Source organism: Acidimicrobiales bacterium (assembly GCA_040219085.1).
GTDB lineage: Bacteria > Actinomycetota > Acidimicrobiia > Acidimicrobiales > JAVJTC01 > JAVJTC01.
On the sequence record JAVJTC010000035.1, the window covers coordinates 1 to 48,424 of the forward strand.

Consider the following 48,424-nt stretch of genomic DNA (forward strand, 5'->3'; position numbering starts at 1 on the left):
TGACCAAGGCCGACGAACGCCTCGACGACCGAGGCCGCTCGAAGCTCGTGGGCCTGTTGGACGCGGGCGATCCCCGCGGCGAAGTCCGCATGGCCTGGCACGCCAAAGAAGTCGTCCGGTCGATCTATGACATCGACGACCCTTTGGCCCAGCGAGAGTGAGTTTCTGCAGGTCACGCAGTAGAACCAGCAGATTCAACAGATAGTCCAGATTCGAACCGGGGTGTGAAAGCCGTCCCTCACGGTCCACGGCGTTGCGCTTAAGGCAACGTTCCGGCTGGTAGCAGCGCTGTTCAGGTTTCGGGTCGCTCGACCCGACCGCGGGCGCTCCGGAGGAGCTCTCCCGTCGGTGTCGGACCCCGTGAGTACGTTCGAACCGTGCCCCGAATATCAGCGTTCTACGGGATCGTGATCGCGATGTACTTCGACGATCACCCGCCTCCACACTTCCACGCGAAGTACGGAGCGCATGAGGCTCAGATTGAGATCGTGACCAGCGAAGTGCTGCACGGCGAGCTACCGCGCCGCGCCCTCAACCTCGTAAGGGAGTCGACAGCATTGCACCGGGCCGAACTCGTGGCCGACTGGGAGCGCGCCGAGCGCGACGAACCGCTGGTTAGCATTGACCCACTGCCATGACTCCCTATGAGATCACTGCCGTCGAACACCTCGGCGGATATCGCCTTCGGCTGACATTCGCCGACGGCCTAACCGCCGACGTCGATCTCTCTGACCGGTTCACGGCGCCGCGAGGCCCCATGTTCGAGCCACTGCGGGACGTCGAGTACTTCGCAAAGGTCTCCGTCGACCGCGAGCTCGGCACCATCGTGTGGCCGAACGGCGCTGACCTTGCTCCGGACGTCCTCCATGAACAGGCGCTCAGCCTCACCTGAACTGAGTGCCATTAGCTCCACTTCGAGCGACGAGAACGCCGGGGAAGCCACGACAGAGACGACCCGAGGCGAGTCGTCGACGCAGCTCGATTCCCGGCGGCTCGTCAGCGACCCGTGAGACGTTGTTCACATGATCCATCGTGTCTCGCCGCCGAGGGTGGGCAGGGGTTCGCTTATGCTCCTCCCATGACCACCTTCACCTTGAACGGGCGGTCGGTCACTGTCGCCGACGGCCACGAACACCTCCTCGCGGCGCTGCGGGACGAACTGCGCATCATCTCCCCCAAGGACGGATGCTCGCCGTCGGGCCAGTGCGGATGCTGCGCCGTGCTCGTGGACGGCAAGGCCCGCGTCGCGTGCCAGACCTCCCTGGACAAGACCGAGGGCTCCAACATCACCACGATCGAAGGGATGGACCCTCTCGAACGCGAGCGCTACGCCGAGGTCTTCGCCGCCACCGGCGCTCTGCAGTGCGGGTTCTGCACCCCGGGCATCGTCATCCGCACCAAGGCTCTGATCGACAAGAAGGGCGACGAGCTCACCCGCGAGGAAGCGTCCCGCCACCTGGGCGGACACCTGTGCCGCTGCACCGGCTACGTGAAGATCCTCGACGCCGTGGAGGAACTCGCCCGGCCCACAGGCCTCGCCCGCCCGGAGCTCCCCGGCGGCATCGGCACGCGGGGGATGCGTTACGAGGGCTGTGACCTCGCCCTGGGTTTCCGTCCCTACATCGACGACATGACCCCCGACGGGTGCCTGCACGCAGCGCTCACCCTCGCCGAGCACGCCCGGGCCGACGTCGTCGCCATCGACACCTCAGCAGCGGAAGCCGTCGACGGGGTCGTCCGCGTCCTGACTGCGGCCGACATCCCGGGCGAGTTGCGGGTCGGCCTCATCCACACGGACTGGCCGGTGATGATCCCCGTCGGCGGACGCACCTCCTATCTCGGCGACGTCCTCGCGGTGGTGGTGGCGAAGGACCGGCCGACCGCACGACGCGCCGCGCAACTCGTCGACGTCACCTACGACGTCCTTCGCCCGATCACCGACCCGGTGCGGGCCATCGACGACACCGAGGACGCCGTCTGGGGACTCGACGGCAACGTGTTGTCCCGCTCCGTCTACGCCCGTGGCGACTTCGACGCCGCGCTCGCGTCCTCGACCCACACGGTCACCGAGACCTTCCAGACCCAACGCATCGACCACGCCTTCCTCGAACCGGAGTCCACGCTGGCCGTCCCCACCGACGGCGGCGGTCTGTACGTCTATTCGGGCGGCCAGGGCGTGTGGGACGACCGGAACCAGATCGCCTCGGTACTCGGGATCGACACCTCGAAGATCACCGTGGAACTCGTCTCCAACGGCGGGGCCTTCGGCGGCAAGGAGGACATGTCGAACCAGGCGCAGACGGCCCTGGCCGCGTACCTGACCGAACTGCCGGTGCGCTGCACGCTGAGCCGCGAAGAGTCGTTCCTCATCCACACCAAGCGCCACCCGATCCGCATCGAGATGTCCGCCGGCTGCGACGCCGACGGGAAGCTCACCGCTCTGCGGGCACGGATGATCGGTGACTCCGGCCCGTACGCGTCGGTCGGCATGAAGGTCCTCGAACGGGCGGCCGGGCACGTCTCGGGCCCCTACGTCGTCGCGAACATCGACGTCGAGGCGATCGCCGCCCGCACCAACAACCCGGTGGGTGGCGCGTTCCGCGGCTTCGGCGCCAACCAGGCCCAGTTCGCGATGGAAGGGGTCATGGACCGCCTCGCCGCGGCCGTCGGCATCACCGGCTGGGAGATGCGCAACCGCAACGTCGTCAGCCCCGGCGTCGTGTGGGGGCCGGGCCAGATCATGGACGACGGGTGCCTCGGCGCCCAGGCCTGTCTGGATGCGATCAAGCCCGCCTATGACGAGGCCCGTGCCGCCGGCAAGCCCGTCGGCCTCGGACTCGGCCTCAAGAACTCCGGGCTCGGCAACGGCTTCAAGGAGATCGCCAAGGCGGTCGTGCGCTTCGAGGCCGACGGCACCGTGGAGGTCCGTCACTGCTGGACCGAGATGGGCCAGGGCGTGCACACCGTGGCCCTGCAGGTGGCCGTGGAGGAACTGGGCGTCGCGGCCGAGAAGGTCCGCGTCGTCGTCGACACCACCCGTGAGCTCGGCGCCGGCCAGACCACCGGCAGCCGCGGCACGCTCATGGGCGCAGGTTCGGTGGCCGCCGCATGCAAGGCCGCCATCGAGGGTGGTCGTGAGATCGGTGTGGACTACGAGGGCGAGTACCGCGTCGACTGGACCAACTCGTTGTCCGACGACGTCGAGAACCCGATCATCCACTCGACGTTCGGCTACGCCGCGCAACTCGTCATCGTGGACCCCGACACCGGTGAGATCGAGAAGGTCGTCGCCGCGCATGACGTCGGCCGGGCCGTCAACCCGTTGCTGTGCGAGGGTCAGATCGAAGGATCGGTCCACATGGGTCTGGGCTACGCACTCTCCGAGGGCTTCCCCGTGGACGAATCCGGGCGCCCTGCCAACGACACCCTGCGTGCGCTCGCCATCATCCGACCCAAGGACATGCCACCGGTCGAGGTGATCCTCGTGGAATCCGCCCAGCCGGACTCGCCCTACGGGATCAAGGGCGTCGGCGAGATCGGCCTCGTCCCCACCGCGGGCGCAGTGGCCGCGGCGCTCGCCGCCCACGACGGGCAGTGGCGCACCGAGTTACCCATGGCCAACGACGCCAACCGCGAGCGGGCCTCGGCGTGGACCTGAGCGCCCTGCCCCCGGACACCACCCCGGGCCTGGTCTGCTCCCATCACCACCTCTACTCGGCGCTCGCCCGGGGTATGCCGGCCCCGCCGCGCACACCCGCGGGTTTCGGCGAGATCCTCGAACTCGTCTGGTGGCGCCTGGACCGGGCCCTGGACCTCGACATCCTCGCGGCGTCGGCCCGCCTCGGCGCGCTCGAGGCTCTGGAGCGTGGGTGCACGGCGATCATCGACCACAACGAGTCGCCGAATGCGATCGAGGGATCCCTCGACGTCATCGCCGACGCGTGCGCAGAAGTCGGCGTGCGGGTGTCGTGCGCGTACGGCGTCACCGACCGGCACGGACCGGACGGGGCGAAGGCCGGCCTCGCCGAGAACGAGCGGTTTCTGCGGGCCGGCGGTCACGGCTACGTGGGCGTCCACGCCGCGTTCACCTGCACCGACGAGACCCTGGAGGCCGCGGCCGGCCTGGCCGCCGAACTGGGCGTCGGCGTACACATCCACGTCGCCGAAGGTCCCGACGACGCCGGTGCCGTCGAACGACTCGCCGGGCTCGCCACCGACGACTGGCTGATCATCCACGGCGTCGGCCTCCCCGACGACCACGGCATCGCGGGCACCATCGTGCACAACCCGCGTTCCAACATGAACAACTCGGTCGGCTACGCGCGCCCCACGCGGTTCACCAACCCCGTCGCGCTCGGCACCGACGGGATCGGCGCCGACATGTTGGAGGAGTTCCGCCTCGCCTACGTGAAGCTACGCGAAGTGGATGTGACCGCGTCGCCGGACGCGCCGTGGGAGTGGCTGTCGACCGGCTGGGACCTCATGCCAGCCGCCCGCGCCGACCGCGTCCGTTGGACCTACGAACCGATGGACCCGTGGCGACTCGCGTTCAGCCCCGGCGTCTCGCCCACAGAAGTCACCGTGGACGACGAGGTCGTCTGGGCCGACGGTCGACCGACACGCGTCGACGCCGGCGAGATCCGCGCCCACGCCACCGAGCAGGCCGCGAGACTGTTCACCCGACTCGAGGAGATGCCGTGAAGCGAGTTGCTCTGTACCTGCAGGACGCCCACCCGATCCGTGACGCCATGGAGTACGCCGCATACGCGGAGGAGAAGGGCTTCGAGGCCGTCTGGCAGGCCGACTCGCGCCTCGTGCGTGAGGCCGTCGTCCCCATGGCCGCATTCGCCGCCACGACCGAGACGATCAAGATCGGCTCCGGCGTCGTCGACTGCTGGACGCGCAACCCGGCCCGGCTCGCGTCCACGTTCTCGACCCTCGACGACCTCGCCCCCGGCCGGGTCATCCTCGGGATCGGCGCGTGGTGGGAGCCCCTCGCCACGAAGGTGGGAGTGGACCGACGCAAGCCGCTGAAGGCGATGCGCGAGATCGTCGAAGCCGTGCGGGCGCTGCTGGGCGACGAGCACGTCACCTACGACGGCGAGTTCGTGCACCTCGACGGGGTCGAACTGGACTACGTCCACCAGGAGCGCCGCCCCAAGGACGTGCCCATCTACATCGGGGCGACCGGCATGAAGATGATGGAGCTCACCGGCGAGATCGGTGACGGCGTCGTCCTCAACTACCTCGTCTCGCCGTCCTACAACCGCAAGGCGATGGACGCGCTCGAACGGGGTGCGGCGAAGGCCGGCCGTTCGGTCGACGACCTCGACCGGCCCCAGCTGGTGGTCTGTTCACTCGACGAGGACCGTGACGCCGCGCTCGACGCCGCCCGCCTGCTCGTCACCCAGTACCTCGGCCAGCAGCCCCACATCATGGCGGCATCCGGTGTGCCCCAGGCGCTGCTCGACGAGATCGGTCAGGTACTGACGTGGCCCGCCAGCCACGACGAAGTGGTCGCCGCGTCGAAGCTCGTGCCCGACGACGTCGTCCAGATGATCTGCGCAGCCGGCTCGCCCGACGAGTGCCGCGAGAAGGTCCAGCACTACATGGACAACGGCTGCACGTGCCCGATCCTGTACCCGCTCGGCCCCGACGTCCGCCTCATGATCGACACCTTCGCCCCGTCCAGCTGACAATCGCCCGCCAGGGCACTCTGGGTGGCGCCTGATAGCGTCAAGAAACATTGACGTCACTGTGCTTCCATACGATCCGCTTCCATGGACATCGAGCCGAGCGCGCGCAAGCACAGCGTGGCCGATGACGACATGCTCCACGCGATGCGACACCACTGGCGTGCCTTCGAGACTGAGGACAGCGACGTGACGATGTACATCGGACCGGCCATGACCGGAGAGCCACTCGAGATCGGCCTCGTGTCGGATGCCGACGGAGCGGCGTTGATCCACGCAATGCCGGCCCGGCGGAAGTTTCTGGAGGGTTGGTGGACCCCATGAGCACGACACGCTCCGATCAGGCGCGGAACCTGGAGAAGTGGGCAGCGACAGTCAAGCCGGGAGATCTCATCGTTGCCGACACCGACGCCCTTCAGACGATCGCTGCGCTCGTGGACCAGCGGGACGCCATCGATTCGGCACTCGTTGCTGCTGTGGGGGCCGCAAGGGAAGCCGGCCGCTCATGGTCCGAGATCGGCGTGATGCTTGGCGTCAGCAAGCAGGCTGCACAACAGCGCTACTCCTCGAAGCTGCCAGCTCCCGTCGGGGACGGCAGGCGCCCACCTGAAGGACGAAGGACATGATGGAGGCGCTCGCCCTGCGGCCGAACCGACCCCGACCAGCTGATCACCCAGGTCCCGAACGACGGCGACCCTCGTCCACGATCCAGTCGACCCGTGAGTCCGGACGGACCTCGACAGCCTCCACCCGCTGATCGGCGAGGAGGAGATCGGCCAGATCATCTCCGCAGGCGATGTACAGCTGCTCGAGGTCGTACTCCCTGCTGACGACCCACTCGCGGCCGACCGGCCACCAGTGCTCGGGCTCTTGCAAGTTCGGACATGGCCGCTCAGGCCTACACAGCTGGCTTGCGGTCCTAGTCGCCCCATCGACGTCCATTGCTTTGGACCGGACCACGACGGGTGGATCCACGTTCATCTGGATCACCGCACCGAGGTCCCATGAGAAAAAGTAAGGCCCCGGAGCCGCTCGACGCAGAAGCTCGACCACCGGAGCGCGTGTTTCCCGGTCCTCTCGACAGAAGAGATCTACGCCGTCGCCGCCGGGCCTCCACGCCGACTTGAACTCACCCGCGATGACCTCTGGGTAGAAGTCAAGCCCGGCCTCATCCGTTAGTTCTCGCCACGTGCGTGGAGTAGCGGGGCCGGCATCCTCTCCCGGCAGCCATGGGGGGAGGATCCTCACGAACCGCGAATAGCTGACGGGCACGAGTTCACGGACGAAGTGCCGCCGATCGGACCCTGCCGGAGCGAGCCCGACCGCGAGCCAATCGAACTCCTCGGGTGGGACGACTTCCGCCATAGGCATCTCCGCCACAATATTCGCCAGACCGGCCTGGGTATCCGGGATTCCGGACACCCAGGCCGCCCGTACGGGGGCGGAAGCTTCAGGACACCCGCGAGTAGTCTCGATTTCGTGAGTGATGCACGAGGCGACGACATCCTCGGCCGCCACGACGCCGTCTCCCTCGCACAGATGGTCCGCTCGGGCGAGGCCAGCCCGGTCGAACTGGTCGAAGCCGCCATCGCCCGGATCGAGGCGCTCGACGCGCATGTGAACGCCGTGATCCACCGACGCTTCGAACGCGCCCTCGACGAGGCCGCGTCGCCCGATCTCCCCGACGGGCCGTTCCGGGGCGTGCCGTTCCTCCTCAAGGACCTGTGGCCCACCTCCGCCGGGGACCCGTTCCACATGGGGGTCCGCGGGCTCGCCGAAGCGAACTACGTCCACCCCGAGGACTCGAACATCGTCCGTCGCTACCGCGAGGCGGGGTTCGTCATCTGCGGCCGGACGAACACACCCGAACTCGGTCTGCTGGCGACCACCGAGCCGCTGGCTTACGGCCCGACCCGCAACCCGTGGAACACCGACTACAGCCCGGGCGGGTCGTCGGGCGGTGCGGCCGCAGCGGTCGCGGCCGGGATGGTTCCCGCGGCCAACGCGAGCGACGGCGGCGGCTCCATCCGGATCCCCTCGGCGATGTGCGGCCTCTTCGGGCTCAAGCCCTCCCGTGGCCGCGTCTCGATGGGACCGCTGCTCGACGAGATGGGACTGTCGGTTCAACACGCCCTCACGCACACGGTGCGCGACTCGGCCGCGATCCTCGACGCCACCGCCGGGCCATTCCCCGGCGACGGCGTCATCGCGCCGGCCCCGACCACGCCATTCGCCGAGGAGGTCGGTGCCGACCCGGGCAGGCTCCGCGTCGGACTGATGGCGGAGCTCCCGCGCTCCATCGAGACCGAGGCGCCGTGCGCGGCAGCGGCTCGCGCCGTCGCAGCAACACTCGAAGCCCTCGGCCACGACGTCACGGAAAGCCACCCGCCTGCCCTCGCAGACGACTCATCGGCGGACGCGTTCATGACGCTGTGGGGCGTCAGCACCGCGGCCAACCTCCGCCTCGTCAGCACACTCCTGGGCCGTGAGGTGACCGAAGACGACGTCGAGGCGCCCACCTGGATCGCTGCGCAGAGTGCTCCGTCAGTGACCGGCGATCAGGTCCTCGCCGCCCAGGACGCGATGCACCGCTTCCGTCGGGAGACGGCGCAGTGGTGGGCCGACGGCTTCGACCTCCTCGTGTGCCCGACCACGCTGCGCCCACCGCCGCAGATCGGCGAACTGACCGGAACCGACGACAATCCGCTGCGTGGAGCGATCGGCTCGATCCCCTACGGGGCCATCACCGCGCCGTTCAACGTGACGGGACAACCGGCGATGTCGGTCCCCGGCCGCCGCACGGCTGCGGGGCTCCCCGTCGGTGCGCAGATCATCGCCGCCTACGGGCGCGAGGATGTGTTGTTCCGTGTGGCTGCCCAACTCGAAGCCGAGATCCGCTGGGCCGACGAGCGGGCGCCGCTACACCCCTGATCGGAGACACGCCGTGGGATACACCGCGAGGCAAGAAGACGAAGACGCCCAGCCCTACGAGTTCGGCGGGCTGTGCCCCGTCTCGCTGTCGAAGGGATTCGAAGTGGACGGCGACCCCGACATCACCACGACCCACGACGGCCGCGCTTACGCGTTCATCGCAGACTCCGCCCGCACGACCTTCCTGGCCGACCCCGACGCCGTGCTCGACGTGGCCCGGGCCGCGTACGAAGGATGACCGAGCGGGCCCGGAAGTTCCGACCCGACCTCGGGAACTCAGCTGGCCGCACCGCCGTTGAGACACCGTGACCTCGACGACCCCACCCCCGACTCTCGACCCTTCCGGCGCCGACAACGACTCCCGACGCCCCGGAATCATCTCCCGCTTCGGCGGTTTCCTGCGCCGACAATGGCGCTGGATCGTGCCCGGAACCGCCGTGGTGATCGCCGGCCTCGCCTGGCTCGCGTTCGGCTACTTCGGCGTCCACACCCTCTTCATCGACAACAAGGTGGACGAGGACGGGCCCGTGTTCGCCAGCGGCGCGGTGGCCGACGCCGACACCGTCGACGACGATGCCCCTGACACGGCGCCACCGGTCACCGACGAGGCACCCGCGGCGCCAGACACGCCCTCCGACGAGGAACCCGCAGAACCCGACACGCCCGCGGAGGAAGCACCTGGCGACGAGGAACCCGCCGACGCCGCCCCGCCGGCCAGCGAGGAGCCCGCTGATCCGGACCCACCCGCTATGGAGGAGCCGGCCGAACCCGAGATCGTGACCATCTTCGAGGGCAGCTTCACCGGCCTCGGCCGCTACTCGGTCGAAGGCGAGATCGTCGTTCTCAACGACGGCAGCGAACAGCGCTTCCTGCGGTTCCCGGACCTGAACGCGGACAACGGACCGGACCTGAACGTCTACCTGAGCGCCGCTCCGGCCGACGGCCCCGCCGACGCCCTCGACGACGACTTCATCGACCTCGGCGACCTCAAGGGCAACATCGGCTCGCAGAACTACGAGATCCCGCCCGACGTGGACCTCGAGCGCTACGGAACCGTCGTCATCTGGTGCGTCCGCTTCAGCGCCGGCTTCGGTGTCGGCGCCCTCACACCGCCCGCCGCCTGACAGGCGTCCCCGCCGACCAGGCCGGCCTCAGCCGGTCTGGGTTGCGTGGGGTGAGTTCTCACGGATACCCGCGCCGGTCACCTGGATGAACGCCGCGTTCGCGCGGAAGGTCGCCAGGTCGGTGGCGTCGAGATAGCTCATCGAGCTCTTCACCCCGGCCATCAACTGGCCGACCACCTGAGACACCTGGCCCTTGTAGGGGACGGTCCCCTCGACACCCTCGGGGGCGCGGTGCTCGAAGTACTCGTCGTCGAGTTCCTCGCCGGCGCGCCGGGCTCGGTGCTCGACGGCCTCACGCGAGGCCATCCCCCGAATCCGCTTCACGAGCCCCCGTGACGTGGACTCGACCTCACCGGGGCTCTCCTTGGTCCCGGCGAACAGCGAACCGATCATGACCGTGTCGGCGCCGACGGCCAGGGCCTTCGCGATGTCACCGGACGTCTTGATGCCGCCGTCGGCGATGATCGGAACACCCACGTCGGCAGCGACCACGTCGCTGAGCGCGGTCAACTGGGGCACGCCGACGCCCGCAACGAGGCGGGTCGTGCACACACCGCCGGGCCCGACGCCGACCTTGATCGCATCAGCACCCGCCGCCGCGAGATCCACGGCCCCGGCTGCCGTGGCCACGTTCCCGGCGATCACGTCGACATCGGCGAACGTGTCCTTGAGGAGCTTGACGCCGTCGATGGCGTGGTCAGCGTGGCCGTGGGCGATGTCGAGGACGAGGACGTCCGCACCGGCGGCCACGCAGGCCTTGGCCCGATCCAACATGTCGTGGTCGGTGCCGACGGCCGCGCCCACCAGGTAGCTCGGATCAGCGGCCTTCACCCGCTCGATCTCCGCCGCGTGGGCGTGCGACGGTAGGAAGCGGTGGATGATCCCGACCGCGCCGAGACCGGCCAACGCCGTGGCCATCTCGTGTTCGGTGACGGTGTCCATGTTCGCGGCCACCACGGGCAGCGCGAGTTCGATGTTGCGGCTCAGACGGGTCGTCAGGTCGACCGTGCCGCGTGACCGGATGGTCGAGCGGCGCGGAACCAGAAGAACGTCGTCGTAGGTGAGCCCGAGCCGTAGGCCTTCGAGACCCATTGATCCCCTCCTGCCCGGCATCACAACCGGGCGGTCGTCATCGGTCCCGCCCGATCCGGGCGGAGCCGATGATTCACGCTACCGGTGCCGTTGCAGGATCACCGACGCGGCGTTGCGGCCCGACGCGCCCCAGATACCGGCTCCGGGGAAGGTGCCGGCCCCCGTGAGGTAGAGGCCCTCGACCGGCGTCTCATAGCGGGTCAGTTCGCGGTCGCGGCCCGCCAGCGCCGACAGGGGCGAACCCGAGAAGGACGGCGCGTAGCCCCGTGACATCGCGAAGTCACGCTCGTAGTCCACCGGGGTGACAACCCTCCAGTCCCGGATGGTCGCGGCGAAGTCGCCCTCGACCAGGGAGCCGTAACGATCCAGCCAGCGACGCGGCTCGCCTTCGGGGTCCCACCCACCCGCCAGCGAATACGGCGTGCCGAGGGCCTCCAGGGAGAATACGTGGCCACCTTCGGGACGCATCGACGCGTCGACCACGGAGGGCAAGTTGACGAACATGACCGGCGACTCCGGCACGTGGCCGGTGGCGACGATGCCGGGAGCGGCGCAGATCTCCTCGACCGGGGGACAGATGTAGGAGCTCGGGCGCAGCAGGTCATCGGGATCCGACACGGTGTCGGTGACCGGACCGAGGTCGCGGTAGCGGGGCAGCTCTTCGATGACGGCGTCGATCTTGGACTCGTAGCCGCCCGGCACGGGCCTCGCCGCCCACCGGTCTCGCAGCGCCACGACGCCGGCGGGAGGGTCACGTAGGAAGTCCACGAGGACCGCCCGGGGATCGCAGGCCCCCACGACGATCCCCGTCTCGATCACCTCCCCGGTGCCGAGTTCGACGCCGACGACACGATCGCCCGACGTCACGATCCGCGAGACCCGCGCACCGCAGCGCACAGAGCCGCCGGCCGCTTCGAGTGACCGTTGAAGTGCATCGGTGAGGGCACCACTTCCGCCGGTCGGTCGACCCACGCCGATCGCGTGGCGGAACGCGTACCCGAGCGCTCCGAGGCCCGTCCCCGGATCGGCCGGCGAGACCCCCCACACGGCCGGCCCCATGGCCATCAGCGGGCCGACGAGGGCGTCGGTGCTGAAGTACGAGCGGGCGACGTCGAGGGCTGACATCCGGGCGAACCTCGCCATGCGCACGGCACCCCGGAATCTGCGACCGGCCACCGAGCGCAGCGCGTTCGCCGGCGTCGGTAGCCGGGTGGCGACCTCCACCAGCAGCGCGGCCACCGGTGCCGTGTCCGCCACGTAGCGCTTGTACCCGTTCACTTCACCCGGGTGGGTCGCCGACAGGACGTCGAGTGTCTCGGTCACCGAGCGACGCACCGCCCACGGGGTCGAACCGTCCCAGAACAGGTTCACCATGTTCGGGTCGACGTCGAGGTAGGTCAGGCCGTGGCCCGCCAGATTCAGGTCCTCGGCGATCGAGGTGGTCCGGAAGAAGATGTGGTCGCAGTTGCAGATGTTGACCCGCGCGCCCACGGCGTCGACGGTCGAGGCGCAGCCGCCGACGGCCCGGCGGGCCTCGAGGACGAGTGGCCTCAGGCCGGCCCGGGCGAGATAGGCGGCACAGACCAGTCCGTTGTGTCCACCGCCGATGACGACGGCGTCGGGACCTCCGGACGGTCTGATCGACGGCGACATGGCACTGCCAAGACTACGGTCGCCGTCGTGAACGGACCCCGTCAGACCCGACGCCTCGAGGACCTGACCGCGCGGGCGGTCGCCGACGCCGTCACCGTCGGCTCGACGCTCGTGCTCCCCATCGGCGCCGTCGAGCAGCACGGCCCGCACCTGCCGCTGTCGGTGGACCACGTGATCGCGCACGAAGCCGCCTCCGCCGCCGTCGCCCGTGTCGGCGAGGAACTCGACCTGTGGCTCCTGCCGACCCTGGCGGTCTCGAAGTCCAACGAACACGCGTGGTCGCCGGGGACGTTGTGGCTCTCCGCCGGGACGATGCTCGCCGTGCTGAACGATCTGGGGCGCAGCGTGGCGGCCACCAGCGCACAGCGACTCGTGCTCCTCAACGGCCACGGAGGGAACTCCTCGCTGTTGAACGTGGCGTGCCGGGACCTGCGGCTCGCCCACGGACTGAAGACCTTCCTCGTGCACCCGTTCGTCCCACCCGACCAGGGCGGCTCGTCGCCGGAGGCCGAGCTTGCCATGGGCATCCACGGCGGCCATGAGGAGACCTCGGTGATGCTGCACCTGCGACCCGACCTCGTGGACATGAGCCGTGCCACCCGGCGCATCCCCGAGACGCTCGCCGACAACGAGTTCGTCCGCTTCGGCGGACCGGTGAGCTTCGGTTGGCTGTCCGACGACTTCGGCCCCGACGGCCACATCGGCGACCCGACGACGGCGACCGCCGAGGATGGCGCACGGATCTTCGCGGCGATGGTGGATCTGCTCTGTCGCCAGATGGCCGAGATCATCCGCTTCGACTACGGCCGCTGAGCCAGGAGGAAAACCCGATGGAACCCGACATCGACCGCAGCATCCCGTTCGTGGACGCGTACCACCACATCACCGAACCGTCCCGCAACCCCTACGAGTGGTTGACCGAGGACGGGGCGATCTACACGGACTATCTGGGCGACTACAAACTCGTCCGGGCCGACTGGCCGATGGAGCGGTTGCTGCGCGAGTTCTACGGCTCCAACGTCGTCAAGAGCGTGCACGTCGAGGCGGCCTGGAGCGGACCGGACCCCGTGGACGAGACGCGCTATCTCGCCCGGGTCACCGCCGAGCACGGTTTCCCCCACGCCTACGTCGTGCTGTGCGACATGGACCGAGACGCTTCAGCGCAACTCGACGCCCACCTGGCGGCGTCCCCGCTGGTGCGCGGGGTCCGCATCAGAGAACACCCCGAAGGGGGCGGCGACGCCCGGTTCCTCGACAACCTCCGGGCGTGCGCCGAGCGGGACCTGCACTTCGAGACGCGGGCCTGGCCGGGACGACTCATGGATGCCCACGCGTCGGCCGTCGCCGTACCCGAACTCGACTTCATCGTCGGAGCCAGCGGCATGCCGATGGCCGACACGCCGGAGGAGTTCGAGCTGTGGCGCACCGAGTTGGGCGCACTGGCCGAACTACCGAACGTGCACTGCAAGATCGGCGGTCTCGGCATGCAACAGCACCACTGGACCGTGGATTCGATCCGACCCTGGGTCCTCGCGATGATCGAACTGTTCGGTCCCCAGCGGTGCATCTTCGGGACGAACTGGCCGGTGGACGCCGTCTACGGGTCGTACCTCATGACCGTGGACGCCTACCGGCGGATACTCGCCGAGGCCGACACGTCACCCGAGGACACGCGCCGCATGTTGTGCACCAACGCCGAGGCGTTCTACCGGATCTGAGGACCCGGGCGTCGCCGGAGGAATCAGGATCCGCTCACGCCGTCAGATACTCGACCGGTGGCTCGAGGTCGTCGCCAGGTCGGTAGTGGGGAACCAGCACCACCCGCTCGACGGGCGGGCCTGATCCTCCGCCGCCGAGTACACCGGCGGCGATCTCGCCGGCCGTGTCTCGCCGATCCTCGGCCACCTGGGACAGGATCACGGCGAGCCGCGCACCGGACGGGACTCCCCTGCCCGCGCCGTCGGAGCTCGTGGCGAGCGTGACGTAGGTCTGTGCGTCGACCGTGTCGGACACGGAGGCCCCGGTGACCCCGGCGACACGCTCGGGCCGGTGGCAGACCTCGGAGATGACACCCCCGAGGGCCGTGAGACCCATGACTGCGACCACGAGGTCGGTGCCCGGCGATATGACGGGCTCGTAGTGAGCGGGCGCCTTGAGCGAGCGGCGCCGGGCACCGTCGGCTTCGACGAGGACGTGGTGGACCGGCAGGTCGTCGACGAGGTCGGCCGGGATACCGAACGCCTTGGTCCCCTCGCGTCGTTCCACGACGATCACCGGATACCCCTCGCCGCTGACCGAGACGATCGTGGCGCGGAGGTCGCCGGGGGTCGACAGCTCGACGATCGGTCCGCGCAGCTGGTCGGTGCCGAACTTGGTCGTCGTCGTCACGACGACCGTGCGCGCAGCAGCGCACAGCTCGGTGCCCAGGCGGAAGATCGTCGTGGTCTTGCCGCCACCGCCGACGACGGAGGTGACGCCGGTCGGGCCGAGCCCGAGAGCGGTGGTGAGTGAGTCCGTGGACGTCGCCCCGATCCCACTCACCGGATCAGCCGTGCGCAGCGGGTCTCGACCTGTTCGAGCCACGCCGTGAAGTCGGCCTCGTCACACCCGTCGGCGTCATAGAGGGAGATCCACGTGCTCCGGCACCGCCACGGTGCGGCGAGGCGCAGTCCTCGCATCACCAGCTTGCGACCGGGCTCACCCTCGAGGACGTTCATGAACTTGCCGGAGCCATGCCCTGTGACGGCGACGAAGCGCCGCAGCGAACCCAACAGAGCCCTGGCCTCACGGCGGTCGTCGGGCAGGACGGTGTCGATCCAACTCTTCAGCGCAGCCGGCTGGCCGCCCCACCACGTTGGATAGACCAGGACGAGTACGCGGGTCCCGGCCAAGAGCGCACGACACCCGTCGACGTCGACCGGTTCGTACGCGTCGACCTCGGTCGTCCGCACCCCGGCCGACGCCAGGCCCGCAACTGCGCGGGCCCGTGCCGCCTGGGTGAGGCTCCCGGGAACCGGGTGTGAGTGCACGACGAGGGCGTGCAGCGCGGTTGGTGTCTCCTTCACCGGGCACCTCCCAACGCGCGTTCCACGCGGCGCAGGAGTTGGCGGGAACGGTCCTGCGTACCGATCGAGTAGGCGGCCACGAACCGGCGACGGGCCAACGGGTGCACGATGGTCCGCAACGCCCGCAAGAGATACAGCCGTCCACCGTCGCCGGCCGCCCGCACCTCGCGCCGCGAGCGGCCGTGGGTGGTGATCGCGGTGATCCGCCGGATGTTGGTCAGCCCGGGGCGCACCTTGCCGCTGCGTTCGGAGAAACGGAAGCCGACGCCGGGAACCAGCGTCCTGTCGAGCAGTCCCTTCAGGGCGGCGGGCGGCGCGAACCAGACGGAGCGGTAGACGAACACGATCTCGTCGACCGAACGGATCAGGTCCGCGTACCGGGCGACGTCGTCGCTGATGATCGGCGTGTCGGAGTGGTAGGCCTCACGCTCGGCCCGACTCATCGCCGGTTGGAACGCCTCGTCGGCCAGCACGAGTCTGTCCACCCGGTGGCCGGCGCCGACGAGGGCGGCATGGGCCATGTCGGCGATCTCACGGTCGAGGGCGGCCCGGTCGCCGCTGGGCGCGACGCCGGACGCATCGACGAGGAGCACTCGGCGGGGGGCCATCGCGTCATTGTCGGCCGGTCCGGACCGTAGTGTCGAGACCGAGCCACCCCATGGGACCTCGACGAGCCCTCGCGGGCCGCTCTGTAGCATCGACCGATGACCCACCGTCTCGTCCTCACCGGTGCGACAGTCGTCGACCCTCCAGCGGACGCTGACCTGGTCGACCGGGACGGCGATCCGCCACCGGCCGCGCCGGCGCTGCGCCGGGTCGACGTCCACATCGGCGACGGGATCGTGACCGCCGTCACCGAACCGGGTGCGGGAACGGACACCGATGCCGCCCCCGGCGGGGACACGGCCGACCCCGTGACCGTGCAGGACCTCAGTGGAATGTTGCTCCTCGGGGCGGCCGCCGACCCCCACACCCACCTCGACAAGGCGCTCTCGGCGGACCGCGTCGTCAACGTGGCCGGCGATCTCACCGGAGCGATCGACGCCTGGATGCGCTACCGGGTCGACGCAACCGTCGCCGACATGGCGGATCGGGCGACCCGCGCTGTCGAGATGCTCGTCGCGAACGGGGTGACGGCGGTGCGCACCCATGTGGACCTGGGCGAGGGAATCGGCGTTCGGGCCGCCGAGGCTCTGGCCGAGACCCGGGAGCGGATGGGGCACCTCGTGACGATGCAGGTCGTCGGACTCCCCACCTGTCCGGTGACCGGTGACGACGGGGCAGTCAACCGGGCCGATCTCCTGACAGCCGTCGAACGGGGTCTGATCGACCTGGTCGGAGGCGCCCCTGCGATCGACCCCGATCCCCACGGCGCCATCGACTGGCTCCTCGACCTCGCCCAGGGCACCGGCCTGGACGTCGACTTCCACATCGACGAGACACTCGACTTCGACATGTTGAGCCTCGAGCATCTGGCTCGGCGGGTGATGGAACGCGGCTTCGACAACCGGGTGACGGCGAGCCACTGCGTCAGCCTCGGGATGCAGTCCCCCTGGGATCAACAGCGTGTGGCCCGCGCCGTGGCCGAGGCCGGCATCGGCGTGATCACGCTGCCCCAGACCAACCTCTTCCTCCAGGCCCGCGGGGTGACGACGGCGCCACCGCGGGGCCTGACGGCCATCGGGATGCTGCGCGGCGCCGGGGTCGCCGTCGCGGCGGGGGCCGACAACATCCAGGATCCGTTCAACCCGATGGGCCGGGCCGACCCCTTCGAGACGGCATCGCTGCTCGTGAGCGCCGGCCACCGTCTACCCGAGGTCGGGTGGGCGATGGTGTCCGACGACGCCCGGACGGTGATGGGTCTGCCACCGGCGGGGCCGGTCGTCGGCCGGAGGGCGGATCTGGTGGCGGTCGGCGCGGCGTCACTGCGCGAGGCCGTGGCGTCGGGACCCACCGCCCGCCGCACCTGGGTGGCAGGCCGCCTCGTGGCCGAGCGGACGGTGGCGGGGGGACTCCTCGAGAAGACCGGAGAGGAGTCCGACGAAGCGGAGACCTGACCTCCCCGTCTACTCCTCGGCCCGACCTGTGTCGGCCACGAGAGTTACGGTGACGCCGTGATGGGGACGAGATGACGGTGACTCCGTGGGGTGTGTGGCTCGAGCCGACGGTCCCCGCCGCGCGCCTTGTCGAGATGGCCGTGGCGGCGGAGGAGGCCGGTGCAGAGGTGTGCCTCGTCGCGGACGAGGGCAACGGGCGGGACGTGTGGGTGACACTCGGCGCCATCGCGACGGCCACCGAGCGGATCGTCATCGGCCCCGGGGTGACCAACCCGTTCACCCGCCATCCGGTGACCACGGCGACCGCCGCGGCCACCCTCGCCGAGATGGCCCCCGGCCGTGTGTGGGCCGGGCTGGGCGCCGGCGCGCCCTCCACGCTCGCGCCCATCGGGTTCGAAGCGGAGAGGCCCCTGCCGGCGCTGCGTGAGTCGATGGCCACCGCGCAGCAACTCCTCGACGGTGAATCCTCCGGCCGTGCGTTCCTGGGGTGGTTCGAAGGCCACGTGCCGCTTGTGATCGGCGGCCGTGGGCCGCTGATCCGCCAACTCGCGATCGACCACGCCGACTGGTACCTGGTGGCTGCCACGCCCATCGAGGACCTCGCCGAGATCAGCGAGACGGTGCGGGCGGGGATGTGCAAGGTGGCCTGGACCACCCACATCGCCACCGACGACTGCGAGCGGGCGAAGGTCCTCGAGGTCATCTCGAGGGTGATCACCCAGGACCACGTGGCGGCGGGCCATCACCCGGAGACCACGGCGCCGCTGTACCTCCAGGAGCACTTCGGCGTCGATCAGTTGACGGCGGCCCGGGTGCGGCGGGCGGCCGAGAACCGGGTCCCCGACCACGTCATCGGCCTGTTGCCGGACGATCTCGTGGACCGGTTCGCGCTGGCGGGTTCGGTGGCGCAGTGTCGACGGCGCCTCGCCGACATGGCCGACCTCGTGGATCTCGTGCTCGTGGCGATGAACGAGCCTGACCCCGAACTCGACTGGATCGGCGTCGCCGCCGAGGTCTTCGCCGACAGACCGCTGCCCGCTACTGCTCCAGGGCCTGGATCTCCGTAACGGGGATCTCCCAGGTGGTCGACGGCGCCCGGGTGGTGAAAGGACCGCGGTTCACACCGTCGATGGCCCAGGTGAGGATCCAGTCCACGGTGGCGGTGGCGGCGAACGGCGACCCGACCGTCGTCGGGTAGGTGGCCAGACAGTCGGTGGCGTCGTCCTCGAGGCCCGGCTGCCAGGCGACGCCCGGGCCGTCGCAGGTGACGGGATCGCCGAGGCCCGGGGCGAACGTGAGCTGCCGTGGTGTTGCGGTGACCGTGACGGTCACCGAGACGAGCGGGATCGACGCGGTGGCCGAGGCGCTCACGGGTTGCCACGGGTCCGTGATCCAGAACCAGACCGGGATGTGGACCACGGCGGTCCGCCCGATGGGTGGCGAGGTCTCGACCGTCGGCGGTCCGGGCTCGACCTGGGCCGTGGCCTCGTCCATCAAGGCGACGAGGTCGATGGCCGAGCCGAGGTCCACGATGACCGGCACGGTCGGGATGTCGACAAGGCCACCGCCGCCCATGTCGGCGACACACCCGACGTCGTAGACGATGCGTTCGCTTCGGGGCAGGACCCGTGCGTTGTTCGCCGAGCAGTAGATCGGCGGCGGGTTCGTGGGCGTGCCAGTTCCACCATCCTGGCCTCCTCCTCCAGAGGGAACCTCAGAGCAGACCCGCACGGTGGCCGTGCCCGTCACTGGGTCGACTCCGGCAAGACAGATACCGGCAGCGGCAGCGGTCGCCGGTACCACAGTGATCGTGGCTACGAAAAGGGCGAGGATAAGAACCGTCCTCATGGAACCGGGACCCCTGATATGTCAGCAACCGGCACCGAATCGAGCGGTCGTCCTAAGCATTCAAGGTCATCCGCCGGTTGGGTCTGATCTGCGACCCAGCTGCCGCTGCTGAGCACAAGTCGGTAGGTCGTCACGGATTGAAGAGCGCCGTCGCCTGCCCAGATGACATCGCCCGACGCGGCAACTCGTGAGTAGCCCTCCTGCTGGTCTTCGCAGGAGATGGTGCCCACGAAGTTGAGGCCGTGACCGAAGACCTGCACCCGAAGATTCGTGCCGAGGCCGTTCACGAGTCGCGTCCCGTCGTCGATGCGAGCCTGCAACTGGGAGCGGAACTCGGCCGCGTTCGACGGCATCAGCAGCTCGTCGATGCGGGGATCGGTGATGCCCGTGGTGGGGTCCTCCTGGGTCTCCACGAACATCTGGCGCAGGGCGATGTGGGCGGTGACCACCTCGTCCTCGAGCACCGGGTTGAGACAGACGTCGAAGACGATCTCACCGACGTCGCCCACGGTTGCCCGCTGGGTGAGTCCGGTCACCGCGGGTGCCCCGTCGGGACCGGCCGTCAAGCCGACGGTCACGTCCCACCGCTGCGCGAGCACCCACGGCAGCGAACCCAGCGCCTTCTCGTACACACAGTCCACGAAGGTCACCGTCGAATCGGACACGACGACCTCCGCGCGCGTCCCGCCGTACAACTCGACGGTGGTGGTGCCCCGAGCGGCGTCGGCCTCGAGCGACCCGTCGACGAGTTCGGCCATCGCCTCGTCCAGGACCGCCACCGCCGCCACGGCGTCGCGGGTCACGACACCGTTGCGCAGGTCCCTCCATGCAACGAGGAAGCTGTCCCAGACCGCCAGCGCCTGTGCTCCTGCGTCACCCCCGGCGGCGGACCCGCCTGCGTCAGAGGTGGCGGTGGGCGACGGGTCCGGTGACCCGCCGGAGCCGTCTGAAGGCTCGCCGGGAACTCCGACGTCATCGCCCGTCTCCTCCGGGTTCAAGTCGTCCGAGGCCGAATCGTCCGGCACCGCCGCGGGCGTGGAGTCGCCCGACCCGCCCGATGCCTCGGCGCCGCCGTCCACCGCATCGAACGCACCGGTCGGGTCCACATCGTCGCCACCGCCGCCACACGCCGTGACCAGAAGCGCCGCCGTCACGAGGAGAGCAACCGCCCTCCGCCATCGACCCGAACCGCACGTCTGCATGTTGCTCAGACTTACATGAAAGTTATCGAAGAACAAGAGAGACAACCCTGTCATCCGGCGCCCGACAGCGAGGACCGCACCCTAGGCGCTCAGGTGTCGCCATTCCATGAGTCATCACGCCTGAATCATGTCACTGCCCGCGCGTCGGAAACCGCTCAGTGCGTGGACACCTTCGCGATCGACCGCGTCAGATCAGGCCGAGCAACTGCCTCGCGAGCCGGGCGGCGCTGCCACCTTCGGCGATGGCGAGGTCCAGAGCGGCCGACGTCTGGAGTCCGTCGACGAGAAGTCGACAGACCTCCTGCTCGGCCGCCTCGTTGGTGGCCGGGTCTCCACCGGCGGCCCAGAGTTCCTCGAGTCGGGCCGCCGAAGCCTCCAGATCGGCCTCGACGAAGTCCCATCCCTCGTTCCAGGGCCGATCCAGCAGGTGCAGCCTGATGGCCTCGCCGGGCCAGCGCTGGAGCAGGTCCAGCACGAACACCAGGTTCCCGGTGGACTTCGCAACCTTGTGGCCGTCGAGGCGGACCGTGCCGACGTGCATCCAGGCACGTGCGAACGGGGTGACCCCGGTCGCCGCCTCGGCCATCGCCGCCTCGTAGGCGTGATGGGGGAACTTCAGGTCCTCTCCCCCGGCGTGCACATCCAGCGCCAGCCCCAGCACGGCCGTGGACATGGCCACGCACTCGGCGTGCCAACCCGGACGCCCGTCGCTCCACGGACTCGACCACGAGGGCTCACCTTCGGCCGATCGCTGCCACACGGCCGAGTCCAGCGGGTGGTCCTTGTTCGGATCGTCGGGGTGGCCGCCGCGCTCGCCGACGAGACGGATGGCCTCGTCCTCGTCGATGCCCGCCCGGGTGGCGACGTCGACGCCCCGGAAGTAGACCGAACCCTCACGTTCATAGGCGACACCGCGGTCCATCAGCGCACGGGCGAGGAAGATGACCTCCGTCACGTACTCACGGGACTGCGGCTCGAACGACGGCCGGCCGACCCGCAGCTTCCGCATGTCGTCCTCGAACTGGTACGTCTGCTGGGTGGCCAGGGCCCGCCAGCCCACACCGCGGCGTCGGGCCTCGGCGAGCAGTGAATCGTCCACGTCGGTGACGTTGCGGGCGACCTCGACAGCGATGCCGACATGTTCGAGGGTCCGGGCGAGCGTGTCGATCCACACGAACGTGGAGGCGTGCCCGATGTGGGTCGTGTCATAGGGGGTGACCCCGCAGACGTAGAGCCGCAGGCGGCGCAGAGGCGGGATGACGGTGTCGCCGAGTCGCAGTTTCACGCCCCAACGCTACCCGCCCCGGGGTCAGGGCCCCGCTGCCGTCGAGGCGTGCCAACGCCCCGTGAGTGCGCGATTGAGCCAGCTGAACACCCAGAAGACGACGATTCCGAGGGCCGACGAGACGATGATCGTGGCGATGAGGCCGGCGCCGTCGGCCAGACCCCGGAACCGGTTGATGAGCGTTCCGAGGCCCGGCTCGCCCCGACCGAAGAGGAACTCTCCGACCACAGCGCCGATGACCGACAGGCCCGCCGAGATCCGGAAGCCCGTGAACATCGCCGGCACCCCGGCGCGCAACTCGAGCTTCGTGAGCTGCGTGAACCGCGAGGCGCCGTGGAGGTGCAACAGGTCATAGAGGTTGCGGTCGGCGGACTTCAGCCCGAACAGCGTGTTCGTGATGATCGGGAAGATCGCGACCAGCACGCACACGAGCACCCGCTTCTTGAGGTCCTCTCCCAACCAGAAGAACCACGGGTCCAGGTCGTTCTGGAAGAAGACCCCGATGATCGGCACGAGCGCGAGGATCGGCACGGCCTGGGCGAGGACCGCCCACGGGAACAACGCCCGTTCGGCGAGGGGCGACAGCGACATCACGATGGCGAGCCCGACGCCCAACACGATCGCCGTCACCAGACCGATGAACGCGGACTGGGCGGTCACCCACGTGGCATCGATGAGATCGGCCCGGACGTCACCGTCGGCGAACGCGTCCGACCACACCTCGTGGGGAGGTGGCAGCAGGATCCCCCGGCGCTGCGGCGTGGAGATGAAGACGTAGCTGATGAGGTACCAGACGCCGACCATCACGCCGGCGAACGCCAGAGGCGGTCCGGCGGTCCTGGCTGCGGTGGCGGCCCGGCTCACCATGGCGGTGATCCTATGACGCCGGGGGACCTCAGAAGCCGAGCGAGATGTCCGGGTCGAGGAACTCGTTGGTGAACAGGTCCTCGGCCGACAGGTCGTCGGGGACGTCGATCCCCGCGGCCTCGTAGACCGGCGTCAACTGCGCGATCAGACCGTCGATGCGGTCCCCGTCGAAGTCACCGACGGTGCCGTCGGGGCCGTCCGTGATGAGGCCGAGATCCACCATCGCCTCTGTGCCTGCCGCGTGGCTCTCGGAGCTCGCAGTCCAGAAACTGTTCAGGTCGATGACGAACTGGAGCAGCATCTCGTTGACCGGTTCGGGGTCGGCGAAGTAGTCGACGATGGCCTGCTGGAAGATCGGCACGACCGCCTCGAGGCAGTCGCGGCTCTCGGTGAGAGCCGCGGGCTTGACGCTCAGCGCACCCTGGTAGATCGGAAGCACGTCGTCGATGAGCAGGAAGTCGACCGGCTTGTCGAAGCCGAGTTCGTTCTCGTAGCGGTAGGGCTCGTTGGTGGCGAAGCCCTGCTGCACGAGGTTCCCCTCGGCAATGAACCGGGTGGGGGACCCGTCGTAGGAGCCGTCGACCTGGTCGGCGCTGAGCTGACCGTCGGCGACGAGATAGTCCATGTAGGCCGCGCCACCGAAGTACAGGACCGGCGCTTCGGCCTCGCCGATGTCGGCGAAGGTCTCGAAGCTGTAGACGTCGGGGTCCCACATCAGGATCTGGGGACCACGCTCGAAGTAGTTGAGTACGTGGACCACCGGCGTCGTCGTCGCCGACTGGATTGCCTCGTCGGTGTTGACGTAGGCCATGAAGATGTCGGGGTCGGTGTAGAACTGGCCGGTCTGGGTGTCGGCGTCGGTGTAGGGGCCACCGGCGCGGATCTCGAGGTCGATGTCGGTGCCCATGAGGGGCCCGGTGTAGATGCCGTTGTCGGCGTCGAAGGTGCCGTCGATGCCAGCCGCCTGGTAGGTGAAGCCGTGCTCGGGTTCGGGGAACCAGTCCGTCTGCACGATCAGCGGGTTCGGGCAGATGTCGGCGACCGAAACCGTGCCGGTGTCTCCGTCGTCGGTGACCCCGTCGTCGGACGCCCCGTCGTCGGTGACCCCGTCCTCGGACGCCCCGTCGTCGGTGACCCCGTCGTCGGCGGGGGCGGTCGTGTCGTCATCGTCGCCGCACGCGGCGGCCACCAGGGCGAGCACGACGAACAGGGCGATCAACCATCGGCTTCGCTTCATGGCTCCTCGGTCCTCCAACGGGCAACCGCCCGGATTTCGCGTCGATACGCCCGATTGGATATCAGGTGATCGGCCGCAACCGTCCGCCTCGGGGCCGCGTTCACATGCAGTTCATACTCAGCACGGGCGGGCGTACTGCCCGGCAAGATCAGGCGCGTCCCGTCGTCGCCCAGCGGCGTGTGAGGCGGTCGCCAACCACCCCGAAGAGTGCGAACAGTGCCACGCCCAGCGCCGACGCGGCGAAGATGGAGGCGTAGATCTGCGGGCCCTGTCCGCGCGATGCCGAGCTCTGGTTGATGAGTACCCCGATGCCCTTCGCGTCGCCCGCCTGGAAGAAGAACTCGCCGACGACGGCTCCGACAACGGCGAGACCCGCCGCTATCCGGAACCCCGTGAACATGGCGGGGACGGCCGCAGGGAGATCCAGCTTCACGAGACGGGTGACCCGCCCGGCGCCGTGGAGCCTGAAGAGATCGCGCATGGACGGCTCGACGGACTTCAGCCCGAACAGGGTGTTGGCGATGATCGGGAAGATCGAGATGAGAATCGTGACGATCACCCGGGAGCGGAACTCGAAACCCCACCACAGTCCGATCAGTGGCGTGACGGCGATCACGGGAACCGTCTGCAGGGCGACGGCGTAGGGGAACAACGTGCGTTCGATCCAGCTCGCCTGGTTCATCAGGACCGCGAGTGCGATGCCGAGCGCGATCGAGATGGACAGCCCGACGACGGTCACCCAGGTCGTGGCCCAGAGGTTGTCGACGATCTCCGAGAAGCGATCCCAGTCGAAGACGGCCCTGTCGACGACGACGTGGGGCTCGGGAAGAACGAAGCGGGACTCGGCGGGGATCAGGGCGTTCGCGACGAGATACCAGAGCCCGACGAACGCAGCTGCAACGACGAGCGGTGGTCCGACCACCCTCGCACCACGATCGACCCAGGTCCCGGACCGGCCCTGCCTCGAACCGGCCGGTTCCGGATCAGAGTCCGGTGCCGCCACGGCGCTCGTCGGTGCCTGCGTCATCGCCCTCAAGCTTGCCACGCGCCGGGGCCCGGCCAACGGGGCCCGGCCAGCTTCGCCCGATCAGTCGTCGCGGTGGACGGGTTCGGTCGCAGCCCTGTCGACCCGAGCCTTCGCGTCGGACTTCGGCCGGTCGAGCATCAACTCGAACGCCTTCTTGTAGGCCAGGATCGCCTCGCGGAAGTCGGCGTCGGTGGCCTCTTCGGCCTCGTCAGTCTCGACCGCCACGAACAGTTCGTGTGCGCGGCGCACAGCGACGCTCGTATCGCCGTCTTCGAGAGCGATCGCGGAGAACCGATCCTCGATCGAGCCGACGGGATAGTTCCGCGCCCGCATCACGTCGGCGACCAGGATGTCCGCTCGGCGGAGCGCATCGGTCGGCGCGTCGAGAAAGTCGTGTTGGATCGACTCCCACGTCTCGGTGAAGGCCTGCCGATCGTCGGGCCCGATCCGATCCGTCTTCACGTCGGTGAGACGCTCGTGACGGTGACGAAGCTGCTCGAGGGCCTTCTTCTCGCCGATCTCGTCGACCAGGCGGTCGTATTCGGAGCCGAATCTGTTGCGTGCGGTGGCCCGCTCCGAACTGCGTCGGGCCCTGTGACGCCCGTACGCCACGCCCAGGATCGACAGCACGAGCGCCGCCCCTACGGCAACCACGACATACACCCATGGATCCATCTCGGCTCCGGTCCGATCTCTAGTCAGTCTTCTTTCCTGTCTGGGCGGTACCCACTCCAGCCATACGCGAAACCGCCGGGGGCACGGCGGGCAGGCGTGGAGCAGTCAGAGTCCCCTGATCTCCTCGAGGAGCCGAAGCCAGACCTCGCTCATGGTGGGGAAGGAGGGCACCGCGTGCCACAGCCGTTTGACGGGCACTTCGCCGACGATTGCGATCGTCGCCGAATGGAGCACCTCTCCGACGTCATGCCCGACGAAGCTCGCGCCCACGACCACGTCGCGGACCTCGTCGATCACGAGCGACGCCCGACCGGCGGTCTGCGCCGCGAGCGACGCGGCGGCGACCGACGACATCTCGACGGTGACGACCCGCAACGAGTCGTCACCGTCGGCGTCCGTCTCGGACCTTCCGACGGCGGCGATCTGGGGATCGGTGAACACCACCTGCGGCACGGCCGTCCCGTCGGCCCAGGCCGCGGTGTCGTGCCCGGCGACGGTATCGCCGACACAGCGGGCCTGGTACTTGCCCTGATGGGTCAACAGAGCCCTACCGTTCACATCTCCGGCGGCGAACAGCCAGCCACCCGCGACGCCGCGGACGCGCAGGCGGTCGTCGACCTCGATCGGTCCGCCCGGGGTGAGTCCGACGGTGTCGAGGCCGATGTCGTCGGTGTTGAACCGACGCCCTGTCGCCACCATCAACCGGTCCGCCTCGATCAGCGAACCGTCGCTGAGCGTCACCGTCACGGTCGCGCCGTGGCGCTGGACGGCGCGGGCCTCCACCCCGGTCCGGACCGTGATGCCGTCGGCGTCCAGGGCATCAGCGAGAACCCCCGCGACAGCGACCGAGAAGTTGGTCAGGATGCGTTCCTCACTCTCGACGATGGTCACGGTCGCGCCCAGGCGGCTGAACGCCTGCGCGAGTTCGCACCCGACCACCCCGCCACCGACGATGAGCAGTCTCCCGGGGATCTCCCCGGTGGTCGTCGCCTCGCGATTGGTCCACACGTCGACGGCGTCGATCCCGTCGATCGGCGGCACCAACGGGCGGGACCCGGTGGCGATCACGACCCCGCGGCGGGCGGCGAGCTGACGAATCGAATCGTCACCGGACCTGACATCCACCCGCCTCTCACCGGCCAACGAACCCCGACCCCGGATCAGCACCGCACCGATCGACTCGACCCATTCGACCTGGGACGCGTCGTCGAGCTCGCTGATGATGTCGTCCCGACGAGCCAGAACGGCGTCGACGTCGATCGACCGTGACACCGCTGCGTCCGCTCCGGCCAGACGGTCGGCTGCAGCAACCGCGTGGACGGGGCCGAGCAGCGCCTTCGACGGCATGCACGCCCAGTACGAACACTCGCCTCCCACAAGATCCGACTCGACGATCGCGACCGACAACCCGTTGTCTCGGGCGTACCCCGCCACGTTCGTTCCCGTGGACCCCGCCCCGATCACCACGACATCGAATGATTCTGCGTTCACGGACCGTCACCGTAGGGCATCGTCCGCCGGCCTCGGCTGTGGCACAGCCCGGCAACTAACCTGCGGCGGATGAACGAGCCCGCGGACGCGCCGACGGGGGCCGGCCCCGCCACCGGATCCGCCACCGTGGTCGAGGCTCACGGCGACCCGATCCTGTCGTTCGACGAGGTCGCCAAGACGTTCCCGGACGGAACCCACGCTCTCGACCGGGTGTCGCTGACGGTTCGGCGCGGCGAGTTCGTCTCGATCGTCGGACCGTCCGGCTGCGGAAAGTCGACTCTGCTGAGACTCGCCGCGGGACTCGACGAACCCACATCGGGCAGCGTCGAAGTGGGGCGCGGCGATCTCGGCTACATCTTCCAGGACGCCACGCTGATGCCGTGGCGCACGGTGCTGTCCAACGTCGAGTTGCTCGGGGAACTCGACGGCCTCCCACGCCACGTTCGCCGTGAGCTCGCCCGCGACGCCATACAGACGGTTGGTCTGGAGGGATTCGAGAACCACTACCCGAAGGCGCTGTCGGGCGGCATGCGCATGCGGGTGTCCATCGCCCGGAGCCTGACCCTCAATCCGTCGGTCTTCCTGTTCGACGAACCGTTCGGCGCGCTCGACGAGATCACCCGGGAGCGACTCAACGAGGAGACACTGCGGCTGTTCCTCTCCGAGCGCTTCGCGGGCCTGTTCATCACGCACTCGATCTACGAGGCCGTGTTCCTGTCCACCCGTGTGCTCGTCATGTCACCGCGGCCGGGCCGCATCGTCGCCGAGTTCGACGTGCCCTTCGGCTACCCCCGCCCGCCGGAGCTCCGCTTCGGGGCGGACTTCGCCGAGCTCACAGGAGCCGTGTCCGGCGCATTGCGGGGTTCGTTCCCCGAGGAGGGTCCATGACCATGCAGACCGGCGTCTTCTTCTTCGGTGGTGTCGAGATGGACGACGCGGGCGCCGGGCCGCCCGCACCGACCGACCGCCGCTACACGCAGAAGGAGATGTGGCACGCCGCCGAGCGGATGCTCGACATGGGCGTACGCGCCGACCAGCTCGGCTACGACTCGTTCTGGCTGACCGAGCACCACTTCCAGCACGAGGGCTACGAGGTCCTGCCGAACTGTCTGCTGTTCGGCGCGGTCCTCGCGGAGCGGACCGAACGGATCAGGATCGGGGCGATGTTCAACATCGTCCCGCAGTGGCATCCGCTGCGCTTCGCCGAGGACTTCGCGACGATGCACAACCTCTCGGGCGGCCGGGGCATCCTCGGCGTCGGTCGCGGCACCGTGCCCCGCGAGGCCCAGGCGCTCGGGACCGTCATCGGCAGCTACGACAACCCCGACAAGGCCGACGCGGACCGCATCAACCGCCAGACCTTCGCCGAGTCGGTCGACGTCATCCTGGCGGCTCTCGACAACGAGACGTTCTCGTACTCGGGGGAGATCTTCACCTTCCCGCCGCCGGGCATCCCCGACCGGGGCGGATTCGTCGAGACGCTGACCCTCGTTCCCCGCCCGCTGTACCCCTACGAGGTCTGGCAGCCCATCACCTCGCCCCCCACGCTCGAGGCGGTCCCCGCCCGGGGCTTCGGTGGCGTGTTCTGGTTGCGCAACCACCTGTTCGTCAAGGAGTGGTGGGAGCGATTCGCCGAGATCTGGGAGGACACCCACGGCTCACCCCTCGCCGCGGGCGAGAAGCGCAACCTGTGCCTCAACGTGCGGATCGAGGACACCCACGAGAAGGCCTGGGATACCGCCCGCGACGGCCACGACGAGTTCTGGAAGTTCCTCGGCCCCTACGGCTGGAGCCGCGGGTACATGGGCGCCGACGGCAACCCGGCTGAGCCGGGGCTCATCCCGACGCTCGAGGAGTCCGTCGAGAACCGGACATGGGCGATCGGCTCGCCCGCGGAGGTGGCCGAACAGATTGCCCACTACCGGGATCTGCTGGGCGGAATGAACCACCTCACCCTGTTCCCGAACTTCCCCGGGGACACCTACGAGAAGTCCGAGGAGCAGATGCAGCGCTACGCCGAGGAGGTCATGCCGCTGCTGTAGGCGCGGGGCCGAAGTCACGACCCGTGAACAACACGGTTGCGGTCTCGCCGTCATGCGTGCCGCCCCGCTCGACCAGCGTGCACAGGCCGGCGTAGCCCGCCGTCCCCGTGGCGGACACCGCGATGTCGGTGACCGTCCGGGCGTGACGGTGAGCGTGGACGATGGCGGCCTCGGGCGCGGTGACGGGGAAGCCGTCGGTCAGGTACATCGACCACACGACGGGGATCCAGTCGTGGGTGACGTCGTCGAGGATGCCCGTCGCCGCGCTGTGGGGATCGTCCCAGGCCCACATGAAGCGGTCGGGTTGGGCGATCGCCGCCGCCACGGCGTGCTCGGCATCCCCCACCCCGGCGAGCAGGTCCCACGCCCGCACGAGCGGCGCACACCCTTCGGCCTGGACCGCGTGGAAGCGGGGCAGATCTTCGATGAGCCCTGAGCCATGAGCGTCGACCAGACCCTGGACACAGCTTGCGGCGAGCGCCCCGCCGCCGATCTGCACGAAGAGGTGGTCCGGCACCGACCCCGCGTCGGCGAAGGCCTCGGCGAGTTCCCAGCCGATGGTCTTGCCGCCGTCGATCGTCCAGGGGTTCTCGGTCGCCTGGACCCCGAAGGCGACCGACCCTGCGTCCACCGCATCACGGAATCGGGCGAACGTCGGGTCACCGACCTCGCCGGGGCGACGTCCACAGACATGGATGCGCGCCCCGAGATCGTCGAGGCGGGCGACGACGGCCTCGTCGGCCCAGACCGGGATGTACACGTCGAGCGGGCGCCCGGCCGCCCGGGCCACCACGGCGGCTCCCACCGCAGCGTTGCCACAGCTGGCTATAGCGAGACGGCGACCTGGATCGACGTCGTCGACCGCGAGTCGCAGTGCCAGACCCATGAGGTGCCGTGCCTTGTGGGACGCGGAGACGTTGTGGGTCTCGTCCTTCACCGAGACGGTCACACCCCCATGGTCCAGGCCGGGCTGGGCGCCGAACGGGGTGACGGCGAAGCCGGCGCCGTCCACCCCGGCTATCGCTGCTTCGATCCGTGCGACGGCGTCGAGGTAGCGGGCGTCGTCCCAACCCTCGCTCAACGCGTGCTGATGGGTCCACGACAGACGCCGGTAGCGGACGAAGGGGTCGTCGCTGGACTCGTCGATCTCGAAGAGCCCCGGCGTGGGCGAGCCGAGCCAACCGTGGTCGCGCCCGAGGTGTCGGGCGACACCCTCGCGGCCGACCACGGGGCTCATGCGATCGTCGCCCCCGTGCGGGCGTTGAAGTCGTCGATCATCGCGTCCCACGTCGGGACGAGTCCGTGCAGTCGCTTCCAGAACGCCTGGTCACGGCGGGCCTCGAAGTCCTCGAGAGACACACCCTGCTGTTCGACCCAGGTGTAGTAGCCGAGGTTGAAGATCCGGCGGCGCCCGACGTCGTCGAGCACCTCGACGTCGGAGGTGTCGGCGCCGTCGAGATGCTCTTCGACCGCCCGGGTGACGTGCGCGTCGTCGAGGTGACCGTCGAAGCGCGAGGGGATGAGCTTGGCCCGTTCGGACTCGTAGAGGTCCGCCCCGTCGGTGGCCACCGTGACGATCACGTCGTCCGCACCCAGGCCGAGCGTCTTGGACGTCTTGATGGCAGCCAGCAGGTTGCACAGGCTCGAGAAGCCGAAGTGCGGGAACGTGGCGATGACGTCGCCGGCGACCCCGCGCTCCGCGAACAGCCGCCTGCCGGTGTCGGTGTCGAGCGCCAGGTACAGCTCGTCGGTGGCGCGGTCCGAGACGGCGATGGCGAGGTCGGTGTTCATCACGTTGTGGATCAGCGGGATGTGCTTGTCGCCGATCCCCTGGATGTTGTGTTCGCCGAAGCCGTTGTAGAGCATCGTCGGGCACTCGAGCGCCTCGACCGCGACGATGCGGGCGTTGTAGTCGTGCTTGAGTCGGTCACCGGCGCCGAGCGTGCCGGCCGAGCCCGACGCCGACACGAACGCCGCGAGGTGCGCGTCGGGGTTCGCCGCCCGGTACGTCTCGAAGACGTGGCCGAGCGCCCTTCCGGTGACCTCGTAGTGGCCGATGTGGTTCGCGAACTCCGAGAACTGGTTCAAGATGACGTTGGCGGGTTCCTTGGCCAGTTCGTGGCAGGCGTCGTAGATCTCCTTGACATTCGACTCCGAGCCAGGAGTGCGGACGATGTCGCCGGGGTCGGTTGTCCAGCGCTCCAACCACTCGAAGCGTTCCCGGCTCATGTTCTCCGGGAGGACCGCTGCTCCGCGGCAGTCCATGATCTTGCTGATGGCCACGCCGCCGCGGGCGTAGTTGCCGGTGGAGGGCCAGATTGCGACGTTGCGGGTGGGGTCGAACTGGCCGGTGACGAGGCGGGCGACGAGACACGAGTAGGCCGCGAGGACCTTGTGGGCGGTGATCATCGGGAACCGGTCGCCGAAAGCGAGGATGATCGGCGACGGGACGCCGCTCAGCTCGGGGCCGATGACGACGTGTTCGGGGACGGCGCCGAAGCTGGTCTGGTCAGCGAGGCGGTTGTACCAGTGGACACGCCACAGGTTGCGGGCGTCGGCCGCGTTGTGGTCGATGTCGCCGAGCACGGCACGGGCCGCGTCCGGGATGGTCGACGGGTCGGCGAGCTGGGCGAAGGTCGGCAGGACGATGTTGCGCTCGGCGAACCGTTCGATCGCGTTCGTGAGCGAGGTCTCGTCGACGACGTCGGTGGCGAGGGCCCCGTACACGGTCGATGTCACATGCCAAGCCAACCCCGAACCGGCGGCCTTGGCAACCCGAACGAGCCTTCTGAGCCACACCGGGTTCGGCCCGATCGCTCCCGGCCGGCGCTGGTCACGGGTGGATCAGTTCGACGTGCCGCCCTGAGGTTGCCACGAGGCGTTCGAGGTGGTCGTGGTCCCCGGTGACGATCTCGTCTCCGTCCTGTGCAAGCAACGCGACGGCAGCGTCGATCACATCAGCGAGGCCTGCGGCACCCAACAGCTGCCCGGCGGCTCGTCCCAGGGCCTCGTCGAGCGGGCGGACATCCATGCCCGCCAACGCCTGGGACAGGCGGGCCTGACGCGACCCCTCACGCCATACCTGCCCGACGACACCTGCATGGGTGAGGGGCAGGTCGCCTCCGATCTGGGCAGCCTTCAGACGGATCCACATCGCACGCTCGTTGCGTTCCAACGCGACCAGCGCCGCGCTGTCGAGCACGACGGTCACGCTGACTCCGCCTTACGCCCGGAGGGCTGACGCTGACCGCGGACGATCGTCGCTTTCTCGCGGTCGCTGCGTGTCTGCGCGGCGATCTCCTCGCCGGTGATTGCTCCGAACTCGCTCTCGAAGTCGGCGACGGCGGCTGCGAGGACGGCCAACTTGCGATCAAGTCGGATCTTGTCCTCGAGCGCAGCGCTCACCCATCCACTGACGGACTCCGCTGCACCAGACGCGACGGCCTCCTGGCCTGCCTCGACCAGCTCCGGATCGACTGTCACGGTCAACCTCTGCTTCCTCGTGCTCATATCGCGATGGTAATGCGAATATGACTAGCTGCATACGCCTTCGGACACCCAGCGAGCCATGCCGAGAACGGCGCGACCAGGCTTCGCCGCAGATGTGAGGGCGCGGAGACCCGCAGGCCGTAGCGTCATCCCGAGCGATCGCTGGGAGCGCGGTGGAAGCCTTTCTGATCAGCTTCGGCATCATCTTCGTGGCCGAACTGGGCGACAAGAGCCAACTCATGGCGATGACGTTCGCCGCCCGCTACCGGGCGACGACGATCCTCGCCGCCATCACCGTCGCCACGGCACTGGTGCACCTGGTCAGCGTGCTGGTGGGCGCCGCAGTCGGCGTCGCCCTGCCCACGGACGCGATCTCGGTCGCAGCCGGAGTGTCGTTCCTCGGGTTCGCCGCATGGACGCTGCGTGGCGACGAACTCAGCGACGACGAGGCGGAACGCGCGACAAGGAGCACCCGGTCGGTCTTCGTCACCGTCGGGACGGCCTTCTTCCTCGCGGAGCTCGGGGACAAGACGATGCTCGCAACGGTCACCCTGGCCACTGACAACGGGCTGTTCGGGACGTGGGTGGGCTCGACACTGGGGATGGTCGCCGCCGATGCCCTCGCGATCGTGGTGGGCCAACAGCTCGGCGCCCGTCTACCGGAGAGGACGATCCGGATCGCGGCGGCGCTGACATTCGTCGCGTTCGGCGTGTGGTTGATCGTCGACGGCCTGCGCTGATCCCCTACTCCGGGGATCAGACGTCGAGGAAGCTACGGATCCTGGCCTCGAGATCCGGTGCGATCACCGAGTCGGGGTCGCGGAGCCGTCCGAGCTCGGCGTTGACCCCGACGAGAGCCGCGTACAGCGGCGGGCAGGTCGGACAATCGGCGAGGTGTTCCTCGACGGTCCGACCCACGGCGGGGTCGAGGTCGCCGTTCATGTAGTCGCTGACATGTCGACGTGCGTCCCAACATCTCATCGGGACTCCTCTCGTGGCCATCCGCCGTTCGTTCCCCTCGGCGAGGGCCGAGACGAGTGCCATCCTCCCCCGGCGCAATCTCTGTTTCGCAGCCGGTAGCGAGATGCCGTGCACCTCGGCCACGTCCACGACACGCATCCCCTCCACGTCGTGGAGGTAGACGGCCGACCGGTAGATGAACGGAAGGCGCACCAGGGCGTCGGTGAGCTCGTCGACGGTGGACGCGCGTTCGACAACGACGTCGGCGGCGACGGTGTAGGCATCGTCACGCCAGTCCGCCTCCACGTCCTCGACGAGCAACTCGCGGTTGGAACGGCGTGCCCGGTCGACAACGAGGTTGTGAGCGATGCGCATCAACCAGTGATGCAGCGGCGCATCCTCGCGGTACTGGTCGCGGCGCTCCATCGCTCGCACGATCGTGTCCTGAACGATGTCCGCCGCGGTATGGGGGTCCCCGGTGGACCCCCGCGCGTAGCGGTAGAGGGCATCGAGATGCTCGACCAGATCCGCCTCGGCGAACGTCATCGTCGTGAGCTCTCCCGTCCTCGTGGCACCGGGGCACGTCGTGGTCCGACGGCGCCGCTCAGTGGGCGGCGGTCCGTGCCCGGCCGTTGGTGCGGAACCCGAACAGCGAGTACAGCGGGCACCAGCCCGACAGACCCGTGGCCAGCGGGACGACCCCGACGATCCCCATGATGATGCCACCGGTCCCGCCGATCACGGCGAACCCGACGATCATCAAGACGATGCCGAGGGCGACTCGTGCGATCCGTTCCCAGCCTGCTTGATTGACCATCTCGACTCTCCTCGTCCGGGGGCCCTCTCGACCCCGCTCACCAGGTAGACGAACCGGGGGGCGAAAGGGATACAACGCGGTGCGGCCCACAGGCACGTCAGCGGTCTGGGTGAGGCACGGCGACCACCGTGAGCTCGTCGATCCCGGTGAAGTCCCGGGGGTTGCAGGTGTGAAGCGGGAGGTCGTTGGAGACGGCGATGGCGGCGATCATGGCGTCGTACGCACGAACCGCTGGTATGCGGCCTGGCGTCCGCAGACCGGCCGCGACCCGACCGAAGCTTCGAGCAGCATCAGCGTCGAACGGCAACGGTTCGAAATCGGCCTCGGCCTGTTGGACGTGCGCTTGCCGGGCGGCCCGTTCATCGTCGGTGGTTGCCACCAGCGGGCCCACCGAAAGCTCGGCCAGCGTGATCGCCGTGATCAGCGGTTCGGCGGGAAGCGGACCCGTGTCCTGGATCCGTCCGAGCAGGATGAGCGTGCTCGTGTCGAGGATCCCTCTTGCCATCGATCAGAAGCCAGGGTCGAGGACCTGATCGAGGTCGCGCCGGAGCTGGTCGGGGTCTACGGCCGGAAGTTGCCGCCGGCGGGCAAGGATTGCGTCGAGTGACATCGGTTCGCGGCCGAGCGGTCGCAGCTCGGCGACCGGCTTGCCGGACCGGGTGATCGTGAGCCGTTCGCCCTTGGCTGCCCGGTCGACGACGTCGCCGCCGTGGTTGCGGAGTTCCCGGATCGAGACTTCTGACATGTGCGCAGCGTATCACGGGTGATACAGAGCGAACAGAGCTGTAGGATCGCGGTGGAGAGCTGTCCAGACGAGTTGTGCAAGTGGTGGCCTCGAGCAGGCGAAAGGCCCGGCCGTCAGGGATCGGCGATCTTGTGGAACTGCCCGCCGCGGGTTCCGACGTAGATGGCACCGTCCCAGACGGCGGGAGTGGATTCGATGCAGCCGCCGCCGAGGTCCACGGTCCACAGCTCGGGCGGTTCGATCGTCGTGTCGGACACGTCGTAGGCGTGGAGGATCCCCGTGCAGTCGCCCTGGATGAGGACGTCGTCCACGACCACCTGGCTCGACCACAACGGCCCGGGTAGCCGCTTCTCCCAGCGGATCTCCCCGGTGGCCCGGTCGATGCCGAGGAACCGCCCGCCGTCGGTGGAGGCGTAGACCATGTCCGCGTAGATGGCCGGTGTAGCCCAGACCCCGGCGGGCAGGGTGCCACGGTCGGCGATCGACCACACGATCGGGTCGTCCGGGTTCGACGGGTCGATCTTGACGATCTGGCCGACTTCGGCCGAGCGTGCGTTGCCCTTCTCATACTCGATGCCCGCGTAGAGGAAGCCCTCGTCGTCGCCGACGATCGAGGCGTCGGTGTCGTCACCCAGCCAGAAGCGGAAGACGCGCTCGGGGGTGGCACCTTCCGCGAGACCCGTGATGTCCCAACCCTGCAGCAGTCCACCGGAGTTGGCGAAGTACAGCGTGTTCCCGCTGATCATCACCGAGTTCTCGATGGACACGTTGTTGGAACCGAATGCGGCGAGCAGCTCGTCGTCCCAGCCCGGCGCGACGAAGACGAGCTCGGGGGCGACGGTCACCCGTCCGTCGGCGTCGTATCCCCGGTTGAGCTTCACGATGTGGATGTTCGAGTTCTCGCCACCCTCGAAGAGGTAGTCGTCGATGACCATCGGGGATCCGTCCCAGTCGTCGTTCCACAGGCGCGGCGAGATCGACCGGGCGTCGAGGCTCCACAACTCGACGGGCTCGGGGCCGTCGAAGGAGACGGCGCGCAGGAAGTTGTCCCGCGAGCCGAAGTAGACGATCGGGAAGCCGTCGGGGTCGATCGTCACCGAACCCTTGATGATGTCGCCGGTGGGGAAGTCCGGGATGATCCGCTCCCCGGTGTCGCCGTCGACGAAGTGGACGTTGCGGTCGTAGGCGCCGAAGACCACCCACGTCCGGCCGTCGCGTTCGAACACGGACGGCTGACCCGTCCAGCCGGTGCCACACCACTGGGTGGTCTCCGACCCGACCGATGACAGCGAACACATCGACCCGCCGGGGAAGGACCACGCGACCGACGGGTTCGTCGGGACGGGGCCCGATCCGTAGTAGCTGCGGGTCGGCGACCCACGGAAGGTCAAGATGCCCTCGACCGTTTCGCTCCAGGGCTCGCCGGACGAGGCCGGGTCGACCCAGCCGTCGTAGGGCGGTTCGGTGGTCGTGGTCGTCGCCGGAACCGTTGTGGTTGTCACGGGGACCGTCGTCGTGGTCGACGCCACGGTCCCCAGGTCGCCTGCGGCTCCCCCCAGAGCGACACCGGAGGAGTCGGGATCCGCTGTGCGCTCCGCGTCCACCGCGACGACCACCACGACCACGAGGACGGCGACGACGGCTGCGACGGCAACACGGGCAGAGCGGGTCACGAGGGGTCACCCGGGGATGCAACAATCCGGCCGGAACTCACCGTGCCATGGTGGCACCCGGACTCCCGCAACCCACGGCAGGGGCTGTGCGCTACCGGCAATGTCGAAACAGCAGGGCGCGACGGCCCGGGCCGCTGCCGGAGCCCGCGGCTACTGCCTGTGCGCAGCGCGGAAGGCGCGGGCGAGGAGCGGCGACTGGGGACCGGATCCGTCATGGGCCTCTTCGGCCTCCTCGGAGTCCGCCGGTTGGTCCGCCCAGAGCGTGAGGACGTCGGCGTCGGGCCCACTGTCGTCGGCCGCCGCGTCACCGTCGTCAGCCGGCGCGGAGCCGACGACGTCGTCGACGGGCGGCACCTCCTCCAGGCCCTCGACCGGTTCGATCGCATCCACAGTGGCACCGACCTCGGCGTGGTCGGTGACATCGACCGTGGCGCCGGCCGCACCGGAGACGACGTCGGGACGATCGTCGGCCGAATGGTCCGAGACGTCGACGAGAGGCGCGGAGATCCCCGAGTAGACAGGCGAACGTTCGTCCGTCAACGTCCAGCCGACGGGGACCGTCGCACGGTCCGCATGACCGCCGCACAGGATGATCCCCTGACTGCGGTCGCCGATCGGGTCGCGGTCACGCAGCCACGCCTCCGCCCCACGGGGGTCGTACAGAAGCAGGGCGGTGGCCCTCTCGCCGCAGTTCACACGCGAGCAAACCATCGTCATGGGATCCGACGCTACCCCGGGCCGCCCCGCCGCCGGGGGATACTGTGCCCCATCAGCGACTGGGACCTCATCGACTCCTTGACCCGGGCACTCGACCTCTGCGGGGTCGGCCGCGGCGGCTCGTGCGTGATCCTGCACGACCCTTCGACGCCGACCGCCACCGTTGCGGCGACACGGCTCGCCGCACACCGTGCCGGCGCCCGCCCGATCCTCGTGGAGGTCCCCGCTCACGGCGACGCGTTCGGCGAGGACGCCGTCATCGCGGCGGGTTCGTCGGTCGACCTCGTCGTCGACCTGACAGCGAAGCCCCCCGACCCCCGGGGCGGGTCGAGCCGCCTGATCGCCGACGGCGGTCACGTCCTGCGGATCGGGGCACGCGAGGCCTCCGATCTGGCCACGTTCGTCGCCCACCCGGGGATCGAGCGGCGCGTGCATGCGGCCATGGACGCCTTGCGCGAGGCCTCGTCCATGTCGGTCGTGACGACCGGACCGACGATGCTGTCGTTCGACCTCCGCGACGCCGAAGTGAGCGGAACCTGGGGCGCGACCACAGCGGAGACCCCGACGGCACAATGGCCGGGCGGGCTGGTGCGCGTGGATCCGGTCGACGACGACTGCGCCGGTGCCGTCGCCGTCATGGCCGGCGACGTCGTCGCTCCGGCGAACCGCCACGTGATCGCGCCGGCCGCGGTGCTGGTCGAAGCCGGTCACGTCTGCGAGATCACGGGATCCGACGACGCCGCCCTGATCCGCGCGCTGTTCGAGACGGTGAGAGCGCGCAGCGACCATCTCGGCGGCGACGGCGTCTACCGACTCCGCTCGGTGCGAATCGGCATGCACCCCACTGCGCCCCTCGATCCGGACGTGCTGCTGGCGCCGGCGCTCACACGACCCGATGCCGACGTGCGCAACGGCGTCGTGACCATCGCGTTCGGCCTCGACGACGACACCGCCGTGGAGGTGCGTCTACGGTCGGCGACAGTGACCGTCGACGAGGTGACGGTCGTCTCGCACGGAAGACTGGCGGGGTCGTTCGAACCGGACGTGTACGAAGAGGTCAGGCGCCGCCGCTGAGGCGGGTTCCCGACACCCACCCGCCCGTGAGATCGCACCGGCTCAGAGACCATCGGGGAGACAGACACCATGGAACAACGAAGCATCGGCGAGTTGAGCGTCTCGGTCGTGGGGCTGGGCTGCAACAACTTCGGGATGACGATCGACGAGGAGCGCTCTCACAGCGTGGTACGTGCGGCACTCGACGCCGGCATCACCTATTTCGACACCGCCGACATCTACGGCGACACCCATTCCGAGGAGTGGTTGGGTGGAGCGCTGCGGGGCCACCGCGACGAGGTGGTCATCGCGACGAAGTTCGGCCACCGCGCAGGTGACCCCCCCGACGGCCGCGGTGGCGACCCGGCCTGGATCCGTTCCTCGCTGGAGGCCAGCCTGCGACGCCTCGGGGTCGAGACGATCGACCACTACCAACTCCACCAGCCGGACCGCCACACCCCCGTGGCCGAGACTCTCGGCGCCCTCGCGGAGCTGAAGGCCGAGGGCAAGATCCGCGAGATCGGCTGCTCGAACTTCGATGCCGACAAGCTCGACGAGGCCGCCACGGCGGCGAACGAGAAGTCGCTCGCCCCGTTCGCCTCGGTCCAGAACCACTACAGCGTGCTGACGCGCACCCCCGACGAGGCGGTCCTGCCGGCGTGCGAACGCCTCGAGATGGCCTTCGTCCCCTTCTTTCCCCTCGAGTCGGGACTGTTGACTGGCAAGTACACGTCCACCGAACCGCCCGAAGGCACCCGCCTCGACGTGTGGCAGGGCGCACAACGCGAACGCTTCCTCAACGACGACCGACTCGCCGCGGTGCAACGGCTCGAGTCCTACGCCGCCGACAACGACCACACGATCCTGGAGCTGGCGCTGTCGTGGCTGGTCTCACATCCGACCGTTGCCTCGGTCATCGCCGGGGCGACGCGACCGGATCAGGTCGCGGCGAACGCCGCAGCAGCCACCGCGTGGACGATGGACGCGAGCACCCGAGCCGAGATCGTCGAGGCCGCAACCGGCTGACCAGGGTGTTCGTTCCGGTGCCAGGGGTATCCCCCGTCGCTGTCACACGTCGTGCTCATACTCTCGAACATGAGCTCCCGAGCCCCCCGCACCGCTCGCCCCACCCACCTCAGCCTCGTCCCGTTCACCGCGGAAGCGCAGGACGATCCGCTCCCGCAGACCGAGGACGCGGTCCGACCCAGGGCCCGTGCCGTCGCAGAACTCCCGGGAACGATGGCTGCGTTTCGACGCGAGACGTTGGCGTGGGCCCTGGCCACGGCGCGGCCTGCAGATGCCGATGCCCTGAGCGCCATCATCGCCTGCAAGACCGAGATGGGCGGCGGCATGGACCGGTTCACGGAGGCGGACGTCTTCGAACTCCTGTGGCACGGGGTCGTCAACTGGTGCACCGTGCGGGGCGCAGCTGTACCGGGCAGCGTCGCCGAGACACTCTGGACGCTGCTGGATCGGCTCGCGGCCCTGGACCGCTTCACCGAGGACAGCGACTCACTCGCACGGCTGCGGCGCCCGCTGCTGACCGGCGGCGGGCTCGGCCCCGACGGAACGGCCAGGGTCACCGAGGGCACCCGGCGCCGTCATCCCTCAGGTCGCCGCTCCGACGCCGGTTGAGTTCACCCGGATCTCCGTGGCATACCCGGATGGCGTCCCCGTGAGCGAGGCCTACCCGTCCGGTCTCACCGCTGCCGAACTCGACGCCCGGGATCCCCTCGCAGCGTTCCGCAACGAGTTCCTCGTGGCGGAGGCCGAGGAGATCTACATGGACGGCAACTCGCTGGGCCGGCTCCCCCACCGCGCCGCCGAGGCCATCAGGCGGGCGGTCCACGACGACTGGGGCCGGGGACTCATCCGGTCCTGGGACCATTGGTGGGGGGTCGCCGAGGACGTGGGCGACCGTGTCGCGTCGTCGGTCCTCGGGGCACGGCCAGGTGAGGTCATCGCTTCGGATTCGACATCGGTGAACCTCTACAAGCTCGCCGTCGCCGCCATGGGCCACGACCGCGGCCGCTCCACCATCGTCACCGACGCCGCCAACTTCCCCACCGATCGCTACGTACTCGACGGCGTCGCCCGGGACCACGGAGGTCGCCTCGTCGAGATCGACAGCGGGCCCCTCGAGGAGCCCACGGTTGCCTCGTTGGAAACGGTCCTCGACGACGACGTCGCCCTGGTCTCGTTCAGCCATGTCGCGTACCGCACCGGCGCCGCGGCAGACATCGCCGCAATCACAGCGGCAGCCCACGAGGCAGGCGCGCTCGTGCTGTGGGACCTGAGCCACTCCGTGGCATCCGTCCCGGCCGATCTCGCCGCGACCGGCGTGGACATGGCTGTCGGCTGCTCCTACAAGTACCTCAACGGGGGCCCGGGGTCGCCCGCGTTCCTCCATGTACGCAGCGGGCTCGTCGACTCGCTGCAACAGCCCGTCCACGGCTGGTACGGACAACAGGACCTCTTCGAGATGGGACCGACCTACGACCCCCGGCCCGACATCGGCCGTTTCCTCGTCGGGACGCCCCCCATGATCCAACTGCTCGGCCTCTCCGCGGCGCTCGAGGTGGTCGAGGAGGCCGGGATGGACCGCCTGCGGGCCAAGGGCATGGCACTCACCTCCCGGCTGGTAGACCTCGCCGACGAGCACCTCGCAGACCTCGGCTTCACCGTGGCGTCACCACGCGCCGCCGAACGCCGGGGCAGTCACGTCGCGCTGCGTCACCGCGACGCCGAGTCCATCTGCGCGCGGCTGATGGACGAGTACAGCGTGATCGGGGATTTCCGCACACCCGACGTCATCCGCCTCGCCCCGGCGCCGCTCTACACCCGCTTCGTCGACGTCGACGAAGCCGTCGACAGGCTGGCGGCGGCTTCCCGCTGATGCCGCCGTGGCGTGATCAGCCGACTGTCGGCATGCGTTTCCTGACCGCGGGGCGCCGAGTGCGTAGACTTGTTGTTCTGCGAACCGGGGGTGAAGGACGCGATGCGACGTTGGGCGATGATCCTCGCGGCGATGATGGCGATGAGCCTCGTCGCCACGGCCTGTTTCGGTGGTGACGACGACGACACGACGTCGTCGGATCGACCGGATGACTCCGCTACCACGACCACTCTGGTTCAACCCGGGGTGACCACCTCCACGACGCTGGCGGTCACGACCACCACCGTCGCGGCGGAACCGACCCGCGTACCCGGTCAGCCGCTGACCTACGTGGTCCAGGCGGGAGACGTGATGGGGACGATCGCCGCGCAGTTCGGCGTGTCGATCGAAGCGATCGCCGAGGCGAACAATCTCGACGACCCCAACTTCATCAGCGTCGGTCAGGAACTGATCATCCCGCCGCCCGAGGGCGAGACCACCACCGATACGGCGACCGATGACACCACCGCCGACACGACCGGCGGCGGCTGAGCCGCCAACCTCAGGACTCGGTGATCGTCACCGAGTCGATCAGCACGTCCTCGCGGGGACGATCACCCGGGCCGGTCTCGACCTTCTGCATACGCTCGACGATGTCGAGACCCTCAGTGACCTTTCCGAACAGCGCGTACTGGGGCGGAAGGTTCGCTCCCGAGGGACCGCTGATGAGGAAGAACTGGCTCCCGTTGGTGTCGGGACCGGCATTGGCCATGGCAAGCGAGCCGATCTCGTACTCGCCGGCGGCAGGGAGTTCGTCTGCGAACCGGTAGCCGGGGCCACCCCGTCCGCTGCCCTCGGGGCATCCGCCCTGGCACACGAATCCGTCGATGATGCGGTGGAAGTTGAGACCGTCGTAGTAGTGGTAGCGAGCGAGGAACACGAAGTTGTTCACGGTCTTCGGCGCGCGCTGGGCGTCCAGTGCGATCTCGAGGGTGCCCAGTGACGTCGCCATCGAGGCGGTGTACGTCTTCGCCGGGTCGATGCACATCGGCGGCTCGCCGGAGAACTTGGTTGTACGCGGGCTCGACCCGTCGGGCTGGGGACACTCGATCGACATTGATCCTCCTCGTTCGGGTCGCCGACGCTACCCAGCCGAGACCCCCGCGCCACCGTCTGCTTGGCATCCCAAACTGATCCGCTAGGATCTCCAGCGATCCCCCCGAAAGGCTCGACGTTCCCATGGCCAGCCAGAATCCGCTCTCCCCCTTCCTACGACAGCTCGATCCTCTGTCATTCGCGAAGAGCCTCGCCGAGACCACCACGAGCGCCGCGCGTAAGCCCCGCGCCGTGGTCGACCTCGCGGCCACCACCGCATCGGGGTGGGTGCGTACCGGAATGTCCGCCGCCAACCTGCTCGTCACCGGCGACACCGAACCCCCCCGGCAGCCCGAACGCGGCGACCGCCGTTTCAGCGACGAGGCATGGGAGAAGAACCCGGGCTACTTCGCACTCCTCCAGCTGTACCTGCTGGGTGAGGAACTCATGAACAAGGTCGTCGACGCCGCCGACTTCGACGACAAGCCCTCGGAACGCAAGGCCCGTTTCGCCGCCCAGTTGCTCGTCGACGCCCTCTCCCCCACCAACACCCTGCTCGGCAACCCGGCCGCCCTGCGCAAGGCGAAGGAGACCAACGGGGCGAGCCTCGCGAAGGGCTTCGCCACGTTCCTGCGGGACCTCGTCCAGAACCAGGGCTGGCCCCGCAAGGTGGACGCATCGGAGTTCACCGTCGGGGTCGACATGGCGGCCACCCCCGGAAAGGTCGTGTTCCGGAACGACCTCATCGAGCTGATCGAGTACGCACCCCAGACCGAAGAGGTCTACGAGATCCCGCTGCTTCTGTCGCCGCCGTGGATCAACAAGTTCTACATCATGGACCTCGCTCCCGGTAAGAGCCTGGCGGAGTGGGCGATCCAGCACGGCCATCGCACCTTCGCGATCAGCTACCGCAACCCCGACGCGTCCATGCGCGACATGTCCTTCGCCGACTACATGCACCAGGGGACCCGGGCCGCCATCGACGCGATCCGTTCGATCACCGGCGCCAAGAAGGTGAACACGGCCAGCGTCTGCCTCGGCGGCACCCTCACGGCCATGGCTCTCGCCTACGAGGCCGGACGCAGGAACCGGTCGATCAACTGTGCGAGCCAGATCGTCTCGCTCCTCGACTTCGAGGAACCCGGTGTCCTCGGCGCGTTCACCGACGACGGCACTGTGGAGATGCTCGAGGAGACGATGCGCGACAAGGGCTACCTCGAGGCCAAGGACATGGCCCGCACGTTCGACCTGTTGCGGGCCAACGATCTCGTCTTCAACTACGTGGTCAACAACTGGCTCATGGGCGAGGAGCCGCCCGCCTTCGATCTCCTCGCGTGGAACGACGACTCGACACGCATGCCGGCGAAGATGCACAGCGAGTACCTCCGCCAGTGCTACATGAACAACGACCTGTCGAACGCCCGCATGGTCGTGGATGGACGCACGCTGGACCTGTCCAAGGTCAAGAACGACGTCTACGTGCTGGCGACGGTCGGCGACCACATCGTCCCCTGGACCTCGGCCTACGTAGCAACCCAGCGATTCGGCGGGAAGAACCGGTTCGTGCTGTCCACTTCGGGCCACATCGCCGGCATCGTCAACCCGCCGAGCCCCAAGGCCAAGCACTGGGTGAACGAGGACCTGCCGGCGGATCCTGACAAGTGGCTCGACGGAGCCGAACTCGTCGAGAGCACCTGGTGGGAGGACTGGGCGGTCTGGATCGGCGAGCGCGCCGGGGACATGATCCCCGCCCCCACCGAACTCGGCACCGAGGAATTCCCGGCTCTGTGCGATGCACCGGGGACCTACGTTCTCGCCAAGTCGTGAACGCCGCAAGGGCCTTCGAGTTCCGCGAGACCGCCGGACCCGCCGCGGGTCCGCCCCTGATCCTCGTCAACGGGCTCGGCGCGTCGCAGCGGAGCTGGGACCGCCTCGTCGAGGAACTCGGATCCGACGTGTCCACCCTCCGATTCGAACTCCCCGACCTCGCTGGCGAGGTCCCGACCATCCGCATGCACGCCGACGCGGTCGCCGCGACCATGGACGAGGCCGGGATCGAGCGCGGCGTTCTCGCCGGCTGGTCCTTCGGCGGCCTCGTGGCCCAGGAGTTCGGCCGCCGTCACCCCGACCGTCTCGTCGGCCTCGCTCTCATCTCGAGTTCGACCGGGGCGGGCAGCTGGCCTCCCACGGTGTGGGGCGCGGCTGAAGTCGCCGGGCTCGAGTTCATGCGCCACGTCAGGACCCTCCCCACAGGAGCGACACACCACGCGGCCCACGTGGCGGCCCGGTCCGTGGCCGTGATGCGGTGGACCAGCCTGCCGTGGCTCCACACCCTCGATGTGCCGGCACTCGTCGCCCACGGCTGGCTCGACCAGATCGTGCCCGTGGCCAACGCGTTCGTGCTCGCCTCGGCGCTCCCCGGCGCCGAGCTACAGCTCCGTCCCGACGGCCTGCACGATCTGGCACACCGTCGGCCCCGGTGGTTGGCGCCGAGGATCCGCCGCCTCCTGGAACGGGCCACCAGCCGAATTCCTGCTTGACATTCCAAGCAGACACCCGTATGCTAGGTATATCTAGCACGTGCTGGATGGGGCTAGCGGTCCCGTCCGGGGCTCTTCAGCAGGCCCAGTGCAGATCACCGCCAACCCCCATCCGACATGCCCCCCCACGGAGACGAATAATGAACAACATCAACGAAATCAGCACCACCGTCCAGGACCAGGTCCTCCAGCTCGTGAAGATCAGCCAGGACACCATGCTCGCCGGGGCCAAGAACCTCGCCGACGCCGCGCAGAACATGAACCCCGCCGGCCTGCAGATCCCCGCGGTTCCCGGCATCGAGCAGCTCCCCTCGGAGTTCGTCGACGCCCCGTTCGAGTTCGCCGGCAAGCTCCTCGAGAACCAGCACTCGTTCATGAAGGCCCTCGCCGACACCTGGGCCCCCCTCCTGGAGACCGCTGACAGCGACTCCTGAGGCCGACCTGCCTAACCGCAGGTTTCCGATCAGATGACATCGTGTCCGCCCGGGTTTCCCGGGCGGACACGTATCAGATAGGTTCTCAAGCGCCTGCGAGACAAACTTCGCAGGCGCTTCGTGGTCCTGGAGTGGGACAGGGCTGACGGACACGACGCACACAAGGGAGTGAGCAAGCGAATGACCATCAGCCGAGTCGCAATCATCGGGGGAGGCACGATGGGATCGGGCATCGCAGAGGTCTGCGCCCGGTCCGGCCTGGACACCATCGTGGTCGAGGTCCAGCCCGACTACGCCGAGTACGCCCGCGAGAGGATCGTGAAGTCTCTCGACAGCTCCCTCTCCCGTGAACGGATCACCGCCGAGGAGCGCGACGAGGCCGTCGGAAACCTCGGCTTCACCGTCGACATGGGTGACCTCGGCGACCGCGACCTCGTCATCGAGGCCGTGATCGAGTCCGAGGACGAGAAGCTCTCGGTCTTCGGTCGACTCGACAAGGTGACCCCCGAGCACACGATCCTCGCCACGAACACGTCGTCGATCCCGATCATCACGATCTCGTCGGCCACCGAGCGGCCTGACCGTGTCCTCGGAATGCACTTCTTCAACCCTGCGCCGGTCCAGCCCCTCGTCGAACTGGTCAGCTCACTACGGACCTCCCCCGACATCATCGACAGCGTCCAGTCTTTCTCCGAGGACGTACTCGGCAAGCACGTCATCCGGTGTCGCGACCGCGCCGGGTTCGTCGTCAACCGACTCCTGATCCCCTACCTCCTCTCTGCCATCACGATGGCCGATTCGGGCCTGATCGCCCGGCCCGACATCGACGCCGGCATGAAGTACGGCTGCGCCCACCCGATGGGTCCCCTCGAGCTGTCGGACCTCATCGGCCTCGACACCGTCATGGCCGTCGCCGAGGTGCTCTACGAGGAGTTCAAGGAGCCGCTCTACGCGCCGCCGCCGCTGCTGCGCCGCATGGTCGCCGCAGGACACCTCGGCCGCAAGAGCGGTCAGGGCTTCTACGAGTACGCCTGACATGAGCGAGAACCGCGTCGGCGCCGACGCCGAGCCCGGGGCCAACCCGGACGACCGCTTCGGTGAGTACCTGCGCGGTCAACGCAAGCTCGCCAATCTGACGCTGCGCCAACTCGCCGACATGGCCGGCGTGTCCAACCCCTACCTCAGCCAGATCGAACGCGGCATCCACGTCCCGTCAGTACGCGTCATCAAGTCGATCGCCAACGCTCTCGACGTCCAGGCCGAGGTACTTCTCACCCATGCCGCCGGCATCGACGCAGACGACGACGACGACTCTTCGGCACCCGATACCGAGGCGGTCATCCGGGCGGACCCACGGCTCACCTCTCAACAGAAGCAGGCGCTGCTGCAGGTCTACCGGGGCTTCATCGGCGCCGAGTGACTCCGGCCGTCCTCGGCGCGGCGGTTCCGCAACGGCATCCACCGCTGGTGAGAGCCCGATTCCTAGTGTTGCCGCGTGGGGCGAATCCACTCGACGGCGACGACGATGTCGTGTTCACGTTGTGACGTCACGTGGCGCGGAGCTTCGGGCGATCCGTGTTGGTCCTGCGGCGACCCGGCCGCGGTGATCGAAGCACCGACGTACCACGTCAAGGTGCCGGAGATTCGGGCCCGGCAGGCCGCGAGTTGAGCCGACGACGGATCAGGCGGGTGCGGCCGATACCCGAACCCCCATGCGGGTACCGGCCGCACTGAAACCGCCCGACCGCAGAAAGCGACTGTCCCCCCTGGTCGCTCTCCGAGACTACGGGTCAGTCTGGCCGACCGGTTCCGTGAAGTGCAAACCAGCGACGGGGGAATCGCAGAACCCCCCATGAAGACGGTATGTCTCGTCTCCCCGCTTCGAGAGCTGCGCGGCAACGACGGCCCCGAGGCGGGTTCCGTCTGCGCTGGCCGGACGGTCCACTGAGATCGACAGGTTGCCCGATACTGTCGGCGCGAGGCCGGCGGCGACCGCCGGGAGCGCAAACCAGTGGACATTCCCCAGCCCGACTACGTGATCCCCGCAGTCATCGTCGCGGCATGCATCATGTTGATGGTCGTCGTCGCGCGCCTGACGCGCGAGCGTCCGCGGGGCTGGGATTTCCCGCCGGCTGAACCGGCCGCCACGAGCACCGGCTCGGGGCGTATCGATGTCGAGGCGCTGCGGGAATGGCATGCGACCCACGGCCCGACCATCGTTCGCTGGATCGAAGCCCACGAGCACATGCTCGAGATGCTCAGCCGGTCCGGGCTACTCGTCGATCGCACCGAGCCGATGGCCGCCCGTCGAACCGAACTGACCCCCGCGATGAAGAACGCCGTCACCTCGCATCCGTCGCCACGGATGCGGGCGGAACTGTCGGCCATGCGGGTCGCCGCCGAATCGACGATCTACGCCGTACAGCGCGCCGACTACCGCACGGCCGAGAGCCAGCACGTCACCTACATCGACTACCGCAACCAGTGGCTGCACCGACTCCACCAGTTCGCCGACGACGAGATCACCGTCGGCGAACTGCGCGATCTCGCGGAGAACGAGGTGTCGCTGCCGACCGACCCCGCCGAAGGCGGCGACAACACAGCCGGCCCCACACAACCCCCGACGGGACGGTCCGCCGAAGGCGGCGACAACACAGCCGAAGGCGGCGACAACACAGCCGGCCCCACACAACCCCCGACGGGACGGTCCGCCGAAGGCGGCGACAACACAGCCGAA

At 68.8% G+C, this 48,424-nt stretch carries 53 protein-coding genes; 28 read left to right on the plus strand and 25 right to left on the minus strand.

Translation table 11 applies throughout. From position 1 onward, the window contains the following. Positions 1-377: 377 nt before the first annotated feature. The 7 genes from RIE08_15350 (at position 378) to RIE08_15380 (ending at position 6,319) form a co-directional block, all read left to right on the plus strand. Complete coding sequence (locus RIE08_15350; GenBank protein MEQ8718984.1) at positions 378-638, plus strand: DUF4160 domain-containing protein; 261 nt, start codon at positions 378-380, stop codon at positions 636-638. Beyond that, a complete protein-coding gene (locus RIE08_15355) occupies positions 635-892 on the plus strand; it encodes a DUF2442 domain-containing protein (protein ID MEQ8718985.1) in 258 nt (85 codons plus the stop codon). The genes RIE08_15350 and RIE08_15355 overlap by 4 nt, the downstream gene beginning before the upstream one ends. Positions 893-1,078: 186 nt before the next feature. Further along, positions 1,079-3,658 carry a molybdopterin-dependent oxidoreductase gene (locus RIE08_15360; protein ID MEQ8718986.1) on the plus strand — a complete coding sequence of 860 codons (2,580 nt, stop codon included), beginning with the start codon at positions 1,079-1,081 and terminating at the stop codon, positions 3,656-3,658. Further along, positions 3,649-4,701, plus strand: coding sequence for an amidohydrolase family protein (locus RIE08_15365; GenBank protein MEQ8718987.1), 1,053 nt, complete (start codon positions 3,649-3,651; stop codon positions 4,699-4,701). The genes RIE08_15360 and RIE08_15365 overlap by 10 nt, the downstream gene beginning before the upstream one ends. After that, positions 4,698-5,696: an LLM class flavin-dependent oxidoreductase gene (locus tag RIE08_15370; protein ID MEQ8718988.1), complete on the plus strand. Its 999-nt coding sequence runs from the start codon at positions 4,698-4,700 to the stop codon at positions 5,694-5,696. Before RIE08_15365 ends, RIE08_15370 begins: the two co-directional genes overlap by 4 nt. Positions 5,697-5,780: 84 nt before the next feature. Then, the gene (locus RIE08_15375; GenBank protein MEQ8718989.1) at positions 5,781-6,017 is read left to right on the plus strand and encodes a hypothetical protein; all 237 of its coding nucleotides are present in this window, start codon (positions 5,781-5,783) and stop codon (positions 6,015-6,017) included. Then, complete coding sequence (locus RIE08_15380) at positions 6,014-6,319, plus strand: hypothetical protein (protein ID MEQ8718990.1); 306 nt, start codon at positions 6,014-6,016, stop codon at positions 6,317-6,319. The genes RIE08_15375 and RIE08_15380 overlap by 4 nt, the downstream gene beginning before the upstream one ends. A 43-nt stretch (positions 6,320-6,362) precedes the next feature. Here the strand turns inward: RIE08_15380 and RIE08_15385 are convergent, their stop codons facing one another. After that, positions 6,363-7,058, minus strand: coding sequence for a hypothetical protein (locus RIE08_15385; GenBank protein ID MEQ8718991.1), 696 nt, complete (start codon positions 7,056-7,058; stop codon positions 6,363-6,365). Positions 7,059-7,172: 114 nt separating this feature from the next. On the opposite strand from RIE08_15385, the gene RIE08_15390 reads away from it, so the two are divergent. From RIE08_15390 to RIE08_15400, 3 genes are all read left to right on the plus strand, one after another. After that, positions 7,173-8,624 carry an amidase gene (locus tag RIE08_15390; GenBank protein MEQ8718992.1) on the plus strand — a complete coding sequence of 484 codons (1,452 nt, stop codon included), beginning with the start codon at positions 7,173-7,175 and terminating at the stop codon, positions 8,622-8,624. Positions 8,625-8,637: 13 nt separating this feature from the next. Then, positions 8,638-8,862 carry a hypothetical protein gene (locus tag RIE08_15395; GenBank protein ID MEQ8718993.1) on the plus strand — a complete coding sequence of 75 codons (225 nt, stop codon included), beginning with the start codon at positions 8,638-8,640 and terminating at the stop codon, positions 8,860-8,862. 67 nt (positions 8,863-8,929) lie between these two features. Beyond that, complete coding sequence (locus tag RIE08_15400; GenBank protein MEQ8718994.1) at positions 8,930-9,748, plus strand: DM13 domain-containing protein; 819 nt, start codon at positions 8,930-8,932, stop codon at positions 9,746-9,748. Between the two features lie 27 nt (positions 9,749-9,775). Here RIE08_15400 and RIE08_15405 read toward each other — a convergent pair whose 3' ends face one another. Together RIE08_15405 and RIE08_15410 are read right to left on the minus strand one after the other, a co-directional pair. Further along, a complete protein-coding gene (locus tag RIE08_15405) occupies positions 9,776-10,840 on the minus strand; it encodes an IMP dehydrogenase (protein ID MEQ8718995.1) in 1,065 nt (354 codons plus the stop codon). A 78-nt stretch (positions 10,841-10,918) separates the two neighbouring features. Further along, on the minus strand, positions 10,919-12,493 hold the full coding sequence (locus RIE08_15410) for an NAD(P)/FAD-dependent oxidoreductase (protein ID MEQ8718996.1): 1,575 nt from the start codon (positions 12,491-12,493) through the stop codon (positions 10,919-10,921). A gap of 27 nt (positions 12,494-12,520) precedes the next feature. Between RIE08_15410 and RIE08_15415 the strand changes: the two genes are divergently transcribed. Both RIE08_15415 and RIE08_15420 read left to right on the plus strand, forming a co-directional pair. After that, entirely contained in the window at positions 12,521-13,306 is a 786-nt protein-coding gene (locus tag RIE08_15415) for a creatininase family protein (protein MEQ8718997.1), read from the plus strand. A 17-nt stretch (positions 13,307-13,323) separates the two neighbouring features. Further along, positions 13,324-14,211 (plus strand): amidohydrolase family protein, encoded by an 888-nt coding sequence (locus tag RIE08_15420; GenBank protein ID MEQ8718998.1) that lies wholly within the window; start codon positions 13,324-13,326, stop codon positions 14,209-14,211. Between the two features lie 34 nt (positions 14,212-14,245). On the opposite strand, the gene yqeC is transcribed toward RIE08_15420, so the two are convergent. From yqeC to RIE08_15435, 3 genes are read right to left on the minus strand one after another with little or no spacing between them, the layout of a single operon-like run. After that, positions 14,246-15,034 (minus strand): selenium cofactor biosynthesis protein YqeC, encoded by a 789-nt coding sequence (yqeC, locus tag RIE08_15425; protein MEQ8718999.1) that lies wholly within the window; start codon positions 15,032-15,034, stop codon positions 14,246-14,248. Next, a complete protein-coding gene (locus RIE08_15430) occupies positions 15,031-15,558 on the minus strand; it encodes an NAD(P)H-dependent oxidoreductase (GenBank protein ID MEQ8719000.1) in 528 nt (175 codons plus the stop codon). Before RIE08_15430 ends, yqeC begins: the two co-directional genes overlap by 4 nt. After that, positions 15,555-16,166, minus strand: coding sequence for an NAD(P)H-dependent oxidoreductase (locus RIE08_15435; GenBank protein ID MEQ8719001.1), 612 nt, complete (start codon positions 16,164-16,166; stop codon positions 15,555-15,557). The genes RIE08_15430 and RIE08_15435 overlap by 4 nt, the downstream gene beginning before the upstream one ends. 96 nt (positions 16,167-16,262) lie before the next feature. On the opposite strand from RIE08_15435, the gene RIE08_15440 reads away from it, so the two are divergent. Together RIE08_15440 and RIE08_15445 are read left to right on the plus strand one after the other, a co-directional pair. Next, positions 16,263-17,615, plus strand: coding sequence for a hypothetical protein (locus RIE08_15440; GenBank protein MEQ8719002.1), 1,353 nt, complete (start codon positions 16,263-16,265; stop codon positions 17,613-17,615). Between the two features lie 71 nt (positions 17,616-17,686). Further along, the gene (locus RIE08_15445) at positions 17,687-18,682 is read left to right on the plus strand and encodes an LLM class flavin-dependent oxidoreductase (GenBank protein MEQ8719003.1); all 996 of its coding nucleotides are present in this window, start codon (positions 17,687-17,689) and stop codon (positions 18,680-18,682) included. Here RIE08_15445 and RIE08_15450 read toward each other — a convergent pair. The 8 genes from RIE08_15450 to RIE08_15485 all read right to left on the minus strand — a co-directional run bounded on the left by RIE08_15450 (position 18,654) and on the right by RIE08_15485 (position 27,247). Further along, entirely contained in the window at positions 18,654-19,463 is an 810-nt protein-coding gene (locus RIE08_15450; GenBank protein ID MEQ8719004.1) for a hypothetical protein, read from the minus strand. The genes RIE08_15445 and RIE08_15450 overlap by 29 nt on opposite strands. Continuing rightward, positions 19,460-20,617: a hypothetical protein gene (locus tag RIE08_15455; protein MEQ8719005.1), complete on the minus strand. Its 1,158-nt coding sequence runs from the start codon at positions 20,615-20,617 to the stop codon at positions 19,460-19,462. The genes RIE08_15450 and RIE08_15455 overlap by 4 nt, the downstream gene beginning before the upstream one ends. 235 nt (positions 20,618-20,852) lie before the next feature. After that, positions 20,853-21,950, minus strand: a complete 1,098-nt coding sequence (locus RIE08_15460) for a cysteine--tRNA ligase (GenBank protein MEQ8719006.1) — start codon at positions 21,948-21,950, stop codon at positions 20,853-20,855. Positions 21,951-21,974: 24 nt separating this feature from the next. Beyond that, positions 21,975-22,817: an ABC transporter permease gene (locus tag RIE08_15465; protein ID MEQ8719007.1), complete on the minus strand. Its 843-nt coding sequence runs from the start codon at positions 22,815-22,817 to the stop codon at positions 21,975-21,977. 28 nt (positions 22,818-22,845) lie between these two features. After that, entirely contained in the window at positions 22,846-24,054 is a 1,209-nt protein-coding gene (locus RIE08_15470; GenBank protein MEQ8719008.1) for a hypothetical protein, read from the minus strand. A 148-nt stretch (positions 24,055-24,202) separates the two neighbouring features. Further along, entirely contained in the window at positions 24,203-24,976 is a 774-nt protein-coding gene (locus tag RIE08_15475) for an ABC transporter permease (GenBank protein MEQ8719009.1), read from the minus strand. A gap of 165 nt (positions 24,977-25,141) precedes the next feature. Further along, on the minus strand, positions 25,142-25,756 hold the full coding sequence (locus RIE08_15480) for a hypothetical protein (GenBank protein MEQ8719010.1): 615 nt from the start codon (positions 25,754-25,756) through the stop codon (positions 25,142-25,144). Positions 25,757-25,861: 105 nt separating this feature from the next. Beyond that, the gene (locus RIE08_15485; protein MEQ8719011.1) at positions 25,862-27,247 is read right to left on the minus strand and encodes an NAD(P)/FAD-dependent oxidoreductase; all 1,386 of its coding nucleotides are present in this window, start codon (positions 27,245-27,247) and stop codon (positions 25,862-25,864) included. Positions 27,248-27,316: 69 nt separating this feature from the next. On the opposite strand from RIE08_15485, the gene RIE08_15490 reads away from it, so the two are divergent. After that, positions 27,317-28,135 (plus strand): ABC transporter ATP-binding protein, encoded by an 819-nt coding sequence (locus RIE08_15490; protein MEQ8719012.1) that lies wholly within the window; start codon positions 27,317-27,319, stop codon positions 28,133-28,135. Then, positions 28,132-29,289: an LLM class flavin-dependent oxidoreductase gene (locus tag RIE08_15495; protein ID MEQ8719013.1), complete on the plus strand. Its 1,158-nt coding sequence runs from the start codon at positions 28,132-28,134 to the stop codon at positions 29,287-29,289. The genes RIE08_15490 and RIE08_15495 overlap by 4 nt, the downstream gene beginning before the upstream one ends. Here RIE08_15495 and RIE08_15500 read toward each other — a convergent pair. The 4 genes from RIE08_15500 to RIE08_15515 all read right to left on the minus strand — a co-directional run bounded on the left by RIE08_15500 (position 29,273) and on the right by RIE08_15515 (position 32,799). After that, positions 29,273-30,526, minus strand: coding sequence for a pyridoxal-phosphate dependent enzyme (locus RIE08_15500; GenBank protein MEQ8719014.1), 1,254 nt, complete (start codon positions 30,524-30,526; stop codon positions 29,273-29,275). The two genes, RIE08_15495 and RIE08_15500, sit on opposite strands and share 17 nt — an antisense overlap. After that, a complete protein-coding gene (locus tag RIE08_15505) occupies positions 30,523-32,028 on the minus strand; it encodes a pyridoxal-phosphate dependent enzyme (GenBank protein MEQ8719015.1) in 1,506 nt (501 codons plus the stop codon). Before RIE08_15505 ends, RIE08_15500 begins: the two co-directional genes overlap by 4 nt. Positions 32,029-32,122: 94 nt before the next feature. Continuing rightward, on the minus strand, positions 32,123-32,500 hold the full coding sequence (locus RIE08_15510; protein ID MEQ8719016.1) for a hypothetical protein: 378 nt from the start codon (positions 32,498-32,500) through the stop codon (positions 32,123-32,125). After that, a complete protein-coding gene (locus tag RIE08_15515) occupies positions 32,497-32,799 on the minus strand; it encodes a hypothetical protein (protein ID MEQ8719017.1) in 303 nt (100 codons plus the stop codon). The genes RIE08_15510 and RIE08_15515 overlap by 4 nt, the downstream gene beginning before the upstream one ends. 152 nt (positions 32,800-32,951) lie before the next feature. On the opposite strand from RIE08_15515, the gene RIE08_15520 reads away from it, so the two are divergent. Continuing rightward, positions 32,952-33,518, plus strand: a complete 567-nt coding sequence (locus RIE08_15520; protein ID MEQ8719018.1) for a TMEM165/GDT1 family protein — start codon at positions 32,952-32,954, stop codon at positions 33,516-33,518. Between the two features lie 16 nt (positions 33,519-33,534). Here RIE08_15520 and RIE08_15525 read toward each other — a convergent pair whose 3' ends face one another. The 6 genes from RIE08_15525 to RIE08_15550 all read right to left on the minus strand — a co-directional run bounded on the left by RIE08_15525 (position 33,535) and on the right by RIE08_15550 (position 37,690). Continuing rightward, a complete protein-coding gene (locus RIE08_15525) occupies positions 33,535-34,284 on the minus strand; it encodes a sigma-70 family RNA polymerase sigma factor (protein ID MEQ8719019.1) in 750 nt (249 codons plus the stop codon). A gap of 58 nt (positions 34,285-34,342) precedes the next feature. Continuing rightward, positions 34,343-34,555, minus strand: coding sequence for a DUF2892 domain-containing protein (locus RIE08_15530; GenBank protein ID MEQ8719020.1), 213 nt, complete (start codon positions 34,553-34,555; stop codon positions 34,343-34,345). Between the two features lie 97 nt (positions 34,556-34,652). Further along, a complete protein-coding gene (locus tag RIE08_15535) occupies positions 34,653-35,060 on the minus strand; it encodes a type II toxin-antitoxin system VapC family toxin (GenBank protein MEQ8719021.1) in 408 nt (135 codons plus the stop codon). Between the two features lie 3 nt (positions 35,061-35,063). Beyond that, on the minus strand, positions 35,064-35,300 hold the full coding sequence (locus RIE08_15540; protein MEQ8719022.1) for a type II toxin-antitoxin system prevent-host-death family antitoxin: 237 nt from the start codon (positions 35,298-35,300) through the stop codon (positions 35,064-35,066). 113 nt (positions 35,301-35,413) lie between these two features. Further along, on the minus strand, positions 35,414-36,973 hold the full coding sequence (locus tag RIE08_15545; protein MEQ8719023.1) for a PQQ-binding-like beta-propeller repeat protein: 1,560 nt from the start codon (positions 36,971-36,973) through the stop codon (positions 35,414-35,416). Between the two features lie 150 nt (positions 36,974-37,123). Continuing rightward, positions 37,124-37,690, minus strand: coding sequence for a hypothetical protein (locus RIE08_15550; protein ID MEQ8719024.1), 567 nt, complete (start codon positions 37,688-37,690; stop codon positions 37,124-37,126). A 78-nt stretch (positions 37,691-37,768) separates the two neighbouring features. On the opposite strand from RIE08_15550, the gene RIE08_15555 reads away from it, so the two are divergent. The 5 genes from RIE08_15555 (at position 37,769) to RIE08_15575 (ending at position 42,170) form a co-directional block, all read left to right on the plus strand. Then, positions 37,769-38,764 carry a hypothetical protein gene (locus tag RIE08_15555; protein MEQ8719025.1) on the plus strand — a complete coding sequence of 332 codons (996 nt, stop codon included), beginning with the start codon at positions 37,769-37,771 and terminating at the stop codon, positions 38,762-38,764. A 69-nt stretch (positions 38,765-38,833) separates the two neighbouring features. Then, the gene (locus RIE08_15560; GenBank protein ID MEQ8719026.1) at positions 38,834-39,769 is read left to right on the plus strand and encodes an aldo/keto reductase; all 936 of its coding nucleotides are present in this window, start codon (positions 38,834-38,836) and stop codon (positions 39,767-39,769) included. 69 nt (positions 39,770-39,838) lie between these two features. Continuing rightward, a complete protein-coding gene (locus RIE08_15565) occupies positions 39,839-40,378 on the plus strand; it encodes a hypothetical protein (GenBank protein MEQ8719027.1) in 540 nt (179 codons plus the stop codon). 16 nt (positions 40,379-40,394) lie between these two features. Beyond that, positions 40,395-41,639, plus strand: a complete 1,245-nt coding sequence (gene kynU, locus RIE08_15570) for a kynureninase (GenBank protein MEQ8719028.1) — start codon at positions 40,395-40,397, stop codon at positions 41,637-41,639. Positions 41,640-41,729: 90 nt separating this feature from the next. Continuing rightward, positions 41,730-42,170 (plus strand): LysM domain-containing protein, encoded by a 441-nt coding sequence (locus RIE08_15575; GenBank protein MEQ8719029.1) that lies wholly within the window; start codon positions 41,730-41,732, stop codon positions 42,168-42,170. A 10-nt stretch (positions 42,171-42,180) separates the two neighbouring features. On the opposite strand, the gene RIE08_15580 is transcribed toward RIE08_15575, so the two are convergent. Next, positions 42,181-42,666: a peptidylprolyl isomerase gene (locus RIE08_15580; GenBank protein ID MEQ8719030.1), complete on the minus strand. Its 486-nt coding sequence runs from the start codon at positions 42,664-42,666 to the stop codon at positions 42,181-42,183. A gap of 191 nt (positions 42,667-42,857) precedes the next feature. Here RIE08_15580 and RIE08_15585 point away from each other — a divergent pair, with 191 nt between their 5' ends. The 6 genes from RIE08_15585 to RIE08_15610 all read left to right on the plus strand — a co-directional run. Beyond that, a complete protein-coding gene (locus RIE08_15585) occupies positions 42,858-44,540 on the plus strand; it encodes an alpha/beta fold hydrolase (GenBank protein ID MEQ8719031.1) in 1,683 nt (560 codons plus the stop codon). Next, positions 44,537-45,253: an alpha/beta hydrolase gene (locus tag RIE08_15590; GenBank protein MEQ8719032.1), complete on the plus strand. Its 717-nt coding sequence runs from the start codon at positions 44,537-44,539 to the stop codon at positions 45,251-45,253. Before RIE08_15585 ends, RIE08_15590 begins: the two co-directional genes overlap by 4 nt. 140 nt (positions 45,254-45,393) lie before the next feature. Continuing rightward, complete coding sequence (locus RIE08_15595; GenBank protein ID MEQ8719033.1) at positions 45,394-45,687, plus strand: hypothetical protein; 294 nt, start codon at positions 45,394-45,396, stop codon at positions 45,685-45,687. A gap of 180 nt (positions 45,688-45,867) precedes the next feature. Continuing rightward, complete coding sequence (locus RIE08_15600) at positions 45,868-46,722, plus strand: 3-hydroxybutyryl-CoA dehydrogenase (GenBank protein MEQ8719034.1); 855 nt, start codon at positions 45,868-45,870, stop codon at positions 46,720-46,722. Position 46,723: 1 nt separating this feature from the next. Beyond that, complete coding sequence (locus tag RIE08_15605) at positions 46,724-47,107, plus strand: helix-turn-helix transcriptional regulator (GenBank protein MEQ8719035.1); 384 nt, start codon at positions 46,724-46,726, stop codon at positions 47,105-47,107. A gap of 591 nt (positions 47,108-47,698) precedes the next feature. After that, positions 47,699-48,424, plus strand: a 726-nt coding sequence (locus RIE08_15610; protein ID MEQ8719036.1) for a hypothetical protein, incomplete at its 3' end; no start/stop codon positions are given.

What these genes read in the sequence shown, in the direction of transcription:
- RIE08_15355 (MEQ8718985.1), top strand. Translation starts at nt 635, where the DNA reads ATGACTCCCTATGAGATCACTGCCGTCGAACACCTCGGCGGATATCGC.
- RIE08_15360 (MEQ8718986.1), top strand. Translation starts at nt 1,079, where the DNA reads ATGACCACCTTCACCTTGAACGGGCGGTCGGTCACTGTCGCCGACGGC.
- RIE08_15375 (MEQ8718989.1), top strand. Translation starts at nt 5,781, where the DNA reads ATGGACATCGAGCCGAGCGCGCGCAAGCACAGCGTGGCCGATGACGAC.
- RIE08_15380 (MEQ8718990.1), top strand. Translation starts at nt 6,014, where the DNA reads ATGAGCACGACACGCTCCGATCAGGCGCGGAACCTGGAGAAGTGGGCA.
- RIE08_15385 (MEQ8718991.1), bottom strand. Translation starts at nt 7,058, where the DNA reads ATGGCGGAAGTCGTCCCACCCGAGGAGTTCGATTGGCTCGCGGTCGGG.
- RIE08_15405 (MEQ8718995.1), bottom strand. Translation starts at nt 10,840, where the DNA reads ATGGGTCTCGAAGGCCTACGGCTCGGGCTCACCTACGACGACGTTCTT.
- RIE08_15410 (MEQ8718996.1), bottom strand. Translation starts at nt 12,493, where the DNA reads ATGTCGCCGTCGATCAGACCGTCCGGAGGTCCCGACGCCGTCGTCATC.
- RIE08_15420 (MEQ8718998.1), top strand. Translation starts at nt 13,324, where the DNA reads ATGGAACCCGACATCGACCGCAGCATCCCGTTCGTGGACGCGTACCAC.
- RIE08_15435 (MEQ8719001.1), bottom strand. Translation starts at nt 16,166, where the DNA reads ATGGCCCCCCGCCGAGTGCTCCTCGTCGATGCGTCCGGCGTCGCGCCC.
- RIE08_15440 (MEQ8719002.1), top strand. Translation starts at nt 16,263, where the DNA reads ATGACCCACCGTCTCGTCCTCACCGGTGCGACAGTCGTCGACCCTCCA.
- RIE08_15445 (MEQ8719003.1), top strand. Translation starts at nt 17,687, where the DNA reads ATGACGGTGACTCCGTGGGGTGTGTGGCTCGAGCCGACGGTCCCCGCC.
- RIE08_15450 (MEQ8719004.1), bottom strand. Translation starts at nt 19,463, where the DNA reads ATGAGGACGGTTCTTATCCTCGCCCTTTTCGTAGCCACGATCACTGTG.
- RIE08_15465 (MEQ8719007.1), bottom strand. Translation starts at nt 22,817, where the DNA reads ATGGTGAGCCGGGCCGCCACCGCAGCCAGGACCGCCGGACCGCCTCTG.
- RIE08_15470 (MEQ8719008.1), bottom strand. Translation starts at nt 24,054, where the DNA reads ATGAAGCGAAGCCGATGGTTGATCGCCCTGTTCGTCGTGCTCGCCCTG.
- RIE08_15480 (MEQ8719010.1), bottom strand. Translation starts at nt 25,756, where the DNA reads ATGGATCCATGGGTGTATGTCGTGGTTGCCGTAGGGGCGGCGCTCGTG.
- RIE08_15490 (MEQ8719012.1), top strand. Translation starts at nt 27,317, where the DNA reads ATGAACGAGCCCGCGGACGCGCCGACGGGGGCCGGCCCCGCCACCGGA.
- RIE08_15495 (MEQ8719013.1), top strand. Translation starts at nt 28,132, where the DNA reads ATGACCATGCAGACCGGCGTCTTCTTCTTCGGTGGTGTCGAGATGGAC.
- RIE08_15500 (MEQ8719014.1), bottom strand. Translation starts at nt 30,526, where the DNA reads ATGAGCCCCGTGGTCGGCCGCGAGGGTGTCGCCCGACACCTCGGGCGC.
- RIE08_15515 (MEQ8719017.1), bottom strand. Translation starts at nt 32,799, where the DNA reads ATGAGCACGAGGAAGCAGAGGTTGACCGTGACAGTCGATCCGGAGCTG.
- RIE08_15525 (MEQ8719019.1), bottom strand. Translation starts at nt 34,284, where the DNA reads ATGACGTTCGCCGAGGCGGATCTGGTCGAGCATCTCGATGCCCTCTAC.
- RIE08_15530 (MEQ8719020.1), bottom strand. Translation starts at nt 34,555, where the DNA reads ATGGTCAATCAAGCAGGCTGGGAACGGATCGCACGAGTCGCCCTCGGC.
- RIE08_15535 (MEQ8719021.1), bottom strand. Translation starts at nt 35,060, where the DNA reads ATGGCAAGAGGGATCCTCGACACGAGCACGCTCATCCTGCTCGGACGG.
- RIE08_15540 (MEQ8719022.1), bottom strand. Translation starts at nt 35,300, where the DNA reads ATGTCAGAAGTCTCGATCCGGGAACTCCGCAACCACGGCGGCGACGTC.
- RIE08_15550 (MEQ8719024.1), bottom strand. Translation starts at nt 37,690, where the DNA reads ATGACGATGGTTTGCTCGCGTGTGAACTGCGGCGAGAGGGCCACCGCC.
- RIE08_15560 (MEQ8719026.1), top strand. Translation starts at nt 38,834, where the DNA reads ATGGAACAACGAAGCATCGGCGAGTTGAGCGTCTCGGTCGTGGGGCTG.
- RIE08_15565 (MEQ8719027.1), top strand. Translation starts at nt 39,839, where the DNA reads ATGAGCTCCCGAGCCCCCCGCACCGCTCGCCCCACCCACCTCAGCCTC.
- RIE08_15580 (MEQ8719030.1), bottom strand. Translation starts at nt 42,666, where the DNA reads ATGTGCATCGACCCGGCGAAGACGTACACCGCCTCGATGGCGACGTCA.
- RIE08_15585 (MEQ8719031.1), top strand. Translation starts at nt 42,858, where the DNA reads ATGGCCAGCCAGAATCCGCTCTCCCCCTTCCTACGACAGCTCGATCCT.
- RIE08_15595 (MEQ8719033.1), top strand. Translation starts at nt 45,394, where the DNA reads ATGAACAACATCAACGAAATCAGCACCACCGTCCAGGACCAGGTCCTC.
- RIE08_15600 (MEQ8719034.1), top strand. Translation starts at nt 45,868, where the DNA reads ATGACCATCAGCCGAGTCGCAATCATCGGGGGAGGCACGATGGGATCG.
- RIE08_15605 (MEQ8719035.1), top strand. Translation starts at nt 46,724, where the DNA reads ATGAGCGAGAACCGCGTCGGCGCCGACGCCGAGCCCGGGGCCAACCCG.